Below are 57,671 nucleotides of genomic sequence, written 5' to 3'. Positions count from 1 at the left end.
CCTTCTTGTGGCTCGATATCCGTGACATAGCGGTTATCACCCTCTGTATCGTAAAACACGATAACCTTCATGCCCTCATTCAAAACAGAATAATCGAATTCGCCTGGTAAACTGTAGGTTTTTCCATTGTCGAGTACTATGGTGTTATTATCCTGATCAATGGCAGTTATCGTCCCTTTGACGTCGTCGGCAAGGGCTAAGGCTGGAAAAAGAAATGTAGCTAGGATCCCCGCAAAAACCAGTTTTTTCATAGTGAGCCTTTCAAAATTGTCTATTATAAAATTTCAAATCAGTATGGATTGATGACGAGGGATTGTGTCGAAACCATAGCCATAGGTCAACCATAAATGGAATATGCAGAATAGCACCACGTATTTCTTTTAAAAATGCCCGGAAGTCATGCTGGAGTGTATTGTTGAAAAACTTGCATGAAATATGGGTAAAATCCCTTAATCGAACAAAATTGTTTCAATCTTGGCTCTCAACTGTTTGACCGGAAACAAAAAGCTTAATAGAACAAAAAGGTTCGCAAAGTTGGATTGGCGTTTTTATGTCATATAATACATTCGGTAAACTCTTCCGCGTTACAACATGGGGCGAAAGCCACGGACCGGCATTGGGCTGCGTTATTGATGGTTGCCCTCCGGGGATAAAATTCTCGGTGGCGGAAGTGCAAGCTTATCTTGACAAGCGCAAACCCGGACAATCCCGCTACACGACCCAGCGTCGTGAAGCCGATGAGGTCAAAATATTGTCGGGGGTGTTACCTTGTGACGAGGGAAAGCAATTGATCACCACTGGAACGCCGATTTCTATGATGATCGAGAACACCGACCAGCGTTCGAAAGATTATGGTAATATTGCCCGTGAATATCGTCCTGGACACGCCGATTATACTTATGATGTCAAATATGGTATTCGCGATTATCGTGGCGGGGGACGTTCTTCGGCACGTGAGACTGCAGCCCGCGTTGCTGCCGGTGCAATAGCCCGAAAAGTTGTTCCGAATCTTCGTGTGCGTGGTGCAGTGATTGCTATTGGCGAAATCGATATTGACCGCTCCCGTTGGGATTGGAACGAGGTTAATAACAATCCGTTTTTTACTCCCGACAAGGTAGCCGCTGAAAAATTCGCAACTTATCTTGATCAAATTCGTAAAAAAGGTTCGTCAATCGGTGCTATGGTGGAAATTGTTGCAGACAATGTGCCTGCCGGGCTTGGCGCTCCGGTTTACGGGAAACTTGATCAGGATATCGCATCCTTTCTCATGTCGATCAATGCAGTCAAGGCCGTTGAAATCGGTGAAGGATTTAATGCCGCCCGCTTGACAGGCGAAGAAAATGCCGACGAAATGCGGCATGGGGAAAATGGAAGACCGGTTTTTTTGAGCAATCATGCCGGTGGTATTTTGGGAGGTATTTCCAACGGCGAACCGGTCGTTGCGCGTTTTGCCGTCAAACCGACATCATCGATATTGACGCCGCGCCGTTCGGTGGATGTTGACGGAAATAATGTTGATGTGGTGACAAAAGGGCGCCACGATCCTTGTGTTGGAATACGAGCTGTACCTGTAGGGGAAGCGATGGTGGCTTGTGCCATTGCCGACCATTATCTTAGACATCGCGGCCAGACAGGCCGGATCTGAAAGGACTATTATGACATTCAACCAGAAATCGGTCGTGGACGCTATAAGAGCATTCGAACGCGGTGAAATCGTTGCGGTTACTGATGATAACGGCCGTGAAAACGAGGGTGACCTTATTGTTGCCGCTGTTCACTGCACACCTGAAAAAATGGCATTTATTGTGCGCAATACTTCCGGAATTATTTGTGCACCGATGACAGGCGAGGAAGCAAAACGTCTCAATCTCGCACCTATGGTTTCAAATAATGATTCAGCCCATCATACGGCTTTTACTGTGACAGTCGATTTTCTGCATGGTACGACGACTGGAATTTCTGCCGAGGATCGGACATTGACAGTGAGGAACCTCGCAAATCCGAACGCCAGTGCGTCCGATTTCAGTCGTCCGGGTCACGTATTCCCGCTTATTGCCCGTGAAGGCGGCGTATTGATGCGTTCCGGCCACACAGAAGCGGCTGTTGATTTATGCAAGCTTGCAAATCTTCCCCCGGTTGGTGTGATCGGCGAACTCATGAATGATGATGGAACAGTCAAACATGGTCCGGAAGTAAGAAAGTTTGCCGAAGAACATAATCTTCATGTCGTGACCGTAGCCGATCTTATCGCTTATCGGCAACGCAAGGAAACGCTCATCGAGCATGTTGACGAGATGAAAGTCGATACACTCATCGGACCAGCTATAGCCCATAGCTATCAATTGCCGTGGGAGCCGATGCAACATGTTGCTGTTGTTTTTGGCGATATCCGTGACGGCGAAAATATTCCCGTTCGTCTGCAACGGGAAAATGTTGTCGCCGATGTCTTTGGCAAGAAGCACGAGATTGAAGCTGTGTTGCGGCGGATGGCCGAAACGGAAAAGCGCGGTGTTTTTGTCTATCTCAGAGCCGGGTCTGTCGGTGTTGGTAGTGCCGATGAGAATCGCGATCGCGAAATGGCTATGGAAGGGCTTGAGACACACGAACAGGCGGTCGAACGTGAGGAAGAATGGCGCCAGATCGGTCTAGGAGCGCAGATTCTCAAAAGCCTCGGTATTACCTCGGTTATTCTTTATGCCTCGCGCGAGCGTCATTATGTTGGCCTTGAAGGTTTTGGTATCCATATAGAAAAAACAGATATTTTGTGAGGCTCGAATGGCAGAACAAAAAGAAAATGCCGATGTTTCTCAAATGAGTTTCGAGAAGGCACTCGGCGCGTTGGAAGAAATTGTTGAAAAACTCGAGCGCGGCGATGTCGCGCTTGATGAGACAATTCGTATATACGAGCGTGGAGAAGCTTTGAAAAAACATTGTGACAAGCTTTTGAAAGAAGCCGAAAACAAAGTTGATAAAATTCGCTTGTCGCGCGAGGGAGAGCCGGAAGGGCTGGAACCGCTTGATGCTGAACAATAAGCGGAATTTTTAAAATAAGAATTTTACAAGATAGGGGCCGCCGCCCCAGACAAGAGTCCACGCGGCTGCCCCGATAATATTGGCAACCAGAAATTTTGGAAAAGCCATTCCTCCGGAACCGGCAATAAGCCCGTTCAATTGGCGTAAAACGACTATAAATCGGGCCGTCGCTACAAAGAAGAATCCGCGTTTATCAAGCATATTCTGAAACTTTTCGAGCCTTTGTGGTGTGAGTTTCACGTAATGGCCATAACGCAATAAAAGTTTTTCACCGCCGAAATGGCCTATTGCATAACCGGTGCAATCGCCAAGCACACTTCCTGTAAAGGCACAAAGCAACATGGGCAGTAAATCGAGCTTTCCGGCAGCTGCGAGGAGAGAACCGGCGATGAGGCCACTTTCTCCTGGTACAGGAGCGCCGAATGATTCGAAATAGAGGATGAAGAAATAGGCAAACGGGCCATATTGTGAAATCCAATGTTGTAAATATTCTTCAACCATTGCCTATCATCTATCTTACGCTAAATTTATAACTCTTATGACGAAAACGGACGCCGGTTTGGTCATATGGCGCATCTTTATTTGTTATCAAGCGCATCATAAAGCTTGAAAATTATGTCTTGTCGACGATTTTAAGCGGATAAGAGGAGACAATCATCGCAATTTGATAAAAGCCAAGCGTTAAATAACCAAAATTTTTGAGTTTTAAGGTGCAAAATTGCGTCAAAAGCTGTAAAGCTTTGGCAAACAGGAAAATGTGTTAACAGTTGAAAACAACTAAGGAAAATAATTTGTCGCGACCATCAACACCATTGTTGGACAAGATACATCTGCCGGAGGATCTGCGCCGCTTGCCGGAAAGCGCCTTGACAGAAGTCGCTAATGAATTGCGGGCTGAAACAATTGATGCCGTATCGGTAACAGGGGGACATTTGGGCGCGGGGCTCGGCGTGGTAGAACTTACTGTCGCTTTGCATTATGTTTTTAACACACCCGACGATCGTATTATTTGGGATGTCGGGCATCAATCTTATCCCCATAAGATATTGACGGGCAGGCGTGATCGTATCCGTACTCTTCGTCAGGAAGGGGGATTGTCAGGTTTTACCAAACGCAGCGAAAGCATTTATGATCCGTTCGGGGCGGGCCATTCTTCAACCTCCATTTCTGCGGGTCTCGGTATGGCTGTTGCCAATGACCTGAAAAAGGAAAAAAAGCGTAATGTTGTTGCCGTTATCGGTGATGGTGCAATGTCTGCTGGCATGGCCTATGAGGCGATGAACAATGCCGGTTCGCTTGACGCGCGGCTCATTGTTATTCTTAACGATAACGATATGTCGATTGCTCCGCCAACCGGAGCAATGAGTGCCTATCTTGCACGGCTGGTTTCAAGCCCTTCATACCGTAATCTGCGTGAACGCGCCAAAGCTTTGAGCAAAAAGCTTCCCAAATTTTTCTGGGATAAAGCCCGTCGCGGTGAAGAATTTGCGCGTGGCTTTTTGACCGGTGGCACGCTGTTTGAAGAGTTGGGATTCTACTATGTCGGACCGATCGACGGTCACAATATCGAGCATCTCCTGCCGGTCTTGAAAAATGTCCGCGAACATCCGAACGGTCCGGTTCTTGTTCATGTTGTTACACGCAAGGGCAAGGGCTATGCACCGGCTGAAGCAGCGAGTGACAAATATCATGGAGTTAGCCGTTTCAATGTTGTGACCGGCGAACAAATAAAAGTTCAGAGCAAAGCTCCGTCCTACACCAAAGTATTTGCCGATTCTTTGATTAAAGAAGCAACGCTAGACGACAAGATTGTTGCGGTTACTGCTGCAATGCCTTCCGGAACAGGGCTCGACAAGTTTGCCAAAAAATTCCCCAAGCGCATGTTCGATGTCGGCATTGCCGAGCAACATGCAGTCACTTTTGCAGCCGGAATGTCTTGTGAAGGCCTGAAGCCCTTTGTAGCTATCTATTCGACATTTCTCCAACGTGCTTATGACCAGATCGTGCACGATGTCTCGATACAACAATTGCCGGTGAAATTTGCAATTGACCGCGCGGGTTTTGTCGGTGCAGACGGTTCAACCCATGCCGGAAGTTATGACACGGTCTTTTTGTCTGCACTTCCAGGTTTTGTTGTCATGGCACCGTCCGACGAGCTGGAATTGATGAATATGGTGCGCACGGCTGCAGCCTATGATCAGGGGCCAATTTCTTTCCGCTATCCACGCGGTGAAGGCGTTGGTCTTAAACTGCCGGAACGTGGCGAATTGATCGAAATTGGTAAGGGACGCATCCTGCGTGAGGGCAGTAAAGTGGCATTGTTGGGCTTTGGTACCCGTTTGCAGGAGGCACTTGCCGCCGCCGATGAACTGGCAGCCTCAGGACTTTCGACAACGGTTGCAGATGCCCGTTTTGCAAAACCGCTTGATGAAGATCTTGTTCGTCGCCTTGCGCTCGAACATGAAGTTCTCGTCACGATTGAAGAGGGGGCAGCCGGCGGTTTTGGTGCGCAAGTTTTGCAATTTCTCGCCAGGGACGGATTGCTCGACAAGGGATTGAAAATCCGTACAATGACATTGCCGGATAAATATCTCTATCATGGGCCGCAAGCAAAAATTCTTTCCGAGATTGGGCTTGATAAAACCGGTATCGTCAATACCGTCTTTGCCGCTCTCGGCCGCGAAGCACTGGTGACACCACAAATTCGGGCCTGAAATGCCGGAACGGCTGAGATTGGACACACTTCTGGTTGAAAAGAATTTCTTTTCAACGCGCTCACGTGCACGGGATGCTATTGCCCGAGGCACTGTAACTATCAACGGCATTGTTGTGAAAAAAGCAGGGCAAGCTGTTTTGGAAAATGCCGATATAGGGGTTTTTGACCCTGCCCAACATTATGTATCCCGTGCTGCTTTGAAACTGATTGCTGCACTTTCATATTTTCCGGTTAAAACAGAAGGTGTAACCGCGCTTGATATCGGTGCTTCAACGGGGGGATTTACAGAAGTTCTGCTTGAAAAAGGAGCGAGCCACGTCATAGCTGTCGATGTCGGTCACGGTCAGCTTCATTCTTCCCTCGTTAACCATCCGGCTATCACCCTTTACGAAGGGCTCAACGCCCGTGACCTTACGAAAGCCCACTTGAAAAATCGTCAAATTCAACTCGTCGTCTCGGATGTAAGTTTCATATCGTTAAAGTTGGCTTTGCCTCCGGCATTAAGTCTCGCTGAAAGGGGGGCACAGGCTGTGCTTCTCGTCAAACCGCAATTTGAAATCGGGCGCGAAGGCATAGGTCGGGGCGGCATTGTCAAAGATCCATCACGCGCGGAAAGTGTGGCACACGAACTTTTTTATTGGCTTGACGGGCTTGATAACTGGCGCGCGAAAGGGTTGATTCCTTCCCCGATTGAAGGTGGTGATGGAAATCGCGAATATTTACTTTTCGGAGAAAAAAGCAATGATTGAAGAGGTCGTAATAGACCATATCGGTGTCGCCGGTGACGGGGTTGCAAAGACAAACCATGGATTGATCTATGTGCCGTTCACACTTCCTCAGGAAGTTGCCAATATTGCGTCAGAAAACAATCATGCTTCAGTCATTGCGTTGAAAAAACGGTCCCCCGAAAGGGTTGAAGCAAAATGCAAACATTTTGAAGACTGTGGTGGTTGCTCATTGCAGCATTGGGCCGATCACCCTTACAGAATGTGGAAGAAGTCTTTGGTAATCGACGCATTGGAGGGGAGAAACATAACAACCGATGTAGATCCCGTTATTCCATGTGCCCCACATACGCGCCGTCGCATGATTTTGACCGCCCGTGTAACGCCGAAAGGGCAAATTGTCGGGTTCAATCGCTACCAATCCCATGAAGTTGTGGCCATTGAGGAATGTCCCGTCTCGCGTCCGGAGCTTGTGGATGCACTTGGGGCAATCCGATCGGTTGCCGCATTATTGGCAAACTACTCTAAGGAAATCCGGATTAATGTGACACTGGCAGAAAACGGAATCGATGTTGCATTGGAGGGCTGCAACATCAATGATGAAAAATTGCGCCAACGGCTCGTAGAAGAGGGCTTGAAGCAATCGTTCATACGTTTGACGGCGGATGGCGAGATCATCATAGAGAAAGAAAGGCCGGAACTTCATTTCGGTTCAACGATTGTCGAACTTGCGGCAGGCGGTTTTTTACAAGCAACCAAAGAAGCGGATGAGTTTATGGCTAGCCTCGTCCTGGAAGGCTTAAAAAAAACAAAAAATGCGGCCGACCTATTTTCCGGTGCAGGCACATTTACGTTCCGCATGGCCGAAAAGATGAAAGTTCATGCTGTTGAAAATGATGATGACGCTTTAAAAAGCCTTGATCGTGCCTATCGTCAATCGGTCGGGTTGAAGACTGTAACCTACGAAAAGCGGGATTTATACCGTCGTCCACTTCTTCCAAGAGAGTTGGAAGCTTTTGATGGGCTTGTTTTTGACCCGCCGCGGGCCGGTGCTGAAGAACAGGCACGGGAAATTGCCAAAACAAATATTCCGCGTGTGGTTGCAGTTTCCTGTAATCCGGTCACAATGGCGCGTGATTTATCTATTTTGATTGAGGGTGGCTACACAGTTGAAAAGCTTGTGCCGTTGGACCAATTTTTATGGTCACCCCACGTCGAGGCTGTTGCTTTGCTTAAAAAGCGCAAGCCCAAACCAGGCTGGCGCCTTTAAGAAATGTGAACTGCGCTTATCTCTAGCAGGATTTGATTTGCGGCGCAGTTTGAGGATTTTTATAAAAAACCGGTCTTAGGTAAACACCAGCCGTATTTCCGAAGAACGCGGCAACAACCCAAAGCCAGCCATGCAAGCTGCCTGATGCGATACCTGAAAAATAGGCACCGATATTGCAGCCGAAGCCAACACGGGCACCATATCCAAGAAGTAGCCCGCCAATAACGGCTGCACATGCAGAGCCGACAGGCATACGGAATTTGAAAGCAAAACGGCCAGCTAAACCGGCAGCAAGCATTGCTCCGGCGATAATGCCGAAATCCATCACCGAAGTGACATTGGAAAATATGCTCGAGCTAAGGTTTTTTGCGTTTCCCGGGTTTTGCCAGAACTGCCAGCTTGCGACATCGACACCGAGAGCAGAGCTGATTTTTGCCCCCCAAATCGGAAAGGCGCCGGCAATGCTCCATGGCTTTCCTGAAATCACAAGTGTCAAATAATTAAGCAATGCCAAGGCAATGCCGCCCCAAACCATTGGCCAAGGGCCATGGAAAAAACGTTGTAAACCTTTATGAGTTGTTGTCTTTTCCTGTTCAAGCGCGCCGTGGCGACGTTTTTCGATGATAACTGTCACCGATGCAATGATTGCAAAAAGCACAAGCGAGACTAAAATTCCTAATGGTGCGCCAAGGGTTTTAACTAGCGAAACCGGTTTCAGTGCCGGCATATTTGCCCAGAATGATGCATGAGCCGTTGAAACAAAGCCACCAAGAACAAAAAATGCAAGAACGAGAAGCATGCGGGCATTGCCGCCACCGAGAGTAAATAGCACACCGGAAGCGCAGCCACCGGCAAGTTGCATTCCCACGCCGAACATAAAGGCTCCAATGATAACCGAAAGGCTTAATGGGGCGAGTGAGCCATTGACGGGATGGCCAAAAACTTCACCGAGGCTTAATGTCGGGAAAAAAAGTAAAACAGCAATTGCCAGCATCAGCATTTGCACGCGCAAACCGCGTCCCCGTCCATCAAGAATGAAATTGCGCCAGGCCGAAGTAAAGCCGAATGACGCATGGTAAAGCGTTATTCCAAGCGCTGCACCGACAAGAAGCAAAAGCCCTTGCTCAACGCTGTAGCTAACTGAAAGCCAAATAGCAGCAAGCACAATGAATAAAGCGCTGATAATTTTTGGAAGTGTAAACTGACGAGACAGCTTTTGAGGCTGACCAGACACGACCGTGTACATGGTAATTCCTTTCAATCATGAAAGCCCGTTTCGGGCAATTTCATTATTTTTCCTACAAAATTAAGGTTACATTTTCAATGTTCTTTGTTCAAAAAACAAGAAAATTAGGTTTTTGAAGTGAAAGGTTTTTTTTGAGCTTTTGCAGTGAAGATAAAAAGCGGGATGCTCGATGGACGTTCGGTAGAACTACATTCCAAACGGTGTCTTCTCATAATTCGAAATTGCATCGGAATTCGAATTTTTAAAGCAGAGTTTACGATCGATAATTTACGATATCTTTCCAAAAAGAAAATTGCCATCGTTTGGTCAAAACATTGGTGAGATTGACAATTGAAAGCGGCTTTTCGATAGTTCGTTCTTTTGCCAGATTGCCTGATTAATGGCGAAGATATTTTTATCATTCAAGGATGGCAATTCAGCAAAGGAACTTTGCGATTTCCGTAATCAAAGCCGTCTATTTCGCATATTTCGGTCGACAATTTGTCGAATCCGATTTGACCGCATTATGACATAGAAATTATCAGGATTTGCCGTCGGGCGTTCTCGAAGCTTTAAAGCGGGAAGTTTGTGATAACAATATCATCCAAACCTCGATGTATCGGTATTATGGCCTTGAGCAAGTGTCCATATCAAGGTTTCACAACAGTGATAGATGGTCAAAAAAATACCTGAAGGAGTCGTTTTCGTCTCCACTTCAGTACACTCGGAAAATTATATTTTCGCGTGAACGGCCTATGTCTTGCCTTCAAATAAAAGGTTTAACCACCAGTAGAGAAAATTTTGTAGGATATCATCAACTAACGAAAACGACCCGATTATTTGTTAGCAAAATTGCTTACCCATCATTTCCGAGATAGTGGCAATGCTAACTGGCAATCTAATGTTTGGCATCAAACAGCAGTGCCGCCAATGGTCATTCCATTAATGCGCAAATGTGGCAAACCGACGCCAACCGGAACGCTTTGTCCGTTCTTGCCACATGTGCCAATTCCATTGTCAAGCTTGGGGTCGTTACCGATCATTGTGATGCGTTTCATAGCGTCCGGACCATTACCGATAAGCGTAGCCCCTTTGATCGGGGCAACGATTTTACCGTTTTTGATGCGGTAAGCTTCGGTGCATTCGAAAACAAATTTTCCTGAAGTGATGTCGACCTGACCACCACCGAAGGAGACAGCATAGATGCCGTCTTTCAAGGAGCCGAGCACTTCTTCAGGCGTATATTGGCCACCTAACATCATTGTGTTGGTCATTCTTGGCATCGGTGCACAGGCATAGGATTCACGCCGCCCGTTTCCCGTAGGGCGCATGCCCATCAAACGTGCATTAAGCCGGTCTTGCATGTAACCGACGAGCTTTCCGTCTTCGATCAGAACATTACGTGCAGAAGGCGTTCCTTCGTCATCCACGGTGAGAGAACCACGACGCCCGGCAATCGAGCCGTCATCAATAACTGTCACACCTTTTGCAGCGACCTGTTGTCCCATGAGACCAGAAAAAGCAGAAGTCTTTTTCCTGTTAAAGTCACCTTCAAGTCCATGCCCAACAGCTTCATGCAACATAACACCCGGCCACCCGCTTGCTAGGACCACGTCGAATGTACCAGCCGGTGCAGGCTCGGCTTCGAGATTGACCAGAGCCATACGGAGCGCTTCATCGGCAGCCATTTGCCAATTGTCTTCCGCAATAAAGCGGTCAAAAGCTTGCCTGCCACCGCAACCGTAAAAACCATTTTCAAGCCGGTCACCTTTTCCTGCAACCACTGAAACAGCAAGCCGCACAAGCGGGCGAACGTCTCTTACAAGCTCGCCATCGGCACGTAAAATCTCGACTTGTTGCAACGATCCTGCAAGCGATACAGAGACTTGCCGAACGGCATCATTTTTATTTCGGATATAAGAATCGATCTTTTTAAGAAGTGCTACCTTAGCTTCGAACGAGGGGGAATTGAGCGGGTTCAGTTCGTCATAAAGCTTTTTATTGGTGCCACGTGGTGCCGCGCTATAAGTTCCTTGGTAGCCGTTGGTGACAGCCTTTGCCGCATCCGAGGCTCTTTTTAATGCCGCTTTCGTGAGCTCTCCGGAATGGGCATAACCGGTCGCCTCATCCGCTACAGCACGTAAACCGAAACCTTTATCCTGATTGAACGAACCATTTTTCAGTCTTCCATTATCGAAAAGGAGTGATTCACTTTCACGATATTCAAGAAACAATTCTCCATCGTCAGCATTTTTCAAAGTGTCCTTCACAATCGATTGGACATCATTGGCTCCAACGTCGAATTGTTCGATCAGCGGTTTCATATAATTTTCCTGTCTTTAAACGGCCCTTTTCGCTCATTTATATAAAAACACGAGCACGATAATAAAGACCGCTTCAATCTTTATTGATCGGTCAGAGTGATCCGCGGGTTTGCTATCGTTTTCGCCCTATTCTTTTGGCAAGGAAGCATAAGCGTCCTTCAAGCCGTTAAGATCGATCATGCCGCCGACACCTTCTTCAGGTGTCGTAAATATGAAATAGGTTGCCATTTTCCCTTCAAGAAATGACTTAAGATCGTCATCTTTCAGAAATGCTTCGGCTACGCAATTGTCACCAAGACAGCGACGATATTCCATTTTGCCCATATCTTTATTGTCTATCTTGATTCCTACACCCAGACGCAGTTCAACTCTGATAGGAACAAAGACCCTCATAAGTGTGCCCTGATTTTTCGGCAACTTATAAAGCGTGACACGAAAAGCAATGTCGGGCCGGTTTTGCGCACGCACATTCTGGACAACTTCACATTGGACATTCGGTGTCCCCGGGGGGAGAGAACAGACTTTCGTCCATGCTCCAAAAGTTTTCGGAGCAGGCACATCCTGTTGGTTGGGCGTTTGCGCCTCTGCAAGAGCAAGGCAAAGCCCGATCATCGTTAGATAAGACGCGGCGACGCCACAAGCTCGTTTGAAAAAATGACGAAGTGACATAGAAACTCCTGCTCGAATCATCCTGACGATATCGCGCTTCAGCGTTTGTGAAAAGAGTCCACAAGCACGACAGTGTAAACCATTCACAACAGATATCACTTAAAGTTCAATTCTTGGGCAAGAACATGGCAAAAGCGCGCAGAATTGACAATTATGGCAATGAAGTGTTTCTATTTGGGGCTGTTTGTCGCATTGTTTTGATGTAAATATGTTGTTAAACGAAGTGAAAACAGGTTTCGCAATCAATAGATTGCTTGATTACGTTGGCAAAATTGATGTCTGAATACGCAAAGAAAAGTTTTTTTTCATCGTTATCGAACTTGGATAGCAAAGCAATCGGTACACTCTATCTGGTGCTCGCAATCGTAGCAGGCGTCATCGGTGCAGTATTTTCATTTGCCTTGCGTCTTTCTATGAACGGAAACGATTTTGCCTTTCTCGACGGCATTTTTCCGAAAGATACAGCTCTTTTATCATTCATGAGCACGGCGCACGCGCTGATTTTGGTGTTCTTCATGGTTATGCCGGCATTGATCGGCGGTTTTGCCAACTGGTTTGTACCGTTAATGATCGGCACCCATAATGTTGCATTTCCACGTGCAAATTTGGCAGCTTTCTTATTGTTACCCATTACTATTCTTTTTGGTTTCATTGCACTTTTGTCAGACGGTGATGGAAATAACTTCAAAATATTGATGCTTGCAACGATCGTCATCGGGTCGATCTCGTTCATTATTACTTTTATCAATTTCATCACAACAATTATTACAATGCGGGCGCCGGGACTTACCCTTTCTCGGTTGCCGGTTTTTGTCTGGTCGGTGCTCGTCTCGTCGTTTCTGGGACTGGTTTCGGTTCCGGCGATGCTTGCGGCTTTGACGCAACTTGTTTTTAACAGTTCGGGCAATGCCGGACATTTATCAATGATGGTATGGTTCTTCAGCCATCCGGAAATATTTGTGCTGCTCCTGCCGGCTTTCGGAATTATCAGTGAAATTCTGGTAACCTTCTGCAAGCGTCGTCTTTTTATGGAAAACGTTGTCATTGCGGCTATGGTGTTTACTGGCACAATCGGTTTCATTCTTTGGATGAACGATCTTTTCCAATTCGAGAAGCCTGATATCATGGCTCATTATTTCAAAGTTGCGCTGCCTTTTATCGTTTTACCAACTGCTTTTATCCTTTTGAGCTGGTGTGTGACATTGGTTCAAAGCAATTTCAAATTCGAGACACCGATGTTGTGGGCAATGGGCTTTTTCTTTGTTGTCTTGATGGGGCAACTTTCAGCATTGCAGCTTGTAACAATCGGCAACGGCATTAGCCCGAAAGATCAGTCTGCATTTGTTGCCCACTTCCATTACATCCTGTCACTCAGTGCTGTTTTTGCAATTTTTGCCGGTTGGTATTACTGGTTGCCGAAAATGACGGGATATCGTTGCAGCAAAGCCATGACGAATTTGCACTTCTGGTCATTGTTTATTGGCGTTAACGCTATTTTCCTGCCTCAACATCTCAATGAATTAACTGATAATGCTCTTTTCAGTCCGGCTATATCGGATATGTTTTCGTCAGTCGGGGCACTTCTTGCAGCCTTTTCGGTTATTGTTTTTCTATTCGGGCTCTGTAAAACTTTTATTGTAAGACAAAAAGCAGAAGGTAATCCGTGGGGCGAGGGGGCTTTGACTTTGGAATGGCAATTGCCGTCACCTCCTAACAAAGACGCATGGGAAAAAGTGCCTGTCGTAACGAAATAATGGCTACCGGGCTTACGGATTTTTGAAATCAAAAGCGTTTATTGTTTAAGTTTGAGCCGATTAAATATGGGGCGAGCCAATTACCTTATAACCGGAGAAAACTCTCTGAAAGGTTAGCAACACATATTTTTAAAAAAGCATCAGATGTGTGATTTTAATTATCTATTCCGCAATCGGATTTTTAAATTTACGTTGGTATATTTTTCAAAGATTCATTTTCGAAAATGGAATAGTGCATACAAAATAAGCGGAAAATTTTTCCTGCTTTTGCCATTGAATTGAGCGCCCCGAACAACGTGCTTAAAGTCGTTTGATCTTCAAGAAATCGATATTGTTTCCTTAAAAAACAAATTAATAGTTGCGTTTTGTTGTTAAAATAGCTTCTATAGTCGAGGTTGTGTTGACCTTTCGTCCGGTAATGCCACGAAGGCACCGCTTTAAAAGATGCATTTAAAAGAACGGGTTATATATGTCCATATCAAAGCAAGCATTGCAAAAACCGCATTTGGTTGGCCCTTCGGAAGCCGATGCGAACGACTATATAATTCTTTTGAAGCCGCGGGTGATGTCTCTGGTCGTATTCACAGCACTTGTCGGCATGATGGTCGCACCTAATCCTATCAATCCCGTTCTCGGCTTTCTGGCAATTTTATGTATTGCCGTTGGTGGCGGGGCGTCGGGCGCTTTGAATATGTGGTATGATGCCGATATTGATGCCATCATGAAACGCACTAAAAAACGTCCTATACCGGCTGGCAAGTTAACGGGCGGTGAAGTGCTGGTTTTCGGCCTCGTATTGTCGGCATTGTCAGTGCTTACAATGGGCATTTTCATTAACTGGTTTTCGGCCGCATTTCTTGCTTTTACAATATTCTTTTATGTCGTGATCTATACCATGTGGCTTAAACGCTCTACGCCGCAAAATATCGTTATCGGCGGTGCTGCTGGTGCATTTCCTCCGATGATCGGCTGGGCAGCGGCAACCGGTACAATCAGCATTGAAAGCGTTGTGCTCTTTCTCATTATATTTATGTGGACCCCTCCGCATTTCTGGGCCCTCTCGCTTTTTGTTACGACCGATTATGGTGCTGCCCATATTCCAATGATGCCGAATGTGAAAGGCGAGCGATCGACGAAAAACCAGATTTTCGTTTATGCAATTTTGATGGCGCTATGCGGAATTGCACCCTATTTTATCGGTTTTGCCGGCATGACTTACGGGGCTTTGTCGACAATTCTAGGCGTTATCTTCGTCTATCATTCCTACCAACTTTGGAAGACGGAAAATCGCGAAGAAACTGTGGCACGTGCGAAGAAACTGTTTTTCTTCTCGCTCTTTTATCTCGCAGCTTTGTTTGCAGTGCTACTGATAGAATCGCTGGCTACTCGCCTCATGGGCTATCCGGGAGCATGAATATGGACGGGCACAAGCCTCTCAATCAAATCGAACTTACAGAAATTCAGAAAAAAGCTCAGCGTCATAGGGCAAAAGGCCTTGCTATTGCACTTTTTCTTTTTGTTCTTCTTGTATATGCGGCCACGATGGCGCATGTGGGTGCCTGAAATAACGGGTTCACCCAAGGAAAGATTATGACATCAAAACCTCCATTAACAATTCGCCTTTGCGGGCCGCGCGGTTTTTGCGCCGGAGTCGACAGGGCGATACAGATTGTCATTCTTGCATTGAAAAAATATGGTGCGCCCGTCTATGTGCGCCACGAGATCGTCCATAACCGCTATGTGGTTGAAGGGCTACAGGCACGTGGTGCAATTTTTGTCGAGGAACTTGACGAGATACCGGACGAACACCACAACCAACCGGTGATTTTTTCAGCGCACGGTGTTCCAAAATCGGTGCCGGAAGAAGCGCGCTTGCAAAATCTGTTTTATCTTGATGCAACTTGTCCGTTAGTGTCAAAAGTTCATAAACAGGCTATGCGTCATCAGCGCAACGGGCGTCATGTCATTCTGATTGGCCATTCCGGTCATCCCGAAGTTATCGGAACAATGGGGCAGGTAGACGCCGGTACAGTAAGTTTGATTGAAAACGTCGAGGATGCTGAAAATTACCAGCCATTGCCCGGTCAAAAATTGGGGTTTGTCAGCCAGACGACTTTGTCTGTTGAAGACACAGCAGAAATCATCGAGGTATTGAAACGCCGGTTTCCCGATATCGAGCCACCGGCTGCCGAGTCGATTTGTTATGCAACGACCAATCGTCAGGAAGCAGTGAGAGCAGCGGCTCCGGGCAGTGATCTGTTTTTGATTGTTGGTGCTCCGAATTCATCGAATTCCCGTCGTTTGGTCGAAGTTGCCGAGCGCTTTGGTGCCAAAAAGTCATTGCTTGTTCAACGTGCGGCGGAAATAGATTTTGCCCATTTGAATGACGTTCACACGGTGAGCCTTTCCGCTGGTGCGTCTGCACCGGAAATAATTGTTGATGAAATTATTGCGGCATTCAGAAAACGTTATGATGTGACTATAGAAATTGCCGAGACTGCGGTTGAAAATGAAACCTTTTTGGTCAACAGGGAATTGCGGGAAGTTGTGTTGACGCCGGAAGATATGGAATTTGTTAACGGCAAGGGTATTCCCGATAAAGACAAGTGAAGAAAACATGAGCTTGCTCGTGTGGGGCAAATAATGGCTGTTTATACCGATATCAACGAAGATGAATTAACAAGCTTTTTGACCGATTATTCTATCGGCGCATTACAATCGTATAGAGGTATTGCCGAAGGTGTCGAGAACTCGAACTTCATGCTCCATACAGAAGCAGGACGTTTCATCCTCACCTTGTTTGAAAAGCGCGTCAATAAAAAGGATTTGCCATTTTATCTTGAATTGATGAACCATCTGGCACTTAAGGGAATTTCGTGTCCCCAACCCATCAAACGCAAAGATGGAAAAATGATTGGCGAGCTTGTGGGTAGGCCCGCTACAATTGTTTCTTTCCTTGAAGGGGTTTGGCTCAGAAAGCCGAATGTCGAACATTGCCGTGAAGTCGGCAAAGGCATGGCAAAAATGCATCTTGCAGGTCTCGACTTTCCTCTTAAACGGAAAAACAGCCTGTCGATCGACGCCTGGAGACCTTTATGGAATTTAAGCCGCGGACGTGCAGAAGAATTGGCATCCGGCCTCGTCAAGGAAATTGACAAGGAACTCGATTATCTGGAAAGCAATTGGCCACATGATCTGCCGCAAGGTGTTATCCATGCCGATTTCTTCAATGACAATGTTTTTTTCCTGAACGATCATATGTCAGGCATCATAGATTTCTATTTTGCATGCACAGATATGCTTAGCTATGATCTTGTCATCGCCCTCAATGCATGGTGCTTTGAACGGGATTATTCTTATAATGTGACGAAAAGCGAGGCGATGCTCAAAGCCTATTGTGCTATTCGTCCGCTTCAACAAAATGAGATTGATAATATACTGGTTCTCGCCCGTGGGGCAGCGATCAGATTTTTCCTCACCCGCCTTTATGATTGGTTCAACACACCTTCAAACAGTCTGGTTGTGAAAAAGGATCCTCTGGAATATTGGCGAAAATTGAATTTTTTCAGAGACGTCATTAAACCATCTGAAATCGGGCTCTAAATTGCGGACGGTTCCTTGAAACAGGTCGAAATATTTACTGATGGCGCTTGTTCCGGCAATCCCGGGCCGGGAGGTTGGGGGGTGCTATTGCGTTGGAACGGGGTCACCAAAGAACTTTACGGCGGTGAACCCGACACTACCAATAATCGTATGGAGTTGACGGCAGCAATCAATGCGCTCGATGCCTTGAAAGAACCGTGTAACGTTGATCTTTATACTGACTCTGTTTACGTGAGGGATGGCATTTCAAGCTGGATTGATGGCTGGAAGGCGAAAGACTGGAAAACGTCTGCGAGAAAGCCTGTCAAAAATGCCGACCTTTGGCAAAAACTTGATTTGGCTCGCACACGCCATAACGTGAATTGGCATTGGGTCAAAGGACACGCCGGTCATCCCGAAAACGAACGCTGTGACGAACTTGCCCGTAAAGGCGTTGATGAAAACCGCTAACGATTTATTTGCTTTGTGACGTCAATATTCCGGTGAAAGATATGGGTTTTGCTTCGGCAATATAAGAAATAGTCAAAGGACCTTTGCTGTTTTTTGTAATAATCGGTGCCGCAAAAACAGTTTCATTCCGGCTATTTTTGATAATTTCAGCCGGACCTATTTCATCTGTCTTTCCGTCAAGATAAAGCGCTGATATGTTTTCTTCATCTTGATGGGTAATCGTAATGTTAAGCATTTTTTCGTCGTTACTGGCGTGAATAACAATATTTTCCTGAGCCTTTTCAGGTAATTTTTCTTCCGCCATTGTAAGAAGCGAGCTTGAAAGAGCGATATTGGCATTCCCGTCGGAAAAGTCGAACGGGATATCAAGAGGCATACATATTTCTTTACATAAGCCGATTGTAAGTTGACCTTTCAAGCTTTCGCCATTGTCGGATTTTTCAACCGTAAAAGGCAATAGAACGCTGTTTTTATAGCCGATCGACCAATCACTGCCATCTTTGAATAGATGAGGTACAGGATACATAATCTCGTAGCTTGAAGGGGGAGAAAAATCGAAAGAAGGCGCCATACCCGAATTTCCGGGATTTTTCCAATAGGTTTTCCAATCCGGCTTCAGGTTGACTTCTATAACACCTCGCAGACGCTCCTTTTCGGCAACAGGCTGTAATGCGAGGCGCACCCGTCCCCCCTCGAACTCATGCCATGGCGTTGCCAATAGCGTTGAAGTGTCATTTGTTTTCGTAAATGCGGGCGTCTGGGCAACGACTAACGTTTGGCCAAAGCCGAAAAAACATGCAAGCACAAGGAAAATCAAAACGGCTTTGAGCTTAAAAAACTGGTACACTGTTTCGGCTTCCGTTAAAACATCATTTTGTTTAAGACTTTTGACGAAAAAATTCACTTTTTCCTTGCAACTCATCAATACACGATTACTTTTAAATTATGGATAAAATTAGCACAATGAAAAAACGCGACGGCTTTTTGAATGGTCATCTGCTTATAGCAATGCCCGGCATGGGGGATGAACGTTTTGCACACGCGGTTATCTATATCTGTGCCCACTCGGACGAGGGCGCAATGGGCATCATGCTGAACCGGCGTCAGGATTTGAAGTTTCCGGATTTGCTGTTGCAACTTGGGATAATCAATGCTGCCCAAGCCATCCATCTGCCCGAGCCGATAAAGCTTTTTCCTGTGAGAAATGGCGGACCGGTTGATCGTTCGCGCGGTTTTGTCCTACATACCGATGATTATGCCTGCCGGACGACGATACCTGTTACCAGAGATATTTGTCTTACTTCAACAACCGATGTCTTGAAGGCAATGAGCGTCGGAAAAGGGCCACAGCACGCCATAATTGCGCTCGGCTATGCTGGCTGGACAGGCGGGCAACTCGAAGCCGAAATCGCAGCAAATGGCTGGCTGACAAGCCCCGTTGATGCCGATTTTCTATTTGCTCAGGATTTTGACCATCAATATGAACAAAGCCTGAAGAAAATGGGCATTGATCCGACATTTCTTGTTGGTCAAGCCGGTCACGCGTGAAAAAAGCGCGCCACTTCAATCGTTTATACCTTTTTTATCCATTATCTTGGCTTCAGCGAAACTGTAGTCTAAGCGTATAAGAGCGGTTTTCGCCCGATTTATTGCATTTTCCTTTGGGACGACGTTTCATTCGCTCAAAAAGCGTAAGCGTTATTCAAGCAACAAACGTTGTTATTGGCGCTTTCCGAAAGCGAAAAGACCGGATATCCATTTGATAATTTTTTAAACTGCGGCTTTCGGATGTTTCATGACGAGTGTAATCAGATCCTCGACACCGACAGGTTCGGTGAAAACATTGCTTTGAACAAATTCACAGCCTTCTTCGCGCAGCATAACAGCTTCATTTTCTTTCTCGACGCCTTCGGCAATTACTTTGAGGTCGAGGTCATGTGCGAGTGTAATGATCGATTTCAATACCAGCCGTTTTTTCGAGCTATTGACCTCCAGAAGCGAACGGTCAAGTTTGATCATATCGAACGGATATCCTAGTAGAAAGGCAAGCGAAGAATAGCCGGTTCCGAAATTATCAAGCGCAAGGCCGATGCCGAGGGCCTTGATTTTTTCTAACAAATTGGAAGATTGTTCGGGGTTTTCGATCAGGATTGATTCAGACATCTCCATCATCAGGCGCCCCTTGTTAATAGGATTGCGCATCAGAATTGCTTTAAGCTCGTTAATCAACTCCTGATGAACCATTTCCGCACTCGGTATGTTGACAGACACGAAAAATGACTGCTTCGGGAAACGGTCCTGAATATGGGTGAGATCTTCGACGACGGTTTTCATTGCAAACCGGGCGAGATCCATAACCACGTGTTCGCTTTCGGCTGTATGGATGAAATCAACGGCAGAAAGGTTACCATGACGCGGATGGTGCCATTCCATCAAAGCTTCGAATCCGACGATTTGTCCGTCATTGAGGTCGAGAACAGGGTGATAGAGAACCTTGATTTCATTGCGTTGCAGGGCATAACGAATGTCATTGCCCATGCTGTTGCGCTCAAGCCCTAATGTGCGGAAATTCGGGCGGAACGGTTCGATTTTATTACCGCCTGATTTTTTGGCGTGAATCATTGCAAGTTCCGCATCACTCAGCATATCTTCGGCATTCGAATTGCCTTCAGTCCATGTGATGAGGCCAATTGAAGCGGAAAGTTTGACTTCGCGTTCGGAAAACAGAATTGGTGCGGCAACTGTTCTTTGTAACTGGTCGGCAAATGCTGCGATTTTTGCTGGGTCGGTCTGACTGGTGAGCACAATGGCAAAACGGTCAGTCGAAAGACGCGAAAGTGTGTCTTCGGGCGTAATAAGACGTCCAAGCCTACGGGCAATTGTTAACAGAAATGTATCGCCGACAGACATACCGAATTGATAATTGATGTTACGGAAGCCATCAAAATCGATAACGAATACGGTCGGTCTTACAGGACGGCCAGCGACAGCAAGATTTACAAAAGTTTGTAAGTGATCAAGAAAGAGCTGTTGGTTCGGAAGACCTGTCAGATTGTCATGGACAGAATCTTGCAACAATCGCTCTTCGGCTTTTTTGTGGTCGGTTACATTGACGAGGGTGCCAACGATCCGCACAATTTCCCCGTCCGAACCTATGACCGGTCGTGCTCTGAGTGAAAACCAGTAATAATGTCCGTCACCGGAACGGAGTCTCAGTGTCTGATCAATGCGCCCCTTACGTGTGTCGAGGATCATATCAAGTATGGCACGGAAACGATCGCGATCGTCGCTGTGTAAAGCATCAACCCAATTGCGGATGGTTCCATTCAATTCACCGGCTGTGGATCCGAGGTAGAGAGAAAGATCGGGATTGATGACCACACGGTCACGGCGCACATCCCAGTCCCACACGATATCGCCAGCCCCCATAACGGCAAGAGCTTGCCGTTCAAGGTCGGAAAATATCCCTTGGTGGAATGCGCCGCCTGAAAAAGCATGTTGCATAACCGTGAAAGCAATGAGCAGAACAATGAGAACCAGACCGCCTGCTAGTGCGGGTTGAACAATATCGTTATCAAGTTTTCCGGTTACACACACATATGCCCCACATAGCCAGAAGATAATGAGTAGCCATGTCGGGATCAGCATAATAGCACGGTCATAACCGCGAATGGAAAGATAGCCTATGAGCACAACGCCGAGAAGAGCGGTAAGACCAAAGGAAAGCCGTGCAATGCCTGCAGCACGCGTCGGGTCATAAATTGCGAAGGCACCAAGGGCACAAAGAGCGATAATCCATGCTGCTGCACCATAGCTGAAATGGTAATGCCAGCGATTGAGGTTGAGATAGGTAAAAAGAAAAATGAAAAGCGATGCTGCAAGTGCCACTTCTGTTGCCGCGCGCCAGATCGGTTCGGTTTCGGCAGAAATGACGAACAATTTATTGAGAAAATTGAAATCGATACCGATATAGGCAAGCACCGACCAAGCCACCGCTGCAGTGGCCGGAAAAAGTCCCGTTCCGCGTACGACAAACAGAACACTTAAGAGAAGTGCAAGAAGACCGGAAATGCCGAGCAATATGCCGTGATAGAGCGTGTAGGAATTGATGGTATCCTTATAGGCTTCGGGTTCCCAGAGATAGACTTGCGGCAATTTCGGTGAACCAAGCTCCGCAACAAGAGTAACGACTGCACCGGGATTGATTGTAATACGGAAAACATCTGAATCCGCACTTGATTGGCGGTCAAGCGCAAAACCTTCCGATGGCGTGATAGATTGTATGCGTACAGAGCCGAGATCGGGCCAAATCAATCCCGAACCCGCCATACGATAATGTGGGGTGACAATCAGTCTGTCAATCTGGTCGTCTGTCGGGTTGGCAATAGCAAAAACTGCCCAGTCGCTTTCTGCATGATCGCCATTTCCTTGCATTTCGATACGCCGCACAATTCCATCAGGACCGGCCGCTGTCGATGTTTGGAAAGTGTTTCCTTTTATGTGGTGAATTTCGACTGCACGCGAGAGATCAAGTGCTGTATCCTGTGAAGATATTTTGACCGGTTCAATAGACAATGCTGTCTGGCACAAGGTGATCAAGCCCAATGTCCAGAATATAAAAATGCCAATGGTTTTGCCTATTGTCTTCACAACGCCTCACTTTCAAATTGACTTCGTTGTTCTTTCCGTTTCCAACAAAGAATAAAGGTAGTGATCTTGCCATTCGCCATGGATTTTTACATAGGAGCGCATCAGCCCCTCCCGAACAAAACCACATTTTTCCAATAAGGAAATGGAGCGTATGTTTGTCGGAATCGTGGCAGCTTGCAGACGATGCAATTTGAGCTGTTGAAAAGCAAAATCAACCATCAGCTCCAGACTTTCATGCATAAATCCATGGCCGGAATATTTTTGTCCACACCAATAGCCGATCTCGCCCGATTGTACGACACCCCGTCTGATGTTACCGAGACTTATTCCACCGATAAGATTGTTATTGTTGTTTAAAAACACAAAAAAGACAAAGAACTGGCCATTTTTGCGTCCTTCAATGTAACGTTCAAGATGGTTTTTATAACGGGCAAGTGTGTGTGCATCCTCTGGCCAGAGGGGTTCCCACGGTTCCAGAAATGGCCGGCTTTCGGTTCTCACGGCTGCCCATTCCTTATAGTCATCAATCATCGGAAAACGTAAATAAACGTCTTTCGCCTTTAAATTCGGAAGCCGGATTTTCTCCTGTTGTTTATGCGGCTGTCGCCGGAAGGGCATTTTGAACATGCCATTGCCTTTCTGGCTGCTCTTAATAAGGGCGCCGTCCGGCTCCTGAAGAAAGAGCCGCAACCAGATCACCATAACTCATAATTGGTCCTATCGCTCCAACTGCTGCCAATGTGGGTTTTGAATCGATAAATAAGCGTTCGGCCAAATCGGTCAACCTGTCGACTGTAAGAAGAGACAGACGTTCCAATGTTTCGGATGCGGGAATCGGACGACCATAAAGAAGCATTTGTCGTGCAATTGTTTCGGCGCGGCTCGAAGGGCTTTCTTGCGACATTACGAGGCTGGCGCGATATTGTTCGCGCGCACGGTCAAGTTCTTTCTGATCAATCTTTTCGCTCACTTTGTAAAGTTGTTCCAGAATAACGGGAATGAGGTCATGCAGGCCGTCTTCGCTTGATGCAGCATGGACCCCGAAGAGGCCAATGTCGGAAAATCCCCAGTGAAAAGCATAAATAGAATAACAAAGTCCGCGTTTTTCGCGCACTTGCTGAAACAGACGCGACGACATTCCTCCACCCAGAATAATGGATAGAATTTGGGAGGCATAATAATCACGTATATGGTAGGCTCGCCCTTCGAAGCCTAAGAGCACCTGGGCATCTTTGAGGTTACGGTATTCGCGAAAATCGCCACCTACATAATTTGCGAGATCGGCAAGAGGTGCCGGCGAATGGGCGCGATAATTGCCAAGTCGTTTCTCGACTTCCTTGACAAAAGACTGATGGTCGACGGCACCGGTTGCTACAAAAATCATGCGGTCGGCACTGTAATGCTCATTCATGAAGTTACGTAAATTATCGGCAGTGAGACCGCGCACCGATTGTGCTGTGCCAAGAATAGGCCTTCCGATTGTCTGGTGACGGAATGCGGTTTCAGTGAAATGGTCGAACACAATGTCTTCCGGCATGTCGTTGGCTGCGCCGATTTCTTGCAAGACAACCTGCTTTTCACGTTCAAGTTCGGTTTCGTCGAATTTTGGCGTGGTGATAATGTCGGCGAGAATATCAACGGCAAGCGGTATGTCATTTTTCAGGACACGGGCGTAATAGGCAGTGGTTTCGACACCCGTTGCCGCATTGATTTCGCCGCCGACATCTTCGATTTCAGCGGCAATTTCATAGGCCGTGCGGTTTGCTGTCCCCTTGAAAGCCATATGCTCGAGCATATGGGCTACGCCATGTTCCTCAAATTTTTCATTGCGGGAGCCGGATTTTACCCATATGCCAAGGGCAACACTCTCGATCTGTGGCATCGTATGTGTGACGATCGTCAAACCATTGCCGAGCCGGCTGATTTCTAAGCCCATACTCATAAAGCTCCTTCATTCAAAACTTTAATAAAAAACCACATTGTGCATTTTCTGTCTTTCGGAAAAAATGAATAGGGTTAATGGCAAGCGCGGGATTTTGCACTAATATAATCCTTGACGATTTTTTCGTCGTTCTTCAATGTTTCATAGTGTTCGGGCTTTTCCATAAGCCCGTCAAGCCATTGGGGAAGCTTCGGAGTTTGACCACAAGCTTTGTTGACAGCATCCGGAAATTTTGCCGGATGAGCGGTAGAAAGGACGACCATCGGAATGGTTGCTTCCATGTGTTCACGCGCAACTTTTACAGCTATTGCAGTATGGGGATCGGCAAGATAATGGCTTTCCCTGTAAAGTGTGTCGATCATATGGGCGGTTTCTGTTTCGGTTGAACGTCCTGCCGAAAATAGAGCACGGATTTTTTCAAGAACTGTTTTATCAATGGTAAACTCGCCGGATTGTTTAAGACTTTCCATCGAGTTGCGGATTAAAACCGCGTTGCGTCCGGATGCCTCGAATAACAGGCGTTCGAAGTTTGACGAGACTTGTATATCCATAGATGGCGATGTGGTGTGTTTGAGCGAACGGATCTGATACACTCCGGTTGAAAGTGTTCGTGCCAGAATGTCGTTATCATTGGTGGCAATGACGAGATGGGCAATGGGTAGCCCCATACGGGAAGCGACAAAGGCTGCAAAAATGTCACCGAAATTGCCGGTGGGGACAGTAAAGGAGATAGCCCGGTCAGGCGCTCCAAGAGAAATTGCCGAAGTAAAATAATAGACAATTTGCGCCATGATACGCGCCCAATTGATCGAGTTGACTCCGGAAAGAGCCGTATTATCCCGAAAAGCGTGATCATTGAACATGGCTTTGACCAAAGCCTGGCAGTCGTCAAAGTTTCCTTCAATGGCAAGCGCATGCACATTGGCAATGTTATTTGTTGTCATTTGCCGTTGTTGGACCGGTGAAACATGCCCTTTCGGAAAAAGAATAAAAATATCGCAGCGCTCGCGTCCGGCAAAAGCTTCAATTGCAGCACCTCCGGTGTCTCCCGACGTTGCTCCGATAATCGTGGCACGCTTGTTCTGACGGCTCAGTATATAGTCCATCAACCGGCCAAGCAATTGCATCGCAACATCCTTGAACGCCAATGTGCGACCATGGAAGAGTTCAAGTATGAATTCACTGGTATTGGTCTGGACAAGGGGGCAAACCGCAGGATGACGGAATGTGCGATAGGCTTCATCAACCATAGAATCAAAATCATGGCGTTCGATTTCACCGTCGATAAATGGCCAAAGAACAGTTTTGGCGATTGTCGCGTATGATTTTCCTCGCAAAGCTTTTAGCGAATCCGGTGAAAAATGCGGATAAGTTTCTGGCAGATAAAGCCCGCCATCACGTGCAAGTCCCGTCATGACAGTATCGCAAAAGCCGAGTACCGGTGCATTGGCTCTTGTACTGATATATTTCATTTCTATACTCCTCGGGCCTAAAACTGTGAAAAAAATGTTTGATGTCGCGCTATTTTACAACCTTTACGGGACTGAAAACGTCCTCTATTTTTACCAGACTTGCCAAATTATAGAAAAAGCGAGAAAACAACAAATCACTATTATTGATCGCTGATATAGAACAGGTTTACTACTCTAGGAAAGTCCACTTCATGGATAAAAAGTCGATTTATCGTTTTTCATTGGGCTTTGGCCTTATTATTGCCGCTTCGTCAACACTGTCGGGATGTTTTATTCATAAGAAAGTGGACAATGTCCCGCCCGAACCTCAAATAACCGAAGCACAATTGCGCGCCTATTGCCCGATTGTTCTCATGCGCGATGACACGGCTTTTTATGATGTTTACGAGCGTGGTGGTGAGGGTGACGCCAATAAAGTCATGTATCAGGCTGCCATCAGAGATGTAACAAGAACATGCAATACAACAGATACAACACTTTCAATGAAAGTTGCAGCTTCCGGCCGCGTCGTACCGGGACCGATGTTTAAAAAAGGCACAGTATCACTTCCGATCCGCGTCACGGTTATGGAAGGGGATAGTGTGATATATTCCAAGTTACGTAATTATCCGGTCGAGATCAGTAATGGTGTTGACGCAACGCAGTTTATTTTTTCCGACGATCAAATATCGTTTCCCAAACCGACAGCAAAAAACATTCGCGTTTTTGTGGGCTATGACAGAGGACAAAAGAAATAATGTTTAGCCTCTGTTCGTAAGCCGGTTTCGCTTAAACGACTAAAAAGGCTTGAGAACAAGCGTTCTTGAGCCTTTTTTATAAGGTTAGCAAAAATTTCCAACAAAAAGATTGTAAGCTCTTTTCGTTCAGGATTCTTTACAAATCCTGCAACAGAATTTCTCTAGATTAGCAAAAGCCAATTATTTTCAGCATTTTGATAGTAATAATGATCAATGTCGCTAACGAAGTTATCGAACTTTATTGATTGCCAGCGACCGGAGATAATGCGATTGGCCGATCAAGATAAATTCAGATATCTTTCCACTCGGACATGGCTTTCAAGACAGCAGGTAAATCCGTATGGCGAGCAATAACTGTTTCGGCACCCGCTTCAGTGAGAACGTCGGCAAGGCCGCGGTAAGCATGGGAACCGCCGGTGAAGCCGACAACACGCATACCCGCTTTAACCGCTCCGCGCACACCATGGACGGAATCTTCAATAACAATTGTATTTTCAGGCTTTGCATGCATTTTATCTGCCGCATAAAGGTAAACATCCGGTGCCGGTTTCACTTTTCCTGTGCCGACTTCCGGTGCTGAAAAAATCTTGTTTTCAAAGAGATCATATAGGCCAACAATCGTCAGCATATGTTTTATGTCTTGGCTCTTCGAATTGGAACAGATACAGTAAGGATAAAGCTTGGCAACAGCTTCGACGGCTTCGCGCGCACCGTCAATTCCAAGCAATTCGTCTTTCATACGCTTTTTGAAAAGTTCAGGCACTTTTTCAATCAGGCTGACAGAAAGCGGAACATCCGACTGCTTTTCAATTTCTTTAAGAATATCAAGGAAAATAAGCCCTGCATAACGTTCGGACAGTTCTTCAGGTGTTATTTCATAACCTTCTATTGCCAGTAATTCAGATTCAATCTGGGCCGCCAGATATTCTGAATCAACAAGAACACCATCACAATCGAAAATAACCAGATCTATCTGCGGCATCGGTTTTATCCTGTATCCTATCAAATTGATTGGCAATCTTTTAGACGTTTCAACTTGTCATTGGCAATAGCTGATGAAAATTGTGCTGTTCTTAATTTTGTGTTCTTTCAACTCGGCAAAACGCCCCATTAATTTGACAAAAACCTAAAATTCAAGCGCTTATCATGCCTTGAGCAAGGATTAATTGGTCTGAAAATGACACTTGTTCGGTTTTATATCCAAGCGTGACGCTTGCGAATTCTTGAGCAAGGGTAGGTCTATTTCAAAAACCTGTGCGCTTTAACGCGATATTTACCCTATTTTGTCAATTTAAGCTTGTCAGAGCCGTGATTCGATTGGTCACGGAGTATTTAGTATCTTGAGTATGTGTGGTCGAGTATCCAATGACTGTTGTTCGTCTTGTAAAAGATCTCGTGCAAGCTTCGCCGGAAGAAGCATGGCGTAACCAGATTTTAAAGGGTGACTGCGTTGCAGCACTCAATAAACTTCCAAGTCAATCGGTAGACGTTATTTTTGCCGACCCGCCTTACAACCTGCAGCTTGCAAATGCATTGCATCGCCCTGACCAGTCATTGGTGGATGCTGTGGATGATGATTGGGACCAGTTCGAGAGCTTTGCAGCCTATGATGCCTTCACACGTGCCTGGCTTCTTGCTTGCCGCAGAGTGTTGAAACCGAACGGGACGATCTGGGTTATCGGTTCTTATCATAATATCTTCAGAGTTGGTACTGCTTTGCAGGATCTCGGCTTCTGGATGCTTAATGATATCATCTGGCGTAAAGCCAATCCAATGCCCAATTTCAAGGGGCGTCGTTTTCAGAATGCACATGAAACGCTAATCTGGGCATCGCGTGACCAGAATTCCAAAAAATATACGTTTAATTATGAAGCGATGAAAGCCGCCAATGATGACGTGCAGATGCGTTCCGATTGGCTGTTTCCGATCTGCACTGGCCGGGAACGGCTGAAAGACGAAAACGGACATAAAATCCATCCCACGCAGAAGCCGGAAGCATTGCTTGCGCGCGTTATCATGTCTTCGACAAAACCCGGCGACGTTATTCTGGACCCATTTTTCGGTTCCGGTACTACAGGGGCAGTTGCCAAGCGGTTAGGGCGTGATTTTGTAGGAATCGAGCGTGAACAATCCTATATCGATGCAGCATTGGAAAGAATTCGTGCAGTCGAGCCGCTTGCAAAACCGGAGCTTGTCATGCTTTCGGGAAAACGCGCAGAACCACGTGTGGCCTTTGTCAGTCTGCTTGAAGCAGGATTATTGAAGCCGGGCTCTGTGCTTTATGACAAAAAACGCAAACACGCAGCCATCATCCGCGCAGACGGGACAGTGGTTGTTGATGGTGAAGCCGGCTCTATCCATATGATGGGGCGGAAAGTACAAAACAGCGCCAGCTGCAACGGTTGGACCTTCTGGTATTTCGAGAAAGATGGTCAACTGGTTCTGATAGATGAACTACGTCTTATTATTCGGGAACAAATGACAAAACAGGGCATTTGAAAGCTGAACGGTCGGATAATCTCCAGTCTCCGATCATAAAAAAGGCGTGCGCATGAATTGCGCCGCCTTTTATTTTTTTCTGTTTGATTTTTTTGGTTTCGTGCCGCTGGCTTTAAAACTATCAGGAATGGCTGCAGCAATTGCCTTTTTCATAACAGTAGGCAGAGCTTCACCCGGGAGTTCACTTGTTTTGCACCACCAACCATTGCCCGCAATTGATTTGTCTACATTTCTGGCCAAATAGACATCAAGAGTGAGCGAAAAATGGGTAAAGACGTGGTGGGCTTTGCCCTTCAACACCCAGTTGGCATGAAATGGAGCATCAGCGACAGAATAATTATTTTGTTCGCTGAAGTGATTGGGGATTTGCGTCATTCCGCCGAGTAGTCCGGAACTATGCCGTTTTTCCAGATAAATCTCATCATCTTTACTTAATGCAACAAAGGCAACTCCATAGCGTTGGGGACGCTGCGGCTTTGGCAGTTTGACCGGAAAGGCTTCGGGGGTACCGTTGCGCTTTGCCTCGCACAGGCTTTCAACCGGACATATCATGCATTTTGGGGCACGTGGTGTGCAAATCGACGCGCCGAGATCCATCATGCTTTGGGCAAAGTCGCCGCAACGCTTGTCAGGTGTTATTTCCTGCGTTCTTATTCTGATTTTTACCTTTGCTTGCGGCAAAGGTTCACCAATTGAAAAGACGCGGGCAACGACCCTTTCGACATTACCGTCAACGACGGCGACAGGTTCATTATAGGCGATAGAAAGAATGGCCGCTGCCGTATAATCACCAATACCGGGCAGACTCTTCAAGCTTTTTAACGATTTTGGAAAAACCCCATCATATTCGGCTACTACTTGTTCCGCACAGCGTTTGAGATTTCTTGCCCGTGAATAATAGCCGAGGCCTGCCCAAGCTTTAAGCACATCTTCCAATTCGGCTTTTGCGAGAGAAAAAACCGTTGGCCATGTTGTTACGAATTTTTCAAAGAAGGGTTTTACAGCTTCAACAGTTGTTTGTTGCAACATGACTTCCGACAGCCAAACCCGGTAAGGATCATTTTTCTTACCCGTCAACAAGTCGGCCGGAGCCACGCGCCAAGGCAATATTCGATGGTAACGGTCATACCAGGAAAGAAGCTTTTTTGAAAAATCATTCATGGATTTTTCCAATCACAGTTTATCAAAAAAATCAAAAAGAAAAGGCAAGCCGTTAAAAGACTTGCCCTATATTTCATCAAACTTATTCGATGCGAATAATCGACGATGTTTTTTCAATCAATGTGATGGCCTTGAAGGTAACCGCCATTTCTTGCGTCTTTCATTTTATAGGCGCAGACAAAAGCAATTACCATCATGATCGTCACATACCAGTAGAAGTAATTGCCAACGCCTTCATTCTTGAACCAAAGCGCAACATATTCGGCCGAACCGCCAAAGAGAGCATTGGCGACAGCATAGGAAAAACCTACCCCTAATGCTCTGACAGAAGCCGGAAACATTTCTGCTTTAACAATACCGCCGATGGAGGTGTAAAGACAGGATACTGCGAGCATCACAACGATCATGAAAAAGGCGGCGAGTTCACTATGTGTCGATCCGATAAATGACAGCGCGGGAATGGTCAGGATGATTGAAAGAACCGACCACATCAACAACGATGTGCGTGTCCCGATACGATCCGCAAGCATCCCGAAAAGAGGCTGAAGAATCATAAAAATAAATAATGCAGCAAGCATCATGGTATTGGCATCTTTGGCCGAAAAGCCGGTAGTGGTCACCAGATATTTCTGCATGTAGGTGGTGTAGGTATAAAATGTGAGAGAGCCGCCGGATGTGAACCCCACAACAAGCAGGAACGAGCGGGTATAGTTTTTCAACAGGCTGATAAGGCTTCCAGCTTCAACACTGGTGCGCGATTTTTCCGTCGAAGTTTCATGCAGTGAACGACGTAAGTAAAAAGCGATGATTGCTGTTAATGCGCCAATAACAAAAGGAATACGCCAGCCCCACGCCTTTATCTGATTGTCATCAAGGAACAGTTCCAGAATAACAACAACCAGAACGGCAAGAAGTTGTCCGCCGACGAGTGTCACATATTGGAAGGAACTGAAAAATCCGCGTCGGCCTTTCAAAGCAACTTCACTCATATATGTGGCGGTGGTTCCATATTCTCCGCCGACAGAAAGTCCCTGCATCATACGAACGAGCAACAAGATGACACCTGCGGCATTGCCCCATGTGGCGTAGGTCGGTAGAAAAGCGATGATAAGGGAGCCTAGGCACATCATCACTACAGAGATCATCATGGATTTTTTCCGGCCATATCGGTCGCCTATACGGCCGAAAATATATCCGCCGATTGGGCGCATCAGAAAACCGATGAAAAATATGCCAGCCGTTTTAAGAAGTGCTGCGACCTCGTCATTGCCAGACGGATAGAACTGGTTGGCAAAATAAATCGATGCAAATGCGTAGATATAAAAATCATACCATTCCACCAGATTGCCGGATGCGCTTGCAACGATTGCAAAAATTCGTTTGCGTGTATCGTGTGGATCAGCAGACTGAGTTGTTTTAGTCGTTTCGGTCATGTCTATCTCCCATGAGACAAGGCTTTAAGCCGGATTATTATTTCGATTGTTGTTGCACGTTCATGGAAAAAGGCAATGGAAACTTTTGGAGACACACAAGTAAAATTGATATTTATAGTTTAAAAATGATATTTGTTATTTGTGGCAAAGAACCATTTGAAAATTTTAATTATTTAAATACCCTTAGAGATGCGTTTATGAGGGGGGTAAAAGAAATAAAACATTGAGTTTGTTTTTTGCCTGAAAAATTATCGAACGACCATTGCGGGAGTAAACGAAAGAGAAGGAGAGATCAAAAGCGTTTACATCGGCCTGCCAAATAGCTAACTTGCCCACTGTTTTTGATCGAACAAGAAGATTGTTGATGCGCCCATTTCCGTCTTTCCGCTCAATTTGGCTACCGAGGTTACTTTGAATATTCCCGTCTATATAATCAATCTTGATCGGTCAAAAGATCGTTTCGAGGTTGTCGCACGATCAGCTGAAAGCGTCGGGCTGGACTATCATCGTATAAGTGCGGTTGACGGTAGCGAGATCGACATTCAGCATTCTCCCGAAATTGATGTGAAAGGGTTTCGCCGCCGGCACGGGAAAAATATCCTGCCTGGAGAAGCAGGGTGTTATCTTAGTCATCTTCGGGTGTTGTCGGTTATTGCAAATGGCGAGGATCCTTATGCCGTCATTGCAGAGGATGATGTCGGCTTCGATGAGGAATTTGTCAGAATTATCAATAAACTTTCTCAAATCGACGGATGGGATATGATCAAATTTTCCAACCATCGTAACCGGATTTTTCGTAAAATGATGGATATAACCGATAATGTATCCATTGGTCGGTATTTGCATGGTCCTTTAGGAAGCTCGGCGGCCTATATGGTGACGCGCGAGGGAGCAAAGAAGCTTCTTGAAAAACTCACTCCGATGAGCCTTCCTTACGATGTAGCGCTTGAACGCGGTTGGAGCGGCTATAAAGCATTTTCAACCAACAAGAATATCGTAAAATTTTGTGGAGTGAATGGCTCGACGATCGTGAAGGGAAGAAAAACCTATCACAATATGCGATTGCCGAAGTGGAAGCGGATTGGTACCCTGTTTTTCCGGATATCGGATTATATTCGTCGTATCATTTATGGGCTACAGCCGTCCCACCTGAAACTTCAAGATAGGGTTAAAAAATGAAAGCCATTGTCACAGGCGCTGCCGGTTTTATCGGTTTTGCAACGACGAAAGAATTGCTACGGCAAGGTTTCGAGGTTGTCGGAGTTGATAATCTGAATGATTATTATTCTGTCGAGCTTAAAAAGGCACGTCTAAAGAATATCAGTGACGATTCGGCGTTTCGTTTTGTTAAAGCGGACATCGCCAATAAAGAACAAGTCGAACGGGCTTTGGGGCACGAAAAGCATGTCGACGTCATTGTGCATTTGGCTGCTCAGGCGGGCGTGCGTTATTCGATAGAAAATCCTTCTGCATATGTAAACGCGAATGTTGAAGGTGAGGTCAGAATCTTCGAACAGGCGTTGAAGTTTGATTCCCGTCCGCCGGTTGTTTATGCAAGCTCTTCTTCTGTTTATGGGGCAAACAAGAAAGTACCATTTTCGGAGGATGACAGAGTTGACGATCCTGTTTCGGTTTATGCTGCGACAAAACGGGCCGGAGAGCTTCTTGCCTGCTCATATCACCATGTTCATAAACTCAAAACTTCTGGTTTGAGGTTTTTTACAGTCTATGGTCCGTGGGGGCGTCCCGATATGGCTCCTTGGCTTTTTACGGATGCCGTTTTGAAAGGCCGTCCAATAAAACTTTTCAATTACGGCAAGATGCAGCGGGATTTTACTTTTATCGACGATATTGTGTATGGCGTTGTCACTGTGGTAAAAAATATTATCAATGAACCGGAAAATGTCGCCGATATTTATAACCTTGGTAATAACAAGCCGGTTCAACTGTTGGAATTTGTTGAAGCTATCGAACGGGCAACGGGCAAAAAAGCATTGACCGAACTTTGTCCTATGCCGCCTGCCGATGTTGAAAAAACTTATGCCGATATTTCCCGTGCCGAAAAGGATTTGAAATTTCACCCGACAATGTCGATAACCGAAGGCATGGTAAAGTTTGTCGACTGGTTTAAATCTTATCAAGGCAAATGATGGGCTGGAAACCGAAAAAACGTCATTTTTCTTCACTTGCCGAAACGGCATCGGGGCTACTTGAGCCAATTTTGCGTAAAAAAACCGGTCTCAGTCTGGAACTTATGGCAAATTGGGCTACCCTTGTTGGCGAAGATATTGCCAAAACCACAATGCCGCTGAAGATTATTTGGTCAAGGCGTGCGAGCATTGATGATCCCTTTAAACCGGGAACGCTGGTTGTGGGATGCGAAGCCTATTCTGCAATGATACTCACGCATGAGACGGGAGAAATCCTTCAACGCATCAATGCCTTTTTCGGCTATGTCGCGATCAATCGCATAAAGATCGAACAGCGTGTTATTGTGAAAGAGGAAGAGGCACGTATCGAACGCCCGCCGGTTAATGAGAAAGACCGCAAACTTATAGACGAGCTTACAGGAAAAATCGAAAATGATGGTTTGAGAAACTCTTTGAGCGATCTGGGGTTATCTATTTTTTCGCAAAAATATGTGTCTCATGGCAAAAAATTTAACAATTAATCCGAGACAACTTTTAATGGATGACTTATAAAATAACAAAGCTTGCCTTCGACTTAGCGAGTTTCAAGTTTGAACAAATAAAAAGAAAAGGTACTGTTATGCTTAATAAAAAAAACAGTCAGCGTCTTCGTTCTTTCGCTGCCGCTTTGGGGTTAGCCGCAACAACCTGTTTTACTATTTTTCCTTCTTATGCTGCCGATAATAAACCGGCTGAAGCAACAACAGGTGATAGCAAGACGATCAATGTCAAATCGTCAGGCACTGTTGATATGGCAAAACTTCTTGAACCCGGTAAAGGCAAGGAAATGGTCGAGGGCAAAGCTGATGCTCCGGTAACCATTGTTGAATATGCTTCTGTTACTTGCGGCCATTGTGCTGCTTTCTTTAATGAAACGCTGCCATCCATCCGTGAAAAATATATCAAAACCGGTAAAGCGCGTCTGGTATTCCGCGAATTTGCCTATGATCCGCGCGCACAGGCAGGTTATATGCTTGCACGCTGCGCACCGGAAGACCGGTATTTTCCGATGATTCAAGTGCTTTTTGAAAAGCAGATGGATTGGGCTGCCGCGTCCGACGCTTTGCCGCCATTGAAAAATATTGCTGCGATGGCCGGTCTTGATGACAAAGCTTTCGAAGCTTGCCTGAAAAACCAGACTGTACTTGACGAAGTCAAGAGTTCGTTCGAACGAGGCAAAGAGTTTGGTGTAACTTCGACACCGACATTTTTTATCAATGGCAAGAAATATGAAGGCGCATTGTCTGTGGAAGAAATGTCTTCTGTGATTGATAGTTTTCTGTAATACCATAATATGTGCTAATAAAAGGATGCAGTTATATTTTGGCTGCATCCTTTTTTGTAACCCGAAGGTAGGTTTATGCAGTTTACCAAGCTGCGACTGGTCGGTTTTAAATCCTTTGTCGAAGCTCAGGAGTTCGTGATAGAGCGTGGGCTAACGGGTGTTGTTGGCCCGAATGGATGCGGAAAATCAAATCTGGTTGAATCGCTCCGTTGGGTTATGGGAGAAAACTCCTATAAAAATATGCGTGCTTCCGGCATGGATGACGTTATTTTTTCAGGTTCCGCAACAAGGCCGGCTAGAAATTTTGCAGAAGTAACGCTTTTTCTTGATAATTCGGACCGCAGTGCGCCGACTGCTTTTAATGATACTGATGAATTACAGGTTTCCCGTCGCATCGAAAGAGATGCAGGTTCGGTTTATCGTATCAACGGTAAAGAGGTTCGTGCCAAAGACGTGCAGTTATTGTTTGCAGACCAATCGACAGGTGCAAGGTCGCCTTCAATGGTCGGGCAGGGGCGAATTGGCGAACTGATACAGGCCAAACCGCAAGCACGGCGTGCTTTACTGGAAGAAGCGGCAGGTATTTCAGGCCTTCATAGTCGTCGTCATGATGCAGAATTGCGCCTGCGTGCTGCTGAAGGAAACCTTGATAGGCTTGAAGATGTGGTCGGCGATCTTTCCTCGCGAATTGAAAGTTTGAAACGTCAATCGCGACAGGCCAATCGCTTCAAAACCCTCTCGGCCGATATCAGACAGGCAGAGGCAGGACTATTCTATCTGCGTTGGTCAGATAATAAATCGCAGGAAGTTGAAGCAATCAGTGCTTTGAATGGCGCCACTCAGCTCGTTGCGGAAAAGGCACAAGCGCATATGCGCGCAGAAAAGGCACAAGAAGAGAGTAAAAACAAACTTCCGCCCCTACGGGAAGAAGCTGCGAAAGCTTCCGCCGCATATCAAAGATTAAGCCTTGAACTACAACAACTTGATGAGGAAAAAAACCGCAATCGGCAACGACAACAGGAATTGATGCGCAGGCTTGAACAACTCGACGCCGATATTAGTCGCGAGGAACAACTTGCCAAAGATAATGGTGAGAGCCTTGAACGACTGGATGAGGAAGAAAAAACTTTACGGCTTGAGGCGGAAAACCAACAGGAAAGCGAGGCCGAGCTCACCCTACAATATGAAGAGCTGCAAAGTGTGTTGAGCAAAAGCGAAGCTCAGGCAGGGGAACTTACACAATTGCAAGCCCACGCCAAGGCCGAGGAAACAAGAATTGTCAATCAGATTGCTGATCTTGCGAAACGTGGCGAGCATCTTGATGAAACAATTTCCGATTTTAAGCAGCAAATAGAAGTACTCCAAACAGATATAGCGTCTTCCGACAAAATTGCCGAATCCCGTAAAAAATTGGACGAAGCCGAGGTGAGGCTTAAGCAAAACGAAGCCTTATTGCAAGAATGCGAGTTGGCAACTGAAGCTGCACGGGAAGAGGAAAATGCGGCGCGTCCGGTGGTCGCTGATTGTCGCGATCAGCTGAACGGACTTGCTACGGAAGCACGCACGCTTGAACAACTTTTGAGTTCTTCAATCAGTGGGGAGTTTCCGCCGGTTGTGGATCAAATTACTGTAAAAGACGGTTATGAAGTTGCTCTCGGTGCAGCATTGGGAGATGATCTCGAAGGGTCGGTTGAAGAAGGCGCGCCTCTTTTCTGGAGCGGTCATACGGGAACTTATGAAGCACCAGCTCTTCCCGATGGTGTAAAGTCATTGGCGGATTTTGTAAAAGCACCAGCAGAATTAAGTCGAGCCTTGCAACAAATCGGTGTTGTCGAAGAGGAAGACGGCAAGCGCTTACAAAGGGATTTGAAGACAGGGCAAAAACTGGTGAGCCGGAATGGCGCAATCTGGCGTTGGGATGGTTTAATGGCGCGCTCTGACGCGCCGACTGCAAGCGCGCAACGTCTCGCTCAAAAAAATCGCCTTCAGGTGTTGGCCCATCTCATTGACAAAGCGAAGGAAGCTTTGAAGATTGCCGAAATTAACTTACAGAAGCTCACGAAAAAAGTTGAAGAATCGGCCCTTTATGAGCGCGAAATACGTGAAAAACTGCGGTCGAGCCGCGAAATTCGGGATGAGGCACAGCAGTTTTATAGCAAAATTGAACGCGAAGTCTCCGAACATCGTTTGAAGCTTTCTTCACTTGAAAATAATGTGCGTGATCTTGAAGGCGAAAAAGCAGAACTCGTTCAAAAACTTGAAACTTTATCGAATGAACGGAATGAATTGCCTGATATGACTGCTATAGAGGAAAAGATCACGTCATTTTCGGCAAAAATCTCTTCGCAACGTAGAGCAGTATCGGAAGCATTGGCTGCCCTCCAAAGCTGGAAACAGAATGCAAATGCGCGGGTACGCAGGCTTGAAGTGATCGGATCGGAGCGTAAAGCCTGGTTCAATCGTATTGAAAATGCGAAAAATCAGATAGAGGCGCTAAAAGCACGTCGTGAAGAAGCAATGACCGAGGCCGAACAATTGGCCGAGACGCCGGAAGGGCTAGAGGAAAAACGACAAAACCTGCTTGATGCCATTGCAAAAAAAGAAGCGGAAGGCCATGCCGTTATGGACCGTCTGGCAGAGGCAGAAACAATACAGACAACGCTCGATAAACAGACATCGGAAGCTTTTGCCAAACTTTCTTCAAGCCGTGAAGAACGCGCGAGAGCTGAAGAGCGACTTAATGCTGCCGTTGATCGACGGAAGGATATTGAGTCGCGGATAAGCGAAGCTTTGAATTGTCAGCCGCATGAAACTTTGGCTCTTGCAGGGTTTTCGGTTGGCGATGAAATGCCGGACATTGAAACACTTGATCACAAGCTTGAACGGTTGCGGATCGAACGCGAACGTTTGGGAGCGGTCAATCTACGTGCCGACGAGGAAGAAAAAGAACTGCGCTCGCGGTTTGATTCAATTACCGGCGAACGTGACGATGTGGTAGAAGCGATCAAGAAGCTGCGTGTCGCAATTGTCAATCTTAACCGCGAGGGGCGCGAGCGTCTGCTTTCAGCCTTTAACAAGGTCAACGACCAATTCCAGAGACTTTATCACCATCTTTTTGGTGGTGGAACGGCAGAGCTGCAACTCATTGAATCCGATGACCCGTTGGATGCCGGCGTGGAAATTCTGGCGCGGCCGCCCGGTAAAAAACCACAAACTATGACGTTATTGTCAGGTGGTGAACAGGCCTTGACTGCATTGGCATTGATATTTGCAGTTTTCTTGACGAGTCCGTCTCCCATTTGTGTGCTTGACGAAGTTGATGCACCGCTTGATGACCATAATGTCGAACGTTACTGCCATTTGATGGAAGAAATGGCAAAATCGACAGAAACGCGTTTTATCGTTATCACCCACAACCCGATCACTATGGCACAAATGGATCGCCTTTTCGGTGTCACTATGGGCGAACAGGGGGTTTCGCAACTCGTATCCGTTGACTTGCAAACGGCAGAAAAAATGCGAGATGCCGGTTGATATTAAAGGCTCAAAAAGTTGTTATTCAATCGATTTGGTCAATCTGTAAAGAAAATTGATGTTGGCGGCAGACTAAATGTCATTTAAGCTATAGTTGATAGTTGATATTTGTTTGTCTCCATCAAGGGTAATACAGGAATTCCAGTTTTTAATATTCAACTATCGAAGTCAATCGGAGGATATGTTTGAAATGACAAAATGGGTTTACAGCTTCGGTAACGGGAAAGCGGAGGGGGCTGCATCTGAACGCAACCTCTTGGGCGGCAAGGGAGCAAATCTTGCAGAGATGAGCAATCTCGGATTGCCGGTTCCTCCGGGATTTACAATTACGACTGAAGTCTGCACCTATTTTTATAATAATGATAAAACCTATCCTGACAAACTTGATGAAACAGTCAAGAAATGTCTTGCCGAAGTCGGTAAACTGACCGGGCGCCGTTTTGGTGACAAAGATAAACCGTTGTTGGTTTCTGTGCGTTCGGGGGCGCGTGCCTCTATGCCCGGTATGATGGATACAGTCCTCAATCTTGGACTGAACGATGAAACTGTCAAAGCCATTGCCAGAGAGACAGAGGACGAACGTTTTGCCTATGACAGCTATCGTCGTTTTATCCAGATGTATTCCAACGTTGTGCTTGGTATTGATGGTTCATTGTTTGAAGAAATTATCGACGATGCCAAAGCCCGCCATGGTTACGAAGTCGATACCGAAATGACCGCCAAAGATTGGCAGGATGTGATTGCTTCTTATAAAGAATGCGTCGAAAGAGAAATCGGAAAACCGTTTCCTCAAGATCCTGAAAAACAGCTTTGGGGGGCGATCAGTGCTGTTTTCTTAAGCTGGATGACACCACGTGCTGTGACCTATCGCGAACTTCACGATATACCGGAAAGCTGGGGCACTGCGGTTAATGTTCAGGCAATGGTGTTCGGCAATATGGGTGATGATTCGGCAACCGGTGTTGCTTTCACCCGTAACCCGTCGACGGGCGAGAATGCGCTTTTTGGGGAATTTCTTGTCAACGCACAAGGAGAAGATGTTGTTGCCGGTATAAGAACGCCGCAAAACATCACCGAAGCTGCGCGCATAGCAGCCGGTTCCGACAAGCCTTCGTTGGAAAAAACTTTACCGCAAGCCTTTAAAGCATTCAATGACATCGCCCATAAGCTTGAAAAGCATTATCGCGATATGCAGGATATGGAATTTACCATTGAAAAAGGTAAGTTGTGGATGCTGCAAACGCGTATCGGAAAGCGCACAGCGCGGGCGGCCCTCAAAATGGCTGTCGATATGGTTGCCGAAGGTCTTATAGACCGCACCGAAGCAATTTCCCGTATTGATCCGAAATCGCTCGATCAACTTTTGCACCCCACGCTTGACCCGAATGCAAAAAAGATTGTTTTAGGAACAGGCCTTCCGGCTTCTCCGGGAGCGGCGACGGGCGAAATCGTTTTTTCTTCTGAAGAAGCGGAAAATGCAACCAAAGAAGGACATAAAGTTATTCTGGTGCGGGTGGAAACAAGTCCGGAAGATATTAACGGTATGCACGTTGCAGAAGGTGTTTTGACAACGCGCGGTGGTATGACAAGCCATGCCGCTGTTGTGGCTCGTGGTATGGGAAAACCGTGCGTTTCGGGAGCCGGTAGCATCCATATCGATTATCGTAGCGGCACATTGAAAGCAGCCGGCGAGACTTTCCATAAAGGTGACATCATCACGATTGATGGTGGAAATGGCGAAATTTACAAAGGCAAAGTTGCTATGTTGCAACCAAAAATGTCGGGCGATTTTGCAAAACTCATGTCATGGGCCGATGAAAAACGCCGTATGCATGTTTGTGCGAATGCCGAGACACCGGCGGACGCACGTATGGGGCGCTCTTTCGGTGCAGAAGGAATTGGTCTTTGCCGCACCGAGCATATGTTTTTTGCCGGTGATCGTATCATCTCGATGCGTGAAATGATTTTGGCCAATGATGAACAGGGGCGTCGCAAGGCTTTGGCAAAACTTCTGCCCATGCAGCGTTCCGATTTTATCGAATTGTTTGAAATCATGCATGGTCTGCCGGTTACCATTCGTTTGTTGGATCCGCCGCTTCATGAATTTCTGCCGAAAACAGATGTCGAAATTGCCGACGTTGCCAAAGCTATGTCAATTCCGGCTGAACTGATTAAAGAAAGAGCAGCAGAGCTTCATGAATTCAACCCGATGCTAGGATTAAGGGGATGCCGTTTGGCAATTACTTATCCTGAAATTGCCGAAATGCAGACGCGCGCAATTATAGAGGCTGCGATTGAAGCAGGGAAAGCTACCAAGGAAACGGTTATACCGGAAATAATGGTGCCTTTGGTCGCATTGAAAACCGAACTTGATTATGTCAAAGATCGTATTGATGAAACGGCAAAGGCTGTGATGAAAGAGCATAATGTTTCAATCAAATACCTTGTCGGGACGATGATCGAATTGCCAAGGGCTGCGATTCGTGCTGCCGAAATTGCCAAATCGGCGGAGTTTTTCTCTTTCGGCACCAATGATCTTACGCAAACGACGTTCGGCATTTCACGCGATGATGCCGGTCCATTCCTTTCGACTTATATTAAAAAAGGTTTATTGGAACAGGATCCATTTGTATCCATCGACCGTGATGGTGTAGGCGAACTTGTCAAAATCGGCGCAACACGCGGCCGCAGTCAGCGTGCCGACATCAAGCTTGGTATTTGTGGTGAACATGGTGGCGATCCGATGTCAATTGACTTATGTGAAGAAGTCGGATTGAACTATGTTTCCTGTTCGCCGTTCCGTGTGCCGATAGCCAGACTTGCTGCAGCCCAAGCGGCAATCAGGCATAAAAAATAGGTTATGCCAAGAGTAGGTAATTAATGTGGAATTCGATTTGCCGGTGCGTTTTTGCCGGTATCATAAGTTTGAGTGCACCGGCCATAACTATGGCCGGTACTGTCGAGCCGATATTGCATATTGAAAAAGGTGAAGCGTCAAGTCCACAGGTGGCTTTGACGCTTGACCTATGTATGGGGGATATCGACCACCGTATTTTTGACACTCTCGTCTCTCATCAGATCAAAGCCACTTTATTTGTTACGGCCCGATGGTTACAACGAAATAGGCAAACTATCGAAGTTATCAAGGCTCATCCCGATCTGTTTGAAGTTGCAAATCATGGCAAAAATCATGTTCCTGCAATCGACAATCAGACGGATATCTATGGTCTCAAAACAGCAGGTAGTCTTAAAGCAGTTTGTGAAGAAATCAAAGGTGGAGAGCAGAGTTTGCTAACTGCAGGTTTTCCGCGCACTTACTGGTATCGCGATGCATCTGCACGCTATTCTAAGGATGCGGTGAAACTTATTCATGACATGGGGTATGAAGTGGGCGGCTTCTCTCTTAATGCTGATATGGGAGCATCCTTGCCGCCAAAAACGGTTGCTCAACGGATTTCATCTGCTAAGAATGGTGATGTCATTATCGCCCATATGAACCAGCCTAAACGGGCATCCGGTCAAGGGGTCGCAGCGGGTATTCTGGAGCTTGAGAAAAAGGGCTATCGATTTGTGAAATTATCGGATGCCGCAAAACCGGTAGAGAGACAAACGACGATTAGCGACTGTAGCATGTTGGAAGGGAAAAGTACGACAACGGGGACAAGCACGTTACAAGGGGCAATGAACGGACAATGAGAAAAAAATACGTTCGGCTAACTTCCTATGCTGCTTTATGGTCGCCACGTTTTGGCGGTGTGAGTCTGTTGGCTCTTGTCATCATCAGTCTTCTTCACCGTTTTTCCCTTATCCGGACCCATATATTTCTCGTCTGTTCAAGCATTGCCGGTTTATTGGCTCTTATAGCTCTCTTTCTGGCAGCCAAAGGACTTTACGATCTTTGGGAAAATGGTGACAGGGGTGGATTGAAATCACTAAAGGGTATTGTCTATTCACTCGTAACACTCACCCCCATATCGGCTTTTTTGTTCATGTGGTGCGTTATGCCACCGCTTAACGACATTTCGACCGATACCGATACGCCGCCACACTTTATTGCAGATGCAAGACCGGCTGACGCTTTGCCCGTTGCTGCCGACTTATCCAGTCAGTCCAATCTACAACTAAAAGAATGGCGCGAGCTTTCCGGCCGTCGTTATGATGGCTCTCCTGACCGTATTTTGAAATCTGTACGCAATGTTTTGAATGCACAGGGCTGGCCAATCAAGGCGCAACGCGGTGTTGACGGTGAAGACGACGAGCTCTTTATCGAATCCGAAGCTAAAACTTTTTATCTCGGTTTTATATCGGACATCGTCATTCGTCTGACCGATGAAGGCGATACCACTTTTGTCGATATGCGTTCGGCTTCACGTTATTTATATCGCGATCTTGGTGTCGATGCTTCCTTTATTCTCACCTTTATGGATGCTCTTGACACTGAAATGCTTTCAACACCTATCGATCAGGATAATGAATAGGAACTGAAAAGCGAAAGTGGTTCATCCGTTATGACAATGCCTTTCTCCACCAAATCTTCGAGGTGGGCAAGAACCGAGAGAGCAGCAGCTTTGTGAAGGCGATTGTCGAGTGTTCTGTAAATTGCCTTGACAATCTCGCTTATTGTCCGGTCTCCTTCACGCAATCGTTCGATAATTGCCCGTTCACGCATTTTTCTGTGTGCAATAATGGCGCGCACATAAGCGTGCGGCTTCATGACAGGGCCACCATGTCCGGGAAGGTAAATCTTATCGTTGCGGCTCAGAAGTTTTGTGAGTGATTGCATATAATCCTGCATGGCACCATCAGGTGGCGCGACCACTGTTGTTGCCCATGCCATAACATGGTCGCCAGTAAAAAGCACACCGGTTTTATCAAGAGCATAGGCTGCGTGATTTGCCATGTGTCCGGGAGTAGTGACCGAAGTGAGTTTCCAGCCATTGCCTTCGATTGTCTCACCGTCCCCTAGTATAATGTCAGGTTTAAAATTTTTGTCACGATCCGCGTCAAGGGCGATGGAGTTGTCAAGGACATTGGTCAAAGCAGGCCTGTAGCGTCCTTCAGCAACAATTCTCGCTCCGGTAAGGTCACTTAATCTCTTCGCAAGCCCGCAGTGATCGCTATGGCTATGCGTGATAAAAATATAATCCAGTTTATGACCGTCAATGACGCGAAGAAGCGTTTGCAACTGGTCATCATCATCGGGACCGGGATCAATAATTGCAAGCTCGTCTTTTCCTAAAATATAACTATTCGTGCCGGTAAAGGTAAAAGGGGAGGGGTTATGAGCTGTTACCCGACGGATACCATTACCAAGAACGACTGCCTGACCATATTGAGGTGTAAAATCCTTGTTAAAATCGATACGCATCGGATTTCCTTTTCCGTTAAGCTGGAATGCATATTAAATTGCAAAGCTTCAAAAGCTAACATCTGCAACGAGATTTTAAAGATTATAGCAGACAGGAGAGACGGAAAAGTTACATTTGCTTGAAAATTACTATTGAAATCCGAGTCATAGGTTGAAATTCGCCGGGTCGGTAAAAATCGTCAAGTAGATGGATATATGCCGAATGGTTGGACGCGTTTGAAAATCTGTTTTCAACCAACGTAATGGCAGAACTCGCGCGAGACTATAGCCAAAAAAAAGTGCTGGTACGTGCTTAGACATATTGCACATTTTTATCGAACTCGTTATAAGGCGCGCAGGAAGTGTGCCAAGCATGCTTTTTGGGGTATAGCCAAGCGGTAAGGCACCGGTTTTTGGTACCGGCATTCCCTGGTTCGAATCCAGGTACCCCAGCCATTTTCTCTAAATCAGCTTTTGATTTTCGTTCGAGAACGGTCACTATCATTAGAGAGATAATGATATGGCGGTTTTTGGACAGAGACTCTTGCAAAAATATGTGCAAAACGAACCGTAAAACAGTTCAATATCGCTTCGCCGTAAGTTATGAAAATCCTATCCAAAAATGTGAAATAGCCGCAAAAACGCTAGGAGATTCCTGCTTTAGCGTTTCATATTGATTATTTCTGCCATTGTCTCGTCGGCAATTTGGAAAACGCGGAAATTGGCTTTAAAATTATGTTCAGCCAAGTCCATATTCACCATGTCGTCTCCGGCATCATATGTCTCGCGACCGACAGTTGTTCCAACCGCAACATTCTGGGCAATCTGATCAAGTGTATCCGCTTGTCTGTTCATGCCGCCTACCGAAATACGCATTGCTGAATCAATAGACATCGAATTCACCCTTTCTGTTGACGCTTTTAATTATCTCAACACGTTAAATATAATACACTTAACGGCTGATTTCCAGAGAAGAGGTAAAAGTTAAAATTAGAGCCAGCCTTTTTTTCTGAAGTATAATATGGGTATAACAGCAGAAATAATCATCAGAAACAAAGCAAAAGGATAGCCCCATTTTTCATTAAGTTCCGGCATAAATTGGAAATTCATGCCATAGATGGAAGCAACAAGTGTTGGCGGCATGAAACCGACCGCTGCAACCGAGAAAAATTTGATAATTGCATTTTGTTCAGTCGATATCATTCCGACAACGGTATCAAGCAGGAATGTCATTTTTGCAGACAAAAAGTCTGCATAATGTTCAAGCGACTGGGTATCCTGTTCCAATGATTTGACAGTCGTCTTCATATCTTTTTTTGGTGTTACTGTTTTGCCGTCGGCTTCGATATATTTGGGGGTAACTGTTTTCCCGTAAGCTTCAACATAAACGAGAAGGCGGCTAACTCCCGCAATGCTTTCTCTCACCATTGAAAGCAACGTTCCCTGATTGCCAATATGGTTGAGAGTTTTGCGAAAATCGATGGTCGACATCGGCATAGCCGCTTCATCACGATGGAAAATATTGCGGGAAGCCGTTTCAATGCGTCCGGAGACTGCTTCAAGAAGATCGGCAAGCCTATCTGTTGCAGCCTCGATAACAGCAGTGAGAATAGTTAACCCCGTGCACTGCGGTGTAATTAATCCATTGCCTGCTTTAGTCACCCGCAAAATGAAAAGCTCGATTGCTTGCGGGTGGCTATAGCGAACAGTCACCAGCCTTGATCCTGTCAGAATGAAGGTAACAGGCGCGATATCCCGTTTGTCGCCGTCAACAGTATAGATCAACGGAGCTGTCATATATTGCGCTCCGTTTTCCATATAAAAGCGGCTTGATTCTTCAATCTCTGTCATATCATCATGCGTCGGTATGGGAATTCCGAGCCACTTTTCCAGCTCTTTTTCCTCTCCTGCAGTCGGATCGGAAAGATCAATCCACAGCACGTCATTTTCGGGCGTTCCGTCTTCTTTAAGCGGGACTTCAACAAGACGGTCAGTCGATGTTCGGAAGCTGCGGATCATGCATTAATCCTTTGTGATTTCAACCGGAGCTATTTTTTGTACTTCGACGAATTCTTGGTCCCAACGGCCTGATACCAGCGGGTGACAATGAGAAATACCTTCAGCTGAAAAATGAACCGGCTTGGTATCGACAATGCCGGCAGGGGCGTCATCGCCCTTCCGATATTCGGATGTTCCGATGATGGCACGTTCATTTTTGTGATAACTCGCAAGTCTGAGATCGCGCGCTTCTTCAATACGTTTGGCAAGGTTGCCATCAATCAGACTTTGCATAACGCCGCCTTCATCTTCAAGGCGGGTAAATTCGACCCACGCTGCTTCTGCAAGTGCATCTGCGTCACTGTCTCGCCGGTTTGCCTGTTTTGCAAGCGGGGTGGCAAGCTCTTTCATAAAAATAAGCTGGCTGTTACGGGCAATGCGACGCGCGTTTTCATCGGGTAAACCAAATACGAAACTATATGGTAAAACCGATAATGATGATGCTCCACCCAAAATGGCAGCATAGGCAGCAATCGATGAACGGGAGATATTGCTGAGGGAATCCTGTTTTGTCATCATTCGCATCGATGTTTCAACGTGAATGACCGCAGGAAATGGCGAAGTCACCCCGCGTTCTTCCTGAAGTCTGCGCCAAAGCGACCTGATTGCACGCATTTTTGCAAGCCCCATGACGGGGTCTTCATCAAGAGCTGTGGCAAAACCGATGTGCGGTAAAGCATAAATAATGTGGTGGCGTGCTTCCTCGACCATCTTCAAATGGGCGAGCGCAACCGACATCATAGCACCGATCTCTTGTGCCGGCGTAGCACCGGCATTATGGTAAGGTCGTCCATCGGCTTCAAGAACAACACCGGGAATGCCTGAGGAAAAAAACACCGACATTGATTGCGGCAATGACGCTTTTAGCGCTTCAATCGACATTTTGAGTTTGCCGGTCGTGGCCAACACAGCCGTGGGGTCGGTACTGAATGTCAGTTTTGTGCGAGTCGGGTTAATGCGCCGGTGCTGGAGATAATCGATAAAACTGTCGGCAATGACACGACCATGGGGATGGTTGTCGAGACGGATATGAAGACCGTCGAGGCTTACCCCGTCGAAAAGTGTTGGAATTGTTTCTGCTTTAGCCGGTAGTCCGAAGCCGTAAGCACTATTGGCGCCTTCGAAAATCAGGGCAATGCCGGTAGCACCATTGGCTATATCTTCCTTAAGTTGGAAGCGGGCACGTTCAATATCGGGATCGTCGGCACGTTGCATGACTGACCAGCCTGCCTGACGGGATTGTGTATTGTCGGATGGATGGGATTGTTTCGAGCTCATGAGCAAATCAAAATCCTGCTAAATAAATTTTACACCATCTCGGAGATGGGGTTTTATGTAACACAATCACAAAGCCCCGACCGGTGCAAGTCCAACCTATTGCAAATTCATTTAGGATTCAATTTGTCAAAACCAAGTGCGGCTCGAGAAATCCGCAATCAATCGGGTGTTTATTCAGTATCGGAAGCAATTAAGAAGTTACGAGGTTGATTGCATTCCAAAATCAGGGGCTCAAAGGCGAATTTTTATATGTCGTTGATTTAAAAATAGAACTTGCGAAAATTTATTGAGCTTTCAAATTTTTGAAATTTTTACGAAGATGCATTTGTTGCGTTGTTAATCACGCCAGTCATCAGCCGACTATCCGGTTTTTTACCGTAAGAATTGGAGCATGAGAAAACCAAGTTCTCTTATCTCGTCAAGCCTCACATAAAAGACTTATTGATTTTGTCTAATTTCGGTACATTTATCATGATTGGAAAACATGCCGAGGGATAATTGGGTATGATAGACAAGAGTGGAATTTTTCTGGGTGCCAGCCATCAAAAAAAGGATAACGCACTCAAACCTGAATATATCTGGCTTAAATATGCAAATCGTCATGGCTTGATAACCGGTGCGACAGGCACAGGAAAAACCGTAACATTGCAGGTTATTGCCGAGGCCTTTGCAGCTTCCGGTGTGCCAGTCTTTTGCGCCGATGTGAAAGGTGACCTTTCAGGCATAGCCAAAGCTGGCACGCTTAATGACAAGGTTCGTTCGCGAGCTCAAAGTGTCGGGCTCTCAACTATCGAAATGAAAGCTGCACCTGTTATCTTTTGGGATTTGTTCGGCGTCGACGGGCATCCGATAAGGGCCACTGTGTCAGAAATGGGGCCATTGTTGCTCTCAAGGCTGATGGATTTGACGCAAGCACAGGAAGGTGTGCTGAATATTGCTTTCCGTGTTGCCGATGACGAAGGATTATTATTGCTTGATCTTAAAGATTTGCAGGCAATGCTTAATCACGTTGGAGAAAAGGCTGCGGAACTTTCTTCCCGTTATGGCAATATCTCTAAATCTTCCGTAGGCTCTATCCAGCGTCAATTATTGGTTTTTGAAGAGCAGGGCGGAGAACATTTCTTTGGTGAACCGTCTTTAAAGCTTGAAGATATTATGCGCACAACGAGTGATGGGCGAGGCGTTGTCAGTGTCCTTGCGGCTGACAAACTGATGACCAATCCGCGTCTTTATTCCACATTTCTGTTGTGGCTTATGTCGGAACTTTTCGAACAGTTACCGGAAGTCGGCGATCCTGAAAAACCGCGACTCGTTTTCTTTTTTGATGAAGCGCATCTGCTTTTCGATAACGCACCAAAAGCATTGATTGAACGGATTGAACAGGTCGTGCGCCTGATCCGTTCAAAAGGAGTGGGCATCTATTTTATTTCGCAAAATCCGTTGGATGTGCCGGAGTCCATTCTGGCTCAACTGGGCAATCGCATCCAGCATGCATTGCGTGTTTATACGCCGCGCGAAACAGCAGCTGTGAAAGCCGCAGCCTCGACTTTTCGTGCCAACCCTGATTTTGACACGATGAAAGCAATCTCCGATCTCGGAACCGGTGAAGCGCTGGTGTCAACTTTAGAAGATAAAGGGGTTCCATCCATTGTTCAAAGGACCACTATCCGTCCACCTTCATCACAAATTGGCCCGATTACTTCTGAAGAGCGTCAAAACTTGATAAAAACAAGCCCCGTGAGCGGAAAATATGACGAAACCGTTGATCGTCAGTCCGCTTACGAGATGTTGCAGAAAAATACGCAAGAAAAACAATCCGGTAATAATCAGGAAGAAGGCGGGAGTTTCTGGGATACGATTTTCGGCGATGATAAAAAGAATAGTCGCGGTCAATCTGTTGCGGAAACTGCCGTCAAGTCGATTACCCGTACGGCAGCCAATTCCATCGGCCGGTCAATTGCAAAAGCCGGTGAAAATTATTTACGCGGTGTGTTAGGCAATCTTCTGGGTGGTAGACGGAAATAAACGGTTGGTGACCTGACAGGTTTTGGCGTAGGGTTGATAGATCACCAGTCACAGGATTGTAAAACTACTGTGAAGCGACCGGCGGCAATTGTGGCCTTGGCGTTACTCGAACTAATGTTTTTATATTTTAAAAGTCAATAGCCTTCATCTATGGTCATATGGTTTTAAGAAGTTTTATATAATTTGTGAGCTGCGCTTGGCAAAACCGAGACGTTCATCAGAGGGTGTAAAAGTGGCTTACTTTCGTTCTACTCGGCAAGACTTTCAAAACATTCCGGTAGTTTCAAGGAATTAACGTAATTACCGGAACGGTTATCGGTATGTGAGACCGAATTTACCGCCGCTCCTCAATATCAGACAACAAGTACGGGAGCTTTTTCCGGCACACGATCGTAAAGATCAATAATGTCCTGATTGATTAATCTCACGCAACCAGATGAAGCGCGCTTGCCAATGGACGACCAATCGGGCGAACCATGAAGACGGTAGAGAGTGTCTCGACCGTCTTGAAAAATATAAAGCGCGCGTGCGCCAAGCGGGTTTTTGAGACCCGGTTTCATTCCGCCGTTTTCGGCGCTGTATTTTCTAAGTTGGGGCTGTCTTGCGATCATATCCGAAGGTGGAGTCCATGTCGGCCATTTGCGTTTATATTCGATGATGCCGCGGCCGGACCAAGCAAACCCTTCTTTTCCGACACTGACACCGTAACGAATAGCTTTGCCGTTCAAACGGACGAGATAAAGATAACGGCGTTTGGTATCGACAACGATTGTTCCCGGTTGTTCGCCTGTCGGATCATCAACAATCTGACGTAGAAATTGCGGATCAATTTTTTGATAGGGAATTGCCGGTAAGACAAAATCACCATCGCGCATTTCAGCATACATCGACGCAAAAGGAAGAAGTGCGCTATTATCGGTTGCGTATGGTGATTTTACCGGCGCAAGCGCAATATCTTTCAACCCTGAAGGCATACATGCCGAAAGACCGGTTGTGGCTGCCCCGATTGTGAGTGTTTGCAAAAATAAGCGGCGGGAGACATAGCTGGTCATCTATCAATCCAATTTCTCTTCGTTATTTTATATATGCCGCAAAAAAGTTAAAAACCGCCAAACCTCAGACGCATCATAGCCATGCGAAGGTAAGTTTTCGTGTGAAAGTTCAAAAACATAAACAATAAAATTTGCCATTTACAGGCTGCCCTTACAGCCATCAATGGTCTATCTATAAAATCGGTTTTGTAGAGACAACGACCCGATAACCCGGCTTAGGCGGTCAAACTCTTGTGAGATAGGCAAATTCCCTTGCTTTTATCCAGTGAGAGCACCAAATAAATAAACGCACCTATTCCGGGAGAGAATATATTTTAAGGAGTATTGAAAATGGCTTTTGAATTGCCCGAACTACCCTATGCGTATGATGCACTTCAGCCTTATATGTCGCGTGAGACACTTGAATATCACCATGACAAGCACCATCAGGCCTATGTCACCAATGGCAATAAATTGCTAAAAGATTCAGGCCTTGAAGGTAAAAGCCTTGAAGAAATCGTCAAAGCGAGCTTTGGCAAAAATCAGGGTCTGTTTAACAATGCAGCGCAACACTATAATCACACCCATTTCTGGAAATGGATGAAGAAAGATGGCGGTGGAAAGAAACTACCGGCCAAACTGCAAAAAGCGATTGACAGCGATTTGGGCGGTTACGACAAATTCCGTGCCGATTTCCTTGCAGCCGGTGCAGCTCAATTCGGCTCTGGCTGGGCTTGGTTGGCTGTGAAAAACGGAAAATTGGAAATTTCCAAGACACCGAATGGAGAAAACCCGCTTGTTCACGGAGCAACGCCTATTCTTGGTGTCGATGTTTGGGAACACTCCTATTACATTGATTATCGCAATGCTCGTGCAAAATATCTGGAAGCATTTGTTGATCATCTGATCAATTGGGATCACGTACTGGAAATGTACGAAAAGGCCTGATTTCTTCGGCAAAATGAAATTTGAGCCACCATTTGTAAAAATGGTGGCTTTTCTATTTCAAAACGTAAATAAGTTGAACAACTTAAAATCTGGTGCACATGCTCGCGTCGATCGACTTTTCATTATAAAGATAATTCATTGTTTTTAGCCATGACTTGCATTGATTCATGGTTTTGAAACATCTGTAACGCTCTACCGGCATAAGACCGGAGCCACGGTCCTGAAACGGGGTTTGTTCCCATCCGCGGAAAAAACCGGCAACTATACCACTTCCCTTCGGAGGCGTCGAACAACGTTCGCCTGCATATTCACTGGTCATATTAGCCACTTTCCCGGGATCCCGTCCACTTGCATAACCGCTTTGTGACATCGCGAGAAAGGCAAGGCCGATTGCAGTAAAAAATGTCAATCTCAGTTTCATAGAGAATAGGCCTCCATCAGCCCGGTTAAAATCAATATCTTGTACACAATGTTGCCGTTGGTGGTGGTGCACCGTAAAGCGATTCCATTGTATACAGCCAGCCACGGCATTCATCCATCGATTTAAAGCATCTGAAGCGGTCAACCGGGACAAAGCCATCAGAGCTTACAATGGGGTTATCTGTCAGGCCGCTAAAATAGCCTGCAACAATTCCACTTCCCTTTGCCGGTGTGTTACAACGGGTGCCTGCATATTCATCAACATCTTTCCTGATTCCTGCACTTTGAGCAGGCAGAGAAAAAATGATGACCAATAATAGAACAATTAAATTTGTAATTTTCATTTTCGAGACCAGATATTCCTGAAATATCAGGCCAAATCCTGTAGATTTATTTTTAACATCTTGAGTAAATATCTGGTGTTTTTAGACTGCATTGACAAGTGTGACATTTATCCATTGCCTTAATATTAAATATGAGACGGTTAGAAAAAATAAATGTCCAAGTCCAAGCCAGCTCAGAGGGAACCTCGTTATAATCATCAGAATATGAAGTCCCCCTGAAAAAGTCGGCCGGAAAGCTTAATTTGCAAGAAAAAAACAGGTAGGGTCGCAATATCCTGAAAACAGAATTGTAAGACCCGACCTGTCATTTTAAAAAAACTCCGGTATCATCCGGATGACGGCATTAATTCTTTCCGGCAACTTTAAGAATGAAAGCGTAGATATAGGCACTTTCTTCGAGCCGTGAAAAACGGCCGGATGCGCCGGCATGACCGGAATCCATGTTTGTTCTGAGTAAGACCGGATTATTGCCGGTTTTGAATTCGCGCAATTTTGCAACCCATTTTGCCGGTTCCCAATAGGTTACACGGGGGTCGGTGAGACCTGCCATTGCAAGAATAGACGGATAGTTCTTCGCGCTCACATTATCATATGGAGAATAGGACGCTATCAGTTCATAATCTTCCTTTGATGCAATAGGATTTCCCCATTCGGGCCATTCAGGTGGCGTGAGTGGCAGGGTATCGTCAAGCATTGTCGTTAACACGTCGACAAAGGGAACGATAGCGACAATGCCGGCATAATCTTCGGGAGCCATATTGGCGACGGCACCCATTAGCATGCCACCAGCCGACCCGCCTTCCGCAATCAACCGGTCGTGAGAGGTGAAATGATTGGCAACCAGAAAGCGCCCGCAAGCGATGAAATCGGTAAATGTATTGCGCTTGTACAGATGTTTTCCTTTTTCATACCAGTCAAAGCCTTTTTCTTTGCCGCCTCTGATATGAGCGATTGCATAGATAAAACCGCGATTGACCAACGATAAAGCATTGGTATTGAAACTGTCCGGCATGGAAATTCCATAGGCCCCATAGCCATAAAGGAGGCATGGCGCACTGCCATCGAGTTTTGTACCTTTGCGATAAAAAAGCGAAACGGGAATCTCCGCTCCGTCTTCAGCCTTGGCCATCAAACGACGCGTTATATAATTTTTAGGATCATGCCCCGAAGGTACTTCCTGCCGTTTTAACATGACACGTTGGCGTGTTGTCATGTCATATTCATAAAGTTCGGCGGGCGTTGTCATTGAGGAATATGTAAAGCGGATCGTCCCGCTATCATATTCGGGTGCTCCATGAAGCCCTAATGAATAAGTTTCTTCTGTAAAGGAAATGGCATGTCTTGTCCCATCACGCCGGTCAAGGAGCTCGATTCTGGGAAGGCCATCGCACCGTTCAAGCCAGATTAGAAAATTCTTGTAAGCATCATGAGCAAGGATGAGCCTTGAACGTTGGTGAGGTACCACTTCCGACCAGTTTTCCTCAGTAGGTTTATCGAAAGGCGCTGACATGATTTTGAAATCTTTGGCGCCATTTATATTGGTGAGGATATAGAAGACGTCGCCGCCTTCAGTTAAGCTATATTCGACACCTTTTTGACGCTTTCTTACACATTTGGGTGCGCTTGTCGGATCTTTTGCCGGAATAAGCCAAACCTCGGAAGTTTCGTGGTCGTGTATATCGATATAGATCACGTCATTTAACGACGAACCACCAACACTCAAGAAAAATCCGGGGTCTTTTTCTTCAAAAACCAGTTTATCAGCTTGTTGTTCGGTTCCAAGCTTATGATAATAAAGTTTGGAGGGGCGGTGATTTTCATCCACATTTGTGTAGAAAAAACCTTCCGAATTCGCGTCCCAAACAACATCACCGGCAGTATTCAGAATTGTTTCAGCACTATCCGAGAGCGAACTTAAATCACGCAGTTTTGTTGTATAGAATTCCGAACCTTTGTCATCATAGGTCCAGGCACATTTCTTATGGTCTGGCGAATGCTGGACTGCACCGAGACGAAAGTAATCTTTCCCTTTGGCTAGCGCATCACCATCGAGATAAACGACAGCCTCACCACCATTGCGAGGTGTTCTGAAATAACGCGGCTGTTCGCCACCGGTTGTGAAAGAAACGCCATAAGCATAGGGCCCTTCTTTCACCGGTACCGAGCTGTCATCTTCCTTTATGCGGCCCTTCATCTCGACAAAAAGTGCTTGTTGCAGCTCTTTCGTGTCAGCCATCAGGGCTTCCTGATAAGCATTCTCTTCTTCAAGGTGGCTGCGTATATTTTCGTCAAGCAATTCGGGCTTTTTGAAGACTTCTTGCCAGTTTTCAGCTCTCAGCCAATGGTAAAAATCGTGACGAACAATGCCGTGATGTTCTTCATAATGGTCTATTTTCTTGGTTTCTGGCGGGAAAATTGATGATTCGGTCATTCTTGTTCCTAAATCAGGCACTACACCCGATTATTGCTGGGTTATTCTACAGGCCTATTTTATTTGGCCTGCCTGTTTTATCTTGCTGTCTTATCCTGCTTATAGGTTAAAGCATAGCCATTCATGCAATAACGCAAGCCCGTCGGCTCCGGGCCATCCGGAAAAACGTGTCCGAGGTGAGAGCCACAATCGGCGCATAAAACTTCAGTACGTTCCATGCCATGGGAAAAATCTTCCTGAAGAACCACTGCATCAGCGCTAATCGGACCGAAAAAACTTGGCCAGCCGGTACCCGATTCAAACTTGGTTTCGGAACGATAGAGTGGTTTGCCACAACAAACACAATAAAAGGTTCCTGGTTTCGAAGTATCGAACTTCGGTCCTGTAAAGGCTCTCTCTGTCCCGTGTCCACGAGTAATATCGAATTGTTCCGGCGTTAATTGTTTACGCCATTCTTCCTCGGATTTGATAATTTTAAAATGATGTTTATCACTCATGAATTCTTCCTTGAATAAATATATTAATTTTGCCGACTAATCAGTCAATTGCTTTGACAGCGAAAAAATTAGCTGCTAGAAGCTGACAAAATAGCAATCATCCCCATTTATATGATATCTATGTATAAGGAAATCAATCAATACTAGAATTATCGTCATGTGTTCACGTTAATTATGTAAAAATGGGACACTTTGCCTTATTTTATATATATTTTGTATAAGAGACCTTTATAAGTTCAATAGAAAAATCAAAAAATAACTTGAAAACTATATGGAACCTTTGTTTTATAGATTTGTTTTCTATTTGTAATTGACAAGGTTTCTTACATAGCTATATGAAAACAACATTTGCTTGCTAAACAGACGCAAGCTGAAACAAAGAAGAAGTAAAAAGGAAAAGAAGATGGATGAACAAGCCGTCAGCGAGAATGAAAGTGATTTCATTATTACACTGGTTGCTGATGTTGTAGCTGCTTATGTCGGCAATAACTCAATTAGACCGGGTGAGTTACCTAGTTTGATCGCGGACGTTCACGCTGCATTTGTCAAAGCAGGTGGTGAAACAGCCGCAGAGGCTGAGGTCGAAAAGCAAAAGCCGGCAGTTAACCCGAAGCGTTCTGTTTTCCCTGACTACATCGTCTGTTTGGAAGATGGTAAAAAATTCAAGTCGCTCAAGCGGCACTTAATGACACATTACGAACTTACGCCGGAACAATATCGTGAGAAGTGGGATCTGGACCCTAACTATCCGATGGTTGCACCGAATTACGCTGAAGCCCGTTCCTCACTTGCAAAGCAAATGGGATTAGGGCGCAAACCCGGCAAAAGAAAAGCAAAATAATCGAATTTATAAGATTGAAAATTTAAACGGGTGCATTTTTAATGTGCCCGTTTTTTAAATCGATTGAAGTCCCGATTCAGATTGACACACGCATGTTTGCGGATGGAAGCTTCAATCCGATCATAAAAATATAAATTTATTGTTTTTGAAGAGTGTTTCGGGCTTCAAGGCGAATTCGTTCAACCATCGACCGCAAGCCGTTCGAGCGTTGTGGCGTCAAATTTTCGTCAAGCCCCAGTTTTTTCAGAATTTTTTCGATGTCAGCGTCACGAACTTCCGAGGCGTGCTTTCCCGAATAGAATGTTATCAATATATAGACAAGACCGCGTACGATATGTGCATCGGAATCGCCCTCGAAAGTCATCACCGGATCGGCACCTTCTCCACGTTTGGTCAACAACCAGACTTGACTGACACATCCCGGCACCTTATGTGCCTCATCACGCGCTTCTTCCGGATAAGGGGGGAGTTCGCGGCCGAGTTCGATAACGTAACGATAGCGGTCTTCCCAATCGTCAAGCATGGAAAAACTTTCTAGAATATCGTTCATTGTGTCAGTCATGATTTATTATCGTTCTGCTTTTTCTCTAATGTCTAATAGTTATCGTTGAACCGTTTACTCCGTCTTTGAGAAAAAGTAAATTTTTCGACTGAAAGCTTTTTGCCGTTCTGCTTTTGATAGCCTATTCAAGCGGCTTGTTGTGACTGGAATGTGCTTCGTCTTTTCCCCCGGTTGCCGGCTTGTTTAAAGGTGTAGCAGCACTATCCATTTTGGGCATAGCGGGCTTTATTTCATGCTTTTCATGCTCGTCATGTCCTTTTTCAGGCGTGATCGAACCGGTATTGATATTTTCAGGCGGCAATTTTTTCTCGCCTTTGTCAGAGCCGAATGTTCTGTCCAGATATTCATAGGCAATACGTGCACCATCACGTGCACGTTCGCCAAGCGAGCCGAAAAAAGTCTTACCGGTTTCGCACGTATCGGAATTGCGTTCGCAGAAGTTGCCAAGGTCATTGACCGTATCTTTGACCGCCAATAGCGCCTCGACAGTATTCATATATTGATCAGGCTGAGAACCATTATTTTTTCCGGATGTTCCCAAAAACGAGATGATCACCAGAAACAGAGTTAAAAAACAGAAGGATTTTATAAAAAACCGTATCATAACGCCCCGACACAACGCAGTTACAAATGAGCAGGATAGTGTCGACTGTAACGTTTTATGATTGACGAAAGATTGACAGGATTGAGTTTTTTTCAAGAAACCACAGGCTTTTTGATGATTTTTCGTGGTAGTTGTTAACCATAGCGACGAAGATATGCGACTTGCTACCGTCTTCTCCTGTTTATTATCCTTTCGTTAAAAACTTGCCGCCAGATTGGGTGCAGTGAGCTACAGACGTTGTTTGTGACAAATGGCGTCGTGCTCGAAAATGATGCGCAAAACTGGAAGCGACAAGGTTTTAATCGGAACAATGGAAACATTGAACGCAACATTGACAGTAAACAGCCAGGGTATTTTGCTTCAAAATGCCGCGCCAAACTGTTTTTTGGGATATTTAAAACAAAGCGATTCTTTGTCGGATCATGTACATATCAATGATCGTATCATTCTTTTGTCATTCCTAGCAGATGTTCGCGAAAACCGTATTGCCTCGCCGATTTCAATTCGCATGAACGGACTTGATCGTACGCGATTCGTTTCGGTTATTGTCCATTGTCTTTCGACAGACCAAAAAGTCATCAAGCTTTTTATCGAAGCTAACAGCGACGAGATCA

General features: G+C 45.9%; 51 protein-coding genes and 1 tRNA gene (2 of these 52 running past the window's edge). 28 read left to right on the top strand and 24 right to left on the bottom strand.

What is annotated here, in order from left to right:
- Nucleotides 1-251: the 5' portion of a DUF1344 domain-containing protein gene (locus tag H3V12_RS05300; protein ID WP_198213327.1), read on the bottom strand. Its footprint begins 4 nt before the window's first position; the window shows 251 of its 255 coding nt (coding positions 1-251); its start codon is at nt 249-251; its stop codon lies beyond the left edge, outside the window.
- Nucleotides 252-550: 299 nt separating this feature from the next.
- Between H3V12_RS05300 and aroC the strand changes: the two genes are divergently transcribed.
- The 3 genes from aroC to H3V12_RS05285 are packed head-to-tail and all read left to right on the top strand — an operon-like array spanning nt 551 to nt 3,033.
- Nucleotides 551-1,645 (top strand): chorismate synthase, encoded by a 1,095-nt coding sequence (aroC, locus tag H3V12_RS05295; RefSeq protein WP_198213324.1) that lies wholly within the window; start codon nt 551-553, stop codon nt 1,643-1,645.
- A 10-nt stretch (nt 1,646-1,655) separates the two neighbouring features.
- The gene (ribB, locus tag H3V12_RS05290; protein WP_198213315.1) at nt 1,656-2,768 is read left to right on the top strand and encodes a 3,4-dihydroxy-2-butanone-4-phosphate synthase; all 1,113 of its coding nucleotides are present in this window, start codon (nt 1,656-1,658) and stop codon (nt 2,766-2,768) included.
- Nucleotides 2,769-2,775: 7 nt separating this feature from the next.
- A complete protein-coding gene (locus tag H3V12_RS05285; protein WP_075870161.1) occupies nt 2,776-3,033 on the top strand; it encodes an exodeoxyribonuclease VII small subunit in 258 nt (85 codons plus the stop codon).
- A gap of 9 nt (nt 3,034-3,042) precedes the next feature.
- Here H3V12_RS05285 and H3V12_RS05280 read toward each other — a convergent pair whose 3' ends face one another.
- Nucleotides 3,043-3,534: a DedA family protein gene (locus H3V12_RS05280; RefSeq protein WP_075870160.1), complete on the bottom strand. Its 492-nt coding sequence runs from the start codon at nt 3,532-3,534 to the stop codon at nt 3,043-3,045.
- 290 nt (nt 3,535-3,824) lie between these two features.
- Here H3V12_RS05280 and dxs point away from each other — a divergent pair, with 290 nt between their 5' ends.
- From dxs to H3V12_RS05265, 3 genes are read left to right on the top strand one after another with little or no spacing between them, the layout of a single operon-like run.
- Nucleotides 3,825-5,747 carry a 1-deoxy-D-xylulose-5-phosphate synthase gene (dxs, locus tag H3V12_RS05275; protein ID WP_198213313.1) on the top strand — a complete coding sequence of 641 codons (1,923 nt, stop codon included), beginning with the start codon at nt 3,825-3,827 and terminating at the stop codon, nt 5,745-5,747.
- Nucleotide 5,748: 1 nt separating this feature from the next.
- Nucleotides 5,749-6,498 carry a TlyA family RNA methyltransferase gene (locus tag H3V12_RS05270; RefSeq protein ID WP_198213311.1) on the top strand — a complete coding sequence of 250 codons (750 nt, stop codon included), beginning with the start codon at nt 5,749-5,751 and terminating at the stop codon, nt 6,496-6,498.
- Nucleotides 6,491-7,744, top strand: coding sequence for a class I SAM-dependent RNA methyltransferase (locus H3V12_RS05265; protein WP_198213309.1), 1,254 nt, complete (start codon nt 6,491-6,493; stop codon nt 7,742-7,744). The genes H3V12_RS05270 and H3V12_RS05265 overlap by 8 nt, the downstream gene beginning before the upstream one ends.
- Before the next feature lie 22 nt (nt 7,745-7,766).
- On the opposite strand, the gene H3V12_RS05260 is transcribed toward H3V12_RS05265, so the two are convergent.
- The 3 genes from H3V12_RS05260 to H3V12_RS05250 all read right to left on the bottom strand — a co-directional run bounded on the left by H3V12_RS05260 (nt 7,767) and on the right by H3V12_RS05250 (nt 11,905).
- Nucleotides 7,767-8,990 carry a YeeE/YedE family protein gene (locus H3V12_RS05260; protein WP_198213307.1) on the bottom strand — a complete coding sequence of 408 codons (1,224 nt, stop codon included), beginning with the start codon at nt 8,988-8,990 and terminating at the stop codon, nt 7,767-7,769.
- 890 nt (nt 8,991-9,880) lie between these two features.
- Nucleotides 9,881-11,293: a metalloprotease TldD gene (gene tldD / locus H3V12_RS05255; RefSeq protein WP_198213305.1), complete on the bottom strand. Its 1,413-nt coding sequence runs from the start codon at nt 11,291-11,293 to the stop codon at nt 9,881-9,883.
- Nucleotides 11,294-11,419: 126 nt separating this feature from the next.
- A complete protein-coding gene (locus tag H3V12_RS05250; protein ID WP_225867817.1) occupies nt 11,420-11,905 on the bottom strand; it encodes an invasion associated locus B family protein in 486 nt (161 codons plus the stop codon).
- A gap of 332 nt (nt 11,906-12,237) precedes the next feature.
- On the opposite strand from H3V12_RS05250, the gene H3V12_RS05245 reads away from it, so the two are divergent.
- From H3V12_RS05245 to rnhA, 6 genes are all read left to right on the top strand, one after another.
- Nucleotides 12,238-13,716 (top strand): cbb3-type cytochrome c oxidase subunit I, encoded by a 1,479-nt coding sequence (locus H3V12_RS05245; protein WP_198213301.1) that lies wholly within the window; start codon nt 12,238-12,240, stop codon nt 13,714-13,716.
- Between the two features lie 469 nt (nt 13,717-14,185).
- Nucleotides 14,186-15,130, top strand: a complete 945-nt coding sequence (locus tag H3V12_RS05240; RefSeq protein WP_198213299.1) for a heme o synthase — start codon at nt 14,186-14,188, stop codon at nt 15,128-15,130.
- A gap of 2 nt (nt 15,131-15,132) precedes the next feature.
- Entirely contained in the window at nt 15,133-15,279 is a 147-nt protein-coding gene (locus tag H3V12_RS05235; protein ID WP_178391783.1) for a hypothetical protein, read from the top strand.
- Between the two features lie 27 nt (nt 15,280-15,306).
- Nucleotides 15,307-16,326, top strand: coding sequence for a 4-hydroxy-3-methylbut-2-enyl diphosphate reductase (ispH, locus tag H3V12_RS05230; protein WP_075914831.1), 1,020 nt, complete (start codon nt 15,307-15,309; stop codon nt 16,324-16,326).
- 33 nt (nt 16,327-16,359) lie between these two features.
- Nucleotides 16,360-17,319, top strand: a complete 960-nt coding sequence (gene thrB / locus H3V12_RS05225) for a homoserine kinase (RefSeq protein WP_198213297.1) — start codon at nt 16,360-16,362, stop codon at nt 17,317-17,319.
- A gap of 15 nt (nt 17,320-17,334) precedes the next feature.
- Nucleotides 17,335-17,769 carry a ribonuclease HI gene (rnhA, locus tag H3V12_RS05220; RefSeq protein WP_075870149.1) on the top strand — a complete coding sequence of 145 codons (435 nt, stop codon included), beginning with the start codon at nt 17,335-17,337 and terminating at the stop codon, nt 17,767-17,769.
- A gap of 4 nt (nt 17,770-17,773) precedes the next feature.
- On the opposite strand, the gene H3V12_RS05215 is transcribed toward rnhA, so the two are convergent.
- Nucleotides 17,774-18,616 (bottom strand): protein-disulfide reductase DsbD domain-containing protein, encoded by an 843-nt coding sequence (locus tag H3V12_RS05215; protein ID WP_198213295.1) that lies wholly within the window; start codon nt 18,614-18,616, stop codon nt 17,774-17,776.
- A 116-nt stretch (nt 18,617-18,732) separates the two neighbouring features.
- On the opposite strand from H3V12_RS05215, the gene H3V12_RS05210 reads away from it, so the two are divergent.
- Nucleotides 18,733-19,317 carry a YqgE/AlgH family protein gene (locus H3V12_RS05210; RefSeq protein WP_198213293.1) on the top strand — a complete coding sequence of 195 codons (585 nt, stop codon included), beginning with the start codon at nt 18,733-18,735 and terminating at the stop codon, nt 19,315-19,317.
- Between the two features lie 222 nt (nt 19,318-19,539).
- On the opposite strand, the gene H3V12_RS05205 is transcribed toward H3V12_RS05210, so the two are convergent.
- The 4 genes from H3V12_RS05205 to thrC all read right to left on the bottom strand — a co-directional run bounded on the left by H3V12_RS05205 (nt 19,540) and on the right by thrC (nt 25,833).
- On the bottom strand, nt 19,540-22,410 hold the full coding sequence (locus tag H3V12_RS05205; RefSeq protein WP_343211710.1) for an EAL domain-containing protein: 2,871 nt from the start codon (nt 22,408-22,410) through the stop codon (nt 19,540-19,542).
- A 21-nt stretch (nt 22,411-22,431) separates the two neighbouring features.
- Entirely contained in the window at nt 22,432-23,037 is a 606-nt protein-coding gene (locus H3V12_RS05200) for a GNAT family protein (protein ID WP_246787515.1), read from the bottom strand.
- Nucleotides 23,038-23,068: 31 nt separating this feature from the next.
- A complete protein-coding gene (locus H3V12_RS05195) occupies nt 23,069-24,355 on the bottom strand; it encodes a pitrilysin family protein (RefSeq protein WP_198213832.1) in 1,287 nt (428 codons plus the stop codon).
- 80 nt (nt 24,356-24,435) lie between these two features.
- Nucleotides 24,436-25,833 (bottom strand): threonine synthase, encoded by a 1,398-nt coding sequence (gene thrC / locus H3V12_RS05190; RefSeq protein WP_198213287.1) that lies wholly within the window; start codon nt 25,831-25,833, stop codon nt 24,436-24,438.
- A 191-nt stretch (nt 25,834-26,024) separates the two neighbouring features.
- On the opposite strand from thrC, the gene H3V12_RS05185 reads away from it, so the two are divergent.
- A complete protein-coding gene (locus H3V12_RS05185; protein ID WP_075870143.1) occupies nt 26,025-26,570 on the top strand; it encodes a hypothetical protein in 546 nt (181 codons plus the stop codon).
- 289 nt (nt 26,571-26,859) lie between these two features.
- Here the strand turns inward: H3V12_RS05185 and H3V12_RS05180 are convergent, their stop codons facing one another.
- Nucleotides 26,860-27,552: an HAD-IA family hydrolase gene (locus H3V12_RS05180; RefSeq protein WP_198213285.1), complete on the bottom strand. Its 693-nt coding sequence runs from the start codon at nt 27,550-27,552 to the stop codon at nt 26,860-26,862.
- 383 nt (nt 27,553-27,935) lie between these two features.
- Here H3V12_RS05180 and H3V12_RS05175 point away from each other — a divergent pair, with 383 nt between their 5' ends.
- The gene (locus H3V12_RS05175; protein WP_198213283.1) at nt 27,936-29,069 is read left to right on the top strand and encodes a site-specific DNA-methyltransferase; all 1,134 of its coding nucleotides are present in this window, start codon (nt 27,936-27,938) and stop codon (nt 29,067-29,069) included.
- A 69-nt stretch (nt 29,070-29,138) separates the two neighbouring features.
- Here H3V12_RS05175 and mutY read toward each other — a convergent pair whose 3' ends face one another.
- A complete protein-coding gene (gene mutY, locus H3V12_RS05170) occupies nt 29,139-30,230 on the bottom strand; it encodes an A/G-specific adenine glycosylase (protein ID WP_198213281.1) in 1,092 nt (363 codons plus the stop codon).
- Nucleotides 30,231-30,343: 113 nt separating this feature from the next.
- Nucleotides 30,344-31,663 carry an MFS family transporter gene (locus H3V12_RS05165; RefSeq protein ID WP_198213279.1) on the bottom strand — a complete coding sequence of 440 codons (1,320 nt, stop codon included), beginning with the start codon at nt 31,661-31,663 and terminating at the stop codon, nt 30,344-30,346.
- A 411-nt stretch (nt 31,664-32,074) separates the two neighbouring features.
- Between H3V12_RS05165 and H3V12_RS05160 the strand changes: the two genes are divergently transcribed.
- The 8 genes from H3V12_RS05160 to H3V12_RS05125 all read left to right on the top strand — a co-directional run bounded on the left by H3V12_RS05160 (nt 32,075) and on the right by H3V12_RS05125 (nt 43,149).
- On the top strand, nt 32,075-32,842 hold the full coding sequence (locus H3V12_RS05160; protein ID WP_198213277.1) for a glycosyltransferase family 25 protein: 768 nt from the start codon (nt 32,075-32,077) through the stop codon (nt 32,840-32,842).
- A complete protein-coding gene (locus H3V12_RS05155) occupies nt 32,839-33,813 on the top strand; it encodes an SDR family NAD(P)-dependent oxidoreductase (protein WP_198213275.1) in 975 nt (324 codons plus the stop codon). The genes H3V12_RS05160 and H3V12_RS05155 overlap by 4 nt, the downstream gene beginning before the upstream one ends.
- Nucleotides 33,810-34,334 carry a DciA family protein gene (locus H3V12_RS05150; protein WP_341464140.1) on the top strand — a complete coding sequence of 175 codons (525 nt, stop codon included), beginning with the start codon at nt 33,810-33,812 and terminating at the stop codon, nt 34,332-34,334. Before H3V12_RS05155 ends, H3V12_RS05150 begins: the two co-directional genes overlap by 4 nt.
- Nucleotides 34,335-34,432: 98 nt before the next feature.
- Nucleotides 34,433-35,137 (top strand): DsbA family protein, encoded by a 705-nt coding sequence (locus H3V12_RS05145; protein WP_198213273.1) that lies wholly within the window; start codon nt 34,433-34,435, stop codon nt 35,135-35,137.
- Between the two features lie 75 nt (nt 35,138-35,212).
- Nucleotides 35,213-38,671: a chromosome segregation protein SMC gene (gene smc, locus H3V12_RS05140; RefSeq protein ID WP_198213271.1), complete on the top strand. Its 3,459-nt coding sequence runs from the start codon at nt 35,213-35,215 to the stop codon at nt 38,669-38,671.
- A gap of 190 nt (nt 38,672-38,861) precedes the next feature.
- Nucleotides 38,862-41,528 carry a pyruvate, phosphate dikinase gene (gene ppdK / locus H3V12_RS05135; RefSeq protein ID WP_198213261.1) on the top strand — a complete coding sequence of 889 codons (2,667 nt, stop codon included), beginning with the start codon at nt 38,862-38,864 and terminating at the stop codon, nt 41,526-41,528.
- 23 nt (nt 41,529-41,551) lie between these two features.
- On the top strand, nt 41,552-42,367 hold the full coding sequence (locus H3V12_RS05130; RefSeq protein ID WP_198213259.1) for a polysaccharide deacetylase family protein: 816 nt from the start codon (nt 41,552-41,554) through the stop codon (nt 42,365-42,367).
- Nucleotides 42,364-43,149, top strand: a complete 786-nt coding sequence (locus H3V12_RS05125; protein ID WP_198213257.1) for a DUF1499 domain-containing protein — start codon at nt 42,364-42,366, stop codon at nt 43,147-43,149. The genes H3V12_RS05130 and H3V12_RS05125 overlap by 4 nt, the downstream gene beginning before the upstream one ends.
- Here H3V12_RS05125 and H3V12_RS05120 read toward each other — a convergent pair.
- The gene (locus H3V12_RS05120) at nt 43,134-44,039 is read right to left on the bottom strand and encodes an MBL fold metallo-hydrolase (protein ID WP_198213255.1); all 906 of its coding nucleotides are present in this window, start codon (nt 44,037-44,039) and stop codon (nt 43,134-43,136) included. The two genes, H3V12_RS05125 and H3V12_RS05120, sit on opposite strands and share 16 nt — an antisense overlap.
- A 360-nt stretch (nt 44,040-44,399) precedes the next feature.
- Between H3V12_RS05120 and H3V12_RS05115 the strand changes: the two genes are divergently transcribed.
- A tRNA-Gln gene (locus H3V12_RS05115) sits at nt 44,400-44,474 on the top strand.
- Between the two features lie 204 nt (nt 44,475-44,678).
- Here H3V12_RS05115 and H3V12_RS05110 read toward each other — a convergent pair.
- The 3 genes from H3V12_RS05110 to H3V12_RS05100 all read right to left on the bottom strand — a co-directional run bounded on the left by H3V12_RS05110 (nt 44,679) and on the right by H3V12_RS05100 (nt 47,354).
- Entirely contained in the window at nt 44,679-44,912 is a 234-nt protein-coding gene (locus H3V12_RS05110; RefSeq protein WP_075870132.1) for a hypothetical protein, read from the bottom strand.
- 96 nt (nt 44,913-45,008) lie between these two features.
- Nucleotides 45,009-46,037 carry a magnesium transporter CorA family protein gene (locus H3V12_RS05105; protein ID WP_075870131.1) on the bottom strand — a complete coding sequence of 343 codons (1,029 nt, stop codon included), beginning with the start codon at nt 46,035-46,037 and terminating at the stop codon, nt 45,009-45,011.
- A gap of 3 nt (nt 46,038-46,040) precedes the next feature.
- Nucleotides 46,041-47,354, bottom strand: a complete 1,314-nt coding sequence (locus H3V12_RS05100) for a methylmalonyl-CoA mutase family protein (RefSeq protein WP_075915987.1) — start codon at nt 47,352-47,354, stop codon at nt 46,041-46,043.
- A gap of 504 nt (nt 47,355-47,858) precedes the next feature.
- Here H3V12_RS05100 and H3V12_RS05095 point away from each other — a divergent pair.
- Entirely contained in the window at nt 47,859-49,379 is a 1,521-nt protein-coding gene (locus tag H3V12_RS05095; RefSeq protein ID WP_075915983.1) for a helicase HerA-like domain-containing protein, read from the top strand.
- Between the two features lie 353 nt (nt 49,380-49,732).
- Here the strand turns inward: H3V12_RS05095 and H3V12_RS05090 are convergent, their stop codons facing one another.
- Nucleotides 49,733-50,431 carry a L,D-transpeptidase gene (locus tag H3V12_RS05090; protein ID WP_198213253.1) on the bottom strand — a complete coding sequence of 233 codons (699 nt, stop codon included), beginning with the start codon at nt 50,429-50,431 and terminating at the stop codon, nt 49,733-49,735.
- Between the two features lie 330 nt (nt 50,432-50,761).
- On the opposite strand from H3V12_RS05090, the gene H3V12_RS05085 reads away from it, so the two are divergent.
- Nucleotides 50,762-51,358, top strand: coding sequence for a superoxide dismutase (locus H3V12_RS05085; protein ID WP_075870126.1), 597 nt, complete (start codon nt 50,762-50,764; stop codon nt 51,356-51,358).
- Between the two features lie 82 nt (nt 51,359-51,440).
- Here the strand turns inward: H3V12_RS05085 and H3V12_RS05080 are convergent, their stop codons facing one another.
- The 4 genes from H3V12_RS05080 to msrB all read right to left on the bottom strand — a co-directional run bounded on the left by H3V12_RS05080 (nt 51,441) and on the right by msrB (nt 55,050).
- The gene (locus H3V12_RS05080; RefSeq protein ID WP_075915979.1) at nt 51,441-51,779 is read right to left on the bottom strand and encodes a hypothetical protein; all 339 of its coding nucleotides are present in this window, start codon (nt 51,777-51,779) and stop codon (nt 51,441-51,443) included.
- Between the two features lie 31 nt (nt 51,780-51,810).
- Nucleotides 51,811-52,122 carry a hypothetical protein gene (locus tag H3V12_RS05075; protein ID WP_198213251.1) on the bottom strand — a complete coding sequence of 104 codons (312 nt, stop codon included), beginning with the start codon at nt 52,120-52,122 and terminating at the stop codon, nt 51,811-51,813.
- Nucleotides 52,123-52,465: 343 nt separating this feature from the next.
- Nucleotides 52,466-54,553 (bottom strand): S9 family peptidase, encoded by a 2,088-nt coding sequence (locus H3V12_RS05070; RefSeq protein ID WP_198213249.1) that lies wholly within the window; start codon nt 54,551-54,553, stop codon nt 52,466-52,468.
- A gap of 77 nt (nt 54,554-54,630) precedes the next feature.
- On the bottom strand, nt 54,631-55,050 hold the full coding sequence (gene msrB, locus H3V12_RS05065) for a peptide-methionine (R)-S-oxide reductase MsrB (protein WP_198213247.1): 420 nt from the start codon (nt 55,048-55,050) through the stop codon (nt 54,631-54,633).
- 403 nt (nt 55,051-55,453) lie between these two features.
- On the opposite strand from msrB, the gene H3V12_RS05060 reads away from it, so the two are divergent.
- Nucleotides 55,454-55,891: a MucR family transcriptional regulator gene (locus H3V12_RS05060; protein ID WP_075870415.1), complete on the top strand. Its 438-nt coding sequence runs from the start codon at nt 55,454-55,456 to the stop codon at nt 55,889-55,891.
- A gap of 136 nt (nt 55,892-56,027) precedes the next feature.
- Here the strand turns inward: H3V12_RS05060 and H3V12_RS05055 are convergent, their stop codons facing one another.
- Nucleotides 56,028-56,453: a SufE family protein gene (locus H3V12_RS05055; protein WP_075870123.1), complete on the bottom strand. Its 426-nt coding sequence runs from the start codon at nt 56,451-56,453 to the stop codon at nt 56,028-56,030.
- A 121-nt stretch (nt 56,454-56,574) separates the two neighbouring features.
- Nucleotides 56,575-57,057 (bottom strand): DUF5330 domain-containing protein, encoded by a 483-nt coding sequence (locus H3V12_RS05050; protein ID WP_198213245.1) that lies wholly within the window; start codon nt 57,055-57,057, stop codon nt 56,575-56,577.
- Between the two features lie 268 nt (nt 57,058-57,325).
- Between H3V12_RS05050 and H3V12_RS05045 the strand changes: the two genes are divergently transcribed.
- On the top strand, nt 57,326-57,671 hold the 5' portion of the coding sequence (locus H3V12_RS05045; RefSeq protein WP_075870121.1) for a HAMP domain-containing sensor histidine kinase. It continues 845 nt past the right edge of the window; the window shows 346 of its 1,191 coding nt (coding positions 1-346); its start codon is at nt 57,326-57,328; its stop codon lies off the right edge, out of view.

This window comes from Bartonella sp. W8167 (genome assembly GCF_016100335.1).
In the GTDB taxonomy this organism is placed as follows: Bacteria; Pseudomonadota; Alphaproteobacteria; order Rhizobiales; family Rhizobiaceae; genus Bartonella; species Bartonella apis.
Note: the sequence above shows the minus strand (reverse complement) of the source record. Positions and strands in the feature narration are given on the sequence as shown.

Coding starts and splice junctions, on each gene's coding strand:
- aroC (WP_198213324.1), top strand. CDS start 551: ATGTCATATAATACATTCGGTAAACTCTTCCGCGTTACAACATGGGGC.
- ribB (WP_198213315.1), top strand. CDS start 1,656: ATGACATTCAACCAGAAATCGGTCGTGGACGCTATAAGAGCATTCGAA.
- H3V12_RS05285 (WP_075870161.1), top strand. CDS start 2,776: ATGGCAGAACAAAAAGAAAATGCCGATGTTTCTCAAATGAGTTTCGAG.
- H3V12_RS05280 (WP_075870160.1), bottom strand. CDS start 3,534: ATGGTTGAAGAATATTTACAACATTGGATTTCACAATATGGCCCGTTT.
- H3V12_RS05270 (WP_198213311.1), top strand. CDS start 5,749: ATGCCGGAACGGCTGAGATTGGACACACTTCTGGTTGAAAAGAATTTC.
- H3V12_RS05265 (WP_198213309.1), top strand. CDS start 6,491: ATGATTGAAGAGGTCGTAATAGACCATATCGGTGTCGCCGGTGACGGG.
- H3V12_RS05260 (WP_198213307.1), bottom strand. CDS start 8,990: ATGTACACGGTCGTGTCTGGTCAGCCTCAAAAGCTGTCTCGTCAGTTT.
- tldD (WP_198213305.1), bottom strand. CDS start 11,293: ATGAAACCGCTGATCGAACAATTCGACGTTGGAGCCAATGATGTCCAA.
- H3V12_RS05250 (WP_225867817.1), bottom strand. CDS start 11,905: ATGATCGGGCTTTGCCTTGCTCTTGCAGAGGCGCAAACGCCCAACCAA.
- H3V12_RS05245 (WP_198213301.1), top strand. CDS start 12,238: ATGTCTGAATACGCAAAGAAAAGTTTTTTTTCATCGTTATCGAACTTG.
- H3V12_RS05240 (WP_198213299.1), top strand. CDS start 14,186: ATGTCCATATCAAAGCAAGCATTGCAAAAACCGCATTTGGTTGGCCCT.
- H3V12_RS05235 (WP_178391783.1), top strand. CDS start 15,133: ATGGACGGGCACAAGCCTCTCAATCAAATCGAACTTACAGAAATTCAG.
- ispH (WP_075914831.1), top strand. CDS start 15,307: ATGACATCAAAACCTCCATTAACAATTCGCCTTTGCGGGCCGCGCGGT.
- thrB (WP_198213297.1), top strand. CDS start 16,360: ATGGCTGTTTATACCGATATCAACGAAGATGAATTAACAAGCTTTTTG.
- H3V12_RS05210 (WP_198213293.1), top strand. CDS start 18,733: ATGAAAAAACGCGACGGCTTTTTGAATGGTCATCTGCTTATAGCAATG.
- H3V12_RS05200 (WP_246787515.1), bottom strand. CDS start 23,037: ATGCCCTTCCGGCGACAGCCGCATAAACAACAGGAGAAAATCCGGCTT.
- H3V12_RS05195 (WP_198213832.1), bottom strand. CDS start 24,355: ATGGGCTTAGAAATCAGCCGGCTCGGCAATGGTTTGACGATCGTCACA.
- thrC (WP_198213287.1), bottom strand. CDS start 25,833: ATGAAATATATCAGTACAAGAGCCAATGCACCGGTACTCGGCTTTTGC.
- H3V12_RS05185 (WP_075870143.1), top strand. CDS start 26,025: ATGGATAAAAAGTCGATTTATCGTTTTTCATTGGGCTTTGGCCTTATT.
- H3V12_RS05180 (WP_198213285.1), bottom strand. CDS start 27,552: ATGCCGCAGATAGATCTGGTTATTTTCGATTGTGATGGTGTTCTTGTT.
- H3V12_RS05175 (WP_198213283.1), top strand. CDS start 27,936: ATGACTGTTGTTCGTCTTGTAAAAGATCTCGTGCAAGCTTCGCCGGAA.
- mutY (WP_198213281.1), bottom strand. CDS start 30,230: ATGAATGATTTTTCAAAAAAGCTTCTTTCCTGGTATGACCGTTACCAT.
- H3V12_RS05165 (WP_198213279.1), bottom strand. CDS start 31,663: ATGACCGAAACGACTAAAACAACTCAGTCTGCTGATCCACACGATACA.
- H3V12_RS05155 (WP_198213275.1), top strand. CDS start 32,839: ATGAAAGCCATTGTCACAGGCGCTGCCGGTTTTATCGGTTTTGCAACG.
- H3V12_RS05150 (WP_341464140.1), top strand. CDS start 33,810: ATGATGGGCTGGAAACCGAAAAAACGTCATTTTTCTTCACTTGCCGAA.
- H3V12_RS05145 (WP_198213273.1), top strand. CDS start 34,433: ATGCTTAATAAAAAAAACAGTCAGCGTCTTCGTTCTTTCGCTGCCGCT.
- smc (WP_198213271.1), top strand. CDS start 35,213: ATGCAGTTTACCAAGCTGCGACTGGTCGGTTTTAAATCCTTTGTCGAA.
- ppdK (WP_198213261.1), top strand. CDS start 38,862: ATGACAAAATGGGTTTACAGCTTCGGTAACGGGAAAGCGGAGGGGGCT.
- H3V12_RS05130 (WP_198213259.1), top strand. CDS start 41,552: ATGTGGAATTCGATTTGCCGGTGCGTTTTTGCCGGTATCATAAGTTTG.
- H3V12_RS05125 (WP_198213257.1), top strand. CDS start 42,364: ATGAGAAAAAAATACGTTCGGCTAACTTCCTATGCTGCTTTATGGTCG.
- H3V12_RS05120 (WP_198213255.1), bottom strand. CDS start 44,039: ATGCGTATCGATTTTAACAAGGATTTTACACCTCAATATGGTCAGGCA.
- H3V12_RS05110 (WP_075870132.1), bottom strand. CDS start 44,912: ATGTCTATTGATTCAGCAATGCGTATTTCGGTAGGCGGCATGAACAGA.
- H3V12_RS05105 (WP_075870131.1), bottom strand. CDS start 46,037: ATGATCCGCAGCTTCCGAACATCGACTGACCGTCTTGTTGAAGTCCCG.
- H3V12_RS05100 (WP_075915987.1), bottom strand. CDS start 47,354: ATGAGCTCGAAACAATCCCATCCATCCGACAATACACAATCCCGTCAG.
- H3V12_RS05095 (WP_075915983.1), top strand. CDS start 47,859: ATGATAGACAAGAGTGGAATTTTTCTGGGTGCCAGCCATCAAAAAAAG.
- H3V12_RS05090 (WP_198213253.1), bottom strand. CDS start 50,431: ATGACCAGCTATGTCTCCCGCCGCTTATTTTTGCAAACACTCACAATC.
- H3V12_RS05085 (WP_075870126.1), top strand. CDS start 50,762: ATGGCTTTTGAATTGCCCGAACTACCCTATGCGTATGATGCACTTCAG.
- H3V12_RS05080 (WP_075915979.1), bottom strand. CDS start 51,779: ATGAAACTGAGATTGACATTTTTTACTGCAATCGGCCTTGCCTTTCTC.
- H3V12_RS05075 (WP_198213251.1), bottom strand. CDS start 52,122: ATGAAAATTACAAATTTAATTGTTCTATTATTGGTCATCATTTTTTCT.
- H3V12_RS05070 (WP_198213249.1), bottom strand. CDS start 54,553: ATGACCGAATCATCAATTTTCCCGCCAGAAACCAAGAAAATAGACCAT.
- msrB (WP_198213247.1), bottom strand. CDS start 55,050: ATGAGTGATAAACATCATTTTAAAATTATCAAATCCGAGGAAGAATGG.
- H3V12_RS05060 (WP_075870415.1), top strand. CDS start 55,454: ATGGATGAACAAGCCGTCAGCGAGAATGAAAGTGATTTCATTATTACA.
- H3V12_RS05055 (WP_075870123.1), bottom strand. CDS start 56,453: ATGACTGACACAATGAACGATATTCTAGAAAGTTTTTCCATGCTTGAC.
- H3V12_RS05050 (WP_198213245.1), bottom strand. CDS start 57,057: ATGATACGGTTTTTTATAAAATCCTTCTGTTTTTTAACTCTGTTTCTG.